The 54495-nt window shown below is 66.5% G+C and carries 55 protein-coding genes, 1 pseudogene and 1 riboswitch (2 of these 57 only partly in view); of the genes and pseudogenes, 25 read left to right on the top strand and 31 right to left on the bottom strand.

Features of this window, described 5'->3' with window-relative positions; translation table 11 throughout:
* The 3 genes from glpK to glpD form a co-directional block, all read left to right on the top strand.
* Window positions 1–1279, top strand: the 3' portion of a protein-coding gene (glpK, locus tag IB273_RS19815; RefSeq protein WP_192224833.1) for a glycerol kinase GlpK. It extends 236 nt beyond the left edge of the window; only the last 1279 of its 1515 coding nucleotides appear in the window; its start codon lies beyond the left edge, outside the window; it ends in the stop codon at window positions 1277–1279.
* Between the two features lie 134 nt (window positions 1280–1413).
* The gene (locus IB273_RS19810) at window positions 1414–2169 is read left to right on the top strand and encodes a DeoR/GlpR family transcriptional regulator (RefSeq protein ID WP_081517699.1); all 756 of its coding nucleotides are present in this window, start codon (window positions 1414–1416) and stop codon (window positions 2167–2169) included.
* Window positions 2170–2316: 147 nt separating this feature from the next.
* A complete protein-coding gene (gene glpD / locus IB273_RS19805; protein WP_192224832.1) occupies window positions 2317–3858 on the top strand; it encodes a glycerol-3-phosphate dehydrogenase in 1542 nt (513 codons plus the stop codon).
* A 12-nt stretch (window positions 3859–3870) separates the two neighbouring features.
* Here glpD and IB273_RS19800 read toward each other — a convergent pair whose 3' ends face one another.
* From IB273_RS19800 to glnH, 5 genes are read right to left on the bottom strand one after another with little or no spacing between them, the layout of a single operon-like run.
* Window positions 3871–4773, bottom strand: a complete 903-nt coding sequence (locus tag IB273_RS19800) for a MurR/RpiR family transcriptional regulator (protein ID WP_081517697.1) — start codon at window positions 4771–4773, stop codon at window positions 3871–3873.
* The gene (locus IB273_RS19795; RefSeq protein ID WP_192224831.1) at window positions 4770–5828 is read right to left on the bottom strand and encodes a C45 family autoproteolytic acyltransferase/hydolase; all 1059 of its coding nucleotides are present in this window, start codon (window positions 5826–5828) and stop codon (window positions 4770–4772) included. The genes IB273_RS19800 and IB273_RS19795 overlap by 4 nt, the downstream gene beginning before the upstream one ends.
* Window positions 5829–5837: 9 nt before the next feature.
* Window positions 5838–6560 (bottom strand): glutamine ABC transporter ATP-binding protein GlnQ, encoded by a 723-nt coding sequence (gene glnQ, locus IB273_RS19790; protein ID WP_081517696.1) that lies wholly within the window; start codon window positions 6558–6560, stop codon window positions 5838–5840.
* Window positions 6557–7213: a glutamine ABC transporter permease GlnP gene (gene glnP / locus IB273_RS19785; protein ID WP_192224830.1), complete on the bottom strand. Its 657-nt coding sequence runs from the start codon at window positions 7211–7213 to the stop codon at window positions 6557–6559. The genes glnQ and glnP overlap by 4 nt, the downstream gene beginning before the upstream one ends.
* Before the next feature lie 16 nt (window positions 7214–7229).
* The gene (gene glnH / locus IB273_RS19780) at window positions 7230–7973 is read right to left on the bottom strand and encodes a glutamine ABC transporter substrate-binding protein GlnH (protein WP_151186169.1); all 744 of its coding nucleotides are present in this window, start codon (window positions 7971–7973) and stop codon (window positions 7230–7232) included.
* 355 nt (window positions 7974–8328) lie between these two features.
* Here glnH and IB273_RS19775 point away from each other — a divergent pair, with 355 nt between their 5' ends.
* Window positions 8329–9657, top strand: a complete 1329-nt coding sequence (locus tag IB273_RS19775) for an aspartate aminotransferase family protein (protein WP_081517693.1) — start codon at window positions 8329–8331, stop codon at window positions 9655–9657.
* A 10-nt stretch (window positions 9658–9667) separates the two neighbouring features.
* Window positions 9668–10231 (top strand): carboxymuconolactone decarboxylase family protein, encoded by a 564-nt coding sequence (locus IB273_RS19770; protein WP_081517692.1) that lies wholly within the window; start codon window positions 9668–9670, stop codon window positions 10229–10231.
* Between the two features lie 9 nt (window positions 10232–10240).
* Here the strand turns inward: IB273_RS19770 and IB273_RS19765 are convergent, their stop codons facing one another.
* The gene (locus tag IB273_RS19765; protein ID WP_081517691.1) at window positions 10241–11251 is read right to left on the bottom strand and encodes an alpha/beta fold hydrolase; all 1011 of its coding nucleotides are present in this window, start codon (window positions 11249–11251) and stop codon (window positions 10241–10243) included.
* A 194-nt stretch (window positions 11252–11445) separates the two neighbouring features.
* On the opposite strand from IB273_RS19765, the gene IB273_RS19760 reads away from it, so the two are divergent.
* The 3 genes from IB273_RS19760 to IB273_RS19750 all read left to right on the top strand — a co-directional run bounded on the left by IB273_RS19760 (window position 11446) and on the right by IB273_RS19750 (window position 14066).
* The gene (locus IB273_RS19760; protein WP_192224829.1) at window positions 11446–11889 is read left to right on the top strand and encodes a CopD family copper resistance protein; all 444 of its coding nucleotides are present in this window, start codon (window positions 11446–11448) and stop codon (window positions 11887–11889) included.
* A 141-nt stretch (window positions 11890–12030) separates the two neighbouring features.
* Complete coding sequence (gene metR / locus IB273_RS19755) at window positions 12031–12951, top strand: transcriptional regulator MetR (RefSeq protein WP_081517689.1); 921 nt, start codon at window positions 12031–12033, stop codon at window positions 12949–12951.
* A 116-nt stretch (window positions 12952–13067) separates the two neighbouring features.
* The gene (locus IB273_RS19750; protein ID WP_151186165.1) at window positions 13068–14066 is read left to right on the top strand and encodes a tellurite resistance/C4-dicarboxylate transporter family protein; all 999 of its coding nucleotides are present in this window, start codon (window positions 13068–13070) and stop codon (window positions 14064–14066) included.
* A 267-nt stretch (window positions 14067–14333) separates the two neighbouring features.
* Here IB273_RS19750 and IB273_RS19745 read toward each other — a convergent pair whose 3' ends face one another.
* The 3 genes from IB273_RS19745 to IB273_RS19735 form a co-directional block, all read right to left on the bottom strand.
* The gene (locus IB273_RS19745) at window positions 14334–14978 is read right to left on the bottom strand and encodes a glutathione S-transferase family protein (RefSeq protein ID WP_192224828.1); all 645 of its coding nucleotides are present in this window, start codon (window positions 14976–14978) and stop codon (window positions 14334–14336) included.
* 57 nt (window positions 14979–15035) lie between these two features.
* Window positions 15036–16358: an APC family permease gene (locus IB273_RS19740; RefSeq protein WP_054911245.1), complete on the bottom strand. Its 1323-nt coding sequence runs from the start codon at window positions 16356–16358 to the stop codon at window positions 15036–15038.
* Window positions 16359–16519: 161 nt separating this feature from the next.
* The gene (locus IB273_RS19735; RefSeq protein WP_192224827.1) at window positions 16520–17338 is read right to left on the bottom strand and encodes a carbon-nitrogen hydrolase family protein; all 819 of its coding nucleotides are present in this window, start codon (window positions 17336–17338) and stop codon (window positions 16520–16522) included.
* 150 nt (window positions 17339–17488) lie between these two features.
* Here IB273_RS19735 and IB273_RS19730 point away from each other — a divergent pair, with 150 nt between their 5' ends.
* From IB273_RS19730 to IB273_RS19710, 5 genes are all read left to right on the top strand, one after another.
* Window positions 17489–18268, top strand: a complete 780-nt coding sequence (locus IB273_RS19730) for a helix-turn-helix transcriptional regulator (RefSeq protein ID WP_081517684.1) — start codon at window positions 17489–17491, stop codon at window positions 18266–18268.
* Window positions 18269–18391: 123 nt separating this feature from the next.
* Window positions 18392–19771: an L-serine ammonia-lyase gene (locus tag IB273_RS19725; protein ID WP_081517683.1), complete on the top strand. Its 1380-nt coding sequence runs from the start codon at window positions 18392–18394 to the stop codon at window positions 19769–19771.
* 455 nt (window positions 19772–20226) lie between these two features.
* The gene (locus tag IB273_RS19720) at window positions 20227–21837 is read left to right on the top strand and encodes an FMN-binding glutamate synthase family protein (RefSeq protein WP_081517682.1); all 1611 of its coding nucleotides are present in this window, start codon (window positions 20227–20229) and stop codon (window positions 21835–21837) included.
* 108 nt (window positions 21838–21945) lie between these two features.
* Window positions 21946–22782: an AraC family transcriptional regulator gene (locus IB273_RS19715; protein ID WP_192210043.1), complete on the top strand. Its 837-nt coding sequence runs from the start codon at window positions 21946–21948 to the stop codon at window positions 22780–22782.
* 52 nt (window positions 22783–22834) lie between these two features.
* Window positions 22835–23443: a LysE family translocator gene (locus tag IB273_RS19710; protein WP_081517678.1), complete on the top strand. Its 609-nt coding sequence runs from the start codon at window positions 22835–22837 to the stop codon at window positions 23441–23443.
* A 3-nt stretch (window positions 23444–23446) separates the two neighbouring features.
* On the opposite strand, the gene IB273_RS19705 is transcribed toward IB273_RS19710, so the two are convergent.
* Complete coding sequence (locus tag IB273_RS19705) at window positions 23447–24355, bottom strand: LysR family transcriptional regulator (protein ID WP_081518174.1); 909 nt, start codon at window positions 24353–24355, stop codon at window positions 23447–23449.
* A 118-nt stretch (window positions 24356–24473) separates the two neighbouring features.
* On the opposite strand from IB273_RS19705, the gene IB273_RS19700 reads away from it, so the two are divergent.
* Window positions 24474–26231: an amidohydrolase gene (locus tag IB273_RS19700; RefSeq protein ID WP_192224826.1), complete on the top strand. Its 1758-nt coding sequence runs from the start codon at window positions 24474–24476 to the stop codon at window positions 26229–26231.
* A 148-nt stretch (window positions 26232–26379) separates the two neighbouring features.
* Window positions 26380–27123: a TorF family putative porin gene (locus IB273_RS19695; RefSeq protein WP_151186159.1), complete on the top strand. Its 744-nt coding sequence runs from the start codon at window positions 26380–26382 to the stop codon at window positions 27121–27123.
* Here IB273_RS19695 and IB273_RS19690 read toward each other — a convergent pair.
* The 11 genes from IB273_RS19690 to IB273_RS19640 form a co-directional block, all read right to left on the bottom strand.
* Window positions 27120–27512 carry a DoxX-like family protein gene (locus tag IB273_RS19690; protein ID WP_192224825.1) on the bottom strand — a complete coding sequence of 131 codons (393 nt, stop codon included), beginning with the start codon at window positions 27510–27512 and terminating at the stop codon, window positions 27120–27122. The two genes, IB273_RS19695 and IB273_RS19690, sit on opposite strands and share 4 nt — an antisense overlap.
* Window positions 27505–27933 carry a thiol-disulfide oxidoreductase DCC family protein gene (locus IB273_RS19685; protein ID WP_081517674.1) on the bottom strand — a complete coding sequence of 143 codons (429 nt, stop codon included), beginning with the start codon at window positions 27931–27933 and terminating at the stop codon, window positions 27505–27507. The genes IB273_RS19690 and IB273_RS19685 overlap by 8 nt, the downstream gene beginning before the upstream one ends.
* A 61-nt stretch (window positions 27934–27994) precedes the next feature.
* Window positions 27995–28450, bottom strand: coding sequence for a DUF3237 domain-containing protein (locus IB273_RS19680; RefSeq protein ID WP_151186157.1), 456 nt, complete (start codon window positions 28448–28450; stop codon window positions 27995–27997).
* A gap of 69 nt (window positions 28451–28519) precedes the next feature.
* Window positions 28520–29341 (bottom strand): class I SAM-dependent methyltransferase, encoded by an 822-nt coding sequence (locus IB273_RS19675; protein ID WP_192224824.1) that lies wholly within the window; start codon window positions 29339–29341, stop codon window positions 28520–28522.
* A 1-nt stretch (window position 29342) separates the two neighbouring features.
* On the bottom strand, window positions 29343–29714 hold the full coding sequence (locus IB273_RS19670; RefSeq protein WP_151186155.1) for a nuclear transport factor 2 family protein: 372 nt from the start codon (window positions 29712–29714) through the stop codon (window positions 29343–29345).
* A gap of 90 nt (window positions 29715–29804) precedes the next feature.
* Window positions 29805–30629 carry an aldo/keto reductase gene (locus IB273_RS19665; RefSeq protein ID WP_081517670.1) on the bottom strand — a complete coding sequence of 275 codons (825 nt, stop codon included), beginning with the start codon at window positions 30627–30629 and terminating at the stop codon, window positions 29805–29807.
* A gap of 102 nt (window positions 30630–30731) precedes the next feature.
* On the bottom strand, window positions 30732–31826 hold the full coding sequence (gene ddlA / locus IB273_RS19660; protein ID WP_081517669.1) for a D-alanine--D-alanine ligase: 1095 nt from the start codon (window positions 31824–31826) through the stop codon (window positions 30732–30734).
* Window positions 31827–31917: 91 nt separating this feature from the next.
* Window positions 31918–32784 carry an ABC transporter substrate-binding protein gene (locus IB273_RS19655; RefSeq protein ID WP_192224823.1) on the bottom strand — a complete coding sequence of 289 codons (867 nt, stop codon included), beginning with the start codon at window positions 32782–32784 and terminating at the stop codon, window positions 31918–31920.
* 131 nt (window positions 32785–32915) lie between these two features.
* Window positions 32916–33617 carry a (2Fe-2S) ferredoxin domain-containing protein gene (locus IB273_RS19650; RefSeq protein WP_192224822.1) on the bottom strand — a complete coding sequence of 234 codons (702 nt, stop codon included), beginning with the start codon at window positions 33615–33617 and terminating at the stop codon, window positions 32916–32918.
* Entirely contained in the window at window positions 33617–35506 is a 1890-nt protein-coding gene (locus IB273_RS19645; protein WP_225610255.1) for a TonB-dependent receptor plug domain-containing protein, read from the bottom strand. The genes IB273_RS19650 and IB273_RS19645 overlap by 1 nt, the downstream gene beginning before the upstream one ends.
* A 159-nt stretch (window positions 35507–35665) precedes the next feature.
* Window positions 35666–35873: riboswitch (cobalamin riboswitch) on the bottom strand.
* Between the two features lie 73 nt (window positions 35874–35946).
* Window positions 35947–36375, bottom strand: a complete 429-nt coding sequence (locus IB273_RS19640) for a VOC family protein (RefSeq protein ID WP_081517666.1) — start codon at window positions 36373–36375, stop codon at window positions 35947–35949.
* A 173-nt stretch (window positions 36376–36548) separates the two neighbouring features.
* Between IB273_RS19640 and IB273_RS19635 the strand changes: the two genes are divergently transcribed.
* Window positions 36549–36917, top strand: a complete 369-nt coding sequence (locus tag IB273_RS19635; protein ID WP_081517665.1) for a cupin domain-containing protein — start codon at window positions 36549–36551, stop codon at window positions 36915–36917.
* Window positions 36918–36921: 4 nt separating this feature from the next.
* Here the strand turns inward: IB273_RS19635 and IB273_RS19630 are convergent, their stop codons facing one another.
* Window positions 36922–37248 carry a helix-turn-helix domain-containing protein gene (locus tag IB273_RS19630; RefSeq protein ID WP_151186149.1) on the bottom strand — a complete coding sequence of 109 codons (327 nt, stop codon included), beginning with the start codon at window positions 37246–37248 and terminating at the stop codon, window positions 36922–36924.
* A pseudogene (locus IB273_RS19625) lies at window positions 37232–37487 on the bottom strand (type II toxin-antitoxin system RelE family toxin). The gene IB273_RS19630 and the pseudogene IB273_RS19625 overlap by 17 nt, the downstream one beginning before the upstream one ends.
* Before the next feature lie 290 nt (window positions 37488–37777).
* Here IB273_RS19625 and IB273_RS19620 point away from each other — a divergent pair.
* Window positions 37778–38083 carry a DUF3303 domain-containing protein gene (locus IB273_RS19620; protein ID WP_081517664.1) on the top strand — a complete coding sequence of 102 codons (306 nt, stop codon included), beginning with the start codon at window positions 37778–37780 and terminating at the stop codon, window positions 38081–38083.
* Here the strand turns inward: IB273_RS19620 and IB273_RS19615 are convergent.
* Window positions 38073–39071 (bottom strand): GlxA family transcriptional regulator, encoded by a 999-nt coding sequence (locus tag IB273_RS19615; RefSeq protein WP_192224820.1) that lies wholly within the window; start codon window positions 39069–39071, stop codon window positions 38073–38075. The genes IB273_RS19620 and IB273_RS19615 overlap by 11 nt on opposite strands.
* A gap of 109 nt (window positions 39072–39180) precedes the next feature.
* Here IB273_RS19615 and IB273_RS19610 point away from each other — a divergent pair, with 109 nt between their 5' ends.
* The 5 genes from IB273_RS19610 to IB273_RS19595 all read left to right on the top strand — a co-directional run bounded on the left by IB273_RS19610 (window position 39181) and on the right by IB273_RS19595 (window position 43202).
* Window positions 39181–39729, top strand: coding sequence for a cysteine hydrolase family protein (locus IB273_RS19610; RefSeq protein WP_192224819.1), 549 nt, complete (start codon window positions 39181–39183; stop codon window positions 39727–39729).
* A 37-nt stretch (window positions 39730–39766) separates the two neighbouring features.
* On the top strand, window positions 39767–39898 hold the full coding sequence (locus IB273_RS31640; RefSeq protein ID WP_263866309.1) for a hypothetical protein: 132 nt from the start codon (window positions 39767–39769) through the stop codon (window positions 39896–39898).
* 34 nt (window positions 39899–39932) lie between these two features.
* On the top strand, window positions 39933–40529 hold the full coding sequence (locus IB273_RS19605; RefSeq protein ID WP_081517661.1) for a LemA family protein: 597 nt from the start codon (window positions 39933–39935) through the stop codon (window positions 40527–40529).
* Window positions 40530–40550: 21 nt separating this feature from the next.
* On the top strand, window positions 40551–42461 hold the full coding sequence (locus tag IB273_RS19600; RefSeq protein WP_192224818.1) for a M48 family metallopeptidase: 1911 nt from the start codon (window positions 40551–40553) through the stop codon (window positions 42459–42461).
* A 366-nt stretch (window positions 42462–42827) separates the two neighbouring features.
* Window positions 42828–43202, top strand: coding sequence for a 5-carboxymethyl-2-hydroxymuconate Delta-isomerase (locus IB273_RS19595; protein ID WP_192224817.1), 375 nt, complete (start codon window positions 42828–42830; stop codon window positions 43200–43202).
* A 59-nt stretch (window positions 43203–43261) separates the two neighbouring features.
* Here the strand turns inward: IB273_RS19595 and IB273_RS19590 are convergent, their stop codons facing one another.
* From IB273_RS19590 to IB273_RS19580, 3 genes are all read right to left on the bottom strand, one after another.
* Window positions 43262–44656 (bottom strand): amino acid permease, encoded by a 1395-nt coding sequence (locus IB273_RS19590; protein ID WP_139791530.1) that lies wholly within the window; start codon window positions 44654–44656, stop codon window positions 43262–43264.
* A gap of 325 nt (window positions 44657–44981) precedes the next feature.
* Complete coding sequence (locus IB273_RS19585) at window positions 44982–45659, bottom strand: class I SAM-dependent methyltransferase (RefSeq protein ID WP_192224816.1); 678 nt, start codon at window positions 45657–45659, stop codon at window positions 44982–44984.
* 35 nt (window positions 45660–45694) lie between these two features.
* Window positions 45695–45964, bottom strand: a complete 270-nt coding sequence (locus tag IB273_RS19580; protein WP_151186144.1) for a hypothetical protein — start codon at window positions 45962–45964, stop codon at window positions 45695–45697.
* A 230-nt stretch (window positions 45965–46194) separates the two neighbouring features.
* Here IB273_RS19580 and IB273_RS19575 point away from each other — a divergent pair, with 230 nt between their 5' ends.
* Complete coding sequence (locus IB273_RS19575; protein ID WP_192224815.1) at window positions 46195–49311, top strand: transglycosylase domain-containing protein; 3117 nt, start codon at window positions 46195–46197, stop codon at window positions 49309–49311.
* A 376-nt stretch (window positions 49312–49687) separates the two neighbouring features.
* Here the strand turns inward: IB273_RS19575 and IB273_RS19570 are convergent, their stop codons facing one another.
* The 3 genes from IB273_RS19570 to IB273_RS19560 are packed head-to-tail and all read right to left on the bottom strand — an operon-like array spanning window position 49688 to window position 50915.
* Window positions 49688–49909, bottom strand: coding sequence for a VF530 family DNA-binding protein (locus IB273_RS19570; RefSeq protein ID WP_192224814.1), 222 nt, complete (start codon window positions 49907–49909; stop codon window positions 49688–49690).
* Window positions 49910–49968: 59 nt separating this feature from the next.
* Window positions 49969–50277 carry a DMT family transporter gene (locus IB273_RS19565; RefSeq protein ID WP_081517654.1) on the bottom strand — a complete coding sequence of 103 codons (309 nt, stop codon included), beginning with the start codon at window positions 50275–50277 and terminating at the stop codon, window positions 49969–49971.
* Window positions 50277–50915 carry an FMN-dependent NADH-azoreductase gene (locus IB273_RS19560; protein ID WP_192224813.1) on the bottom strand — a complete coding sequence of 213 codons (639 nt, stop codon included), beginning with the start codon at window positions 50913–50915 and terminating at the stop codon, window positions 50277–50279. The genes IB273_RS19565 and IB273_RS19560 overlap by 1 nt, the downstream gene beginning before the upstream one ends.
* Before the next feature lie 139 nt (window positions 50916–51054).
* On the opposite strand from IB273_RS19560, the gene IB273_RS19555 reads away from it, so the two are divergent.
* Both IB273_RS19555 and IB273_RS19550 read left to right on the top strand, forming a co-directional pair.
* Entirely contained in the window at window positions 51055–51969 is a 915-nt protein-coding gene (locus tag IB273_RS19555; protein WP_192224812.1) for a LysR substrate-binding domain-containing protein, read from the top strand.
* Between the two features lie 159 nt (window positions 51970–52128).
* On the top strand, window positions 52129–53325 hold the full coding sequence (locus IB273_RS19550; RefSeq protein ID WP_192210029.1) for a sugar transporter: 1197 nt from the start codon (window positions 52129–52131) through the stop codon (window positions 53323–53325).
* A 132-nt stretch (window positions 53326–53457) separates the two neighbouring features.
* On the opposite strand, the gene putP is transcribed toward IB273_RS19550, so the two are convergent.
* Window positions 53458–54495: the 3' portion of a sodium/proline symporter PutP gene (putP, locus tag IB273_RS19545; RefSeq protein WP_151186139.1), read on the bottom strand. The gene runs 480 nt beyond the window's last position; only the last 1038 of its 1518 coding nucleotides appear in the window; its start codon lies off the right edge, out of view; its stop codon occupies window positions 53458–53460.

Genomic DNA, 54495 nt, shown 5'->3' with positions numbered 1-54495 from the left:
CGCCATCGGCATCACCAACCAGCGCGAAACCACCCTGGTGTGGGACAAGAGCACCGGCCGGCCGATCCACAACGCCATCGTCTGGCAGTGCCGGCGCAGCGCGGCGATCTGCGAGCAGCTCAAGCGCGACGGCCTGGAACAGCACATCCGCGACACCACCGGGCTGGTCATCGATCCCTACTTCTCCGGCACCAAGCTGAAGTGGATCCTCGACAACGTCGAAGGCGCCCGTGAACGCGCGCAACGCGGCGAGTTGCTGTTCGGCACGGTCGACAGCTGGCTGATATGGAAGCTCACCGAAGGCGAGGTGCACGTCACCGACTACACCAACGCCTCGCGCACCCTGATGTTCGATATCCATAAGCGCGACTGGGACGAACGCCTGCTCGCCGCGCTGGGCGTACCGCGCGCGATGCTGCCGCAGGTGCGCCCGTCCTCCGAGGTGTATGGCCACGCCAAGGTCGGCGGCCTCGGCGTGCACCGCACGCCGATTGCCGGGATCGCCGGCGACCAGCAGGCCGCGCTGTTCGGCCAGATGTGCGTGGAGCCGGGCCAGGCGAAGAACACCTACGGCACCGGCTGCTTCCTGCTGATGAACACCGGAGACAAGGCGGTGAAATCCACCCACGGCCTGCTCACCACCATCGCCTGCGGCCCGAGCGGCGAAGTGGCCTATGCGCTGGAAGGCGCGGTGTTCAACGGCGGCTCCACCGTGCAGTGGCTGCGCGACGAACTGAAGGTGATCAACGACGCCCACGACTCCGAGTACTTCGCCACCAAGGTGAAGGACAGCAATGGCGTCTACCTGGTCCCCGCCTTCACCGGCCTCGGCGCGCCCTACTGGGACCCGTACGCCCGTGGCGCGCTGTTCGGCCTGACCCGTGGGGTGAAGGCCGACCACCTGATCCGCGCCACCCTGGAGTCCATCGCCTACCAGACCCGCGACGTGCTCGACGCCATGCAGCAGGACGCCGGCGAACCGCTGCGCGCCCTGCGCGTGGATGGCGGCGCGGTGGCCAATAACTTCCTCATGCAGTTCCAGGCCGACATCCTCGGCACCCCGGTGGAGCGCCCGCAGATGCGCGAGACCACCGCCCTCGGCGCCGCCGTGCTGGCGGGCCTGGCCTGCGGTTTCTGGGGCAGCCTGGGCGAGCTGAAGAACAAGGCGGTGATCGAGCGGGTGTTCCAGCCGGCCTGTGACGAAGCCGAGCGCACTCGCTTGTATGCCGGGTGGAAGAAAGCCGTGGAGCGCACCCGCGGCTGGGCAGCAGAAGACTGACCGCACGAACCTGTAGGAGCGGGCCATGCCCGCGATCTCGCGCATGGCGCGCTCCTACAGGCGGTGCATTGCATGACAGAGAGGCCGCGCTGCGGCATCCTTGCCCTCCCGGCCCGTCCGCACGAGCACAGCGCATGAACCTGCCACCCCGACAGCAAAGCATCCTCGACCTGGTCCGCGAGCGCGGCTACCTGAGCATCGAGGAACTCGCCCAGCAGTTCGCCGTGACGCCGCAGACCATCCGCCGCGACATCAACCAGCTCGCCGAGCAGAACCTGCTGCGCCGCTACCACGGCGGCGCGGCCTGGGACTCGAGCATCGAGAACACCGCCTATAACACCCGCGCCGACCAGATGCGCGATGAGAAGCAGCGCATCGCCGAGGCCATCGCCGCGCACATCCCGGACAACGCTTCGCTGTTCATCAATATCGGCACCACCACCGAGGCCATCGCCCGCGCCCTGCTCGGCCACAAGAACCTCAAGGTCATCACCAACAACCTGCACGTCGCCAGCATCCTCGCCGGCAAGGACGACTTCGAAGTGCTGATCGCCGGCGGCACCGTGCGCGGCGACGGCGGCGTGGTCGGGCAGGCGGCAGTGGACTTCATCGAGCAGTTCCGCGTCGACTTCGCCGTGGTCGGCATCAGCGGCATCGACGAGGACGGCAGCCTGCTGGACTTCGACTACCAGGAAGTGCGCGTCTCCCGCGCCATCATCGACAACGCCCGGCAGGTGTTCCTCGCCGCCGACTCCAGCAAGTTCGGGCGCAACGCCGTAGTGCGCCTGGGGCCGATCTCCCTGGTCAGCCGGGTGTTCACCGACTGCCCGCCGCCCACCGCCGTGGCGCGCCTGATGCACCAGCACAAGGTCCAGCTCGAACTGGTCTGAGTCGCGCCCGACTCCTTCACTTTCGAACATTCAGACGAATGTCTGCGCGAATCCGCGCTCAAGGCTGGTCATATTTCATTCATTGAACTAGGATATTTTCGAAAACGAACATCACAAGATTCACTTTCAATCCCCAAGGCGGCCCCCATGAACCCAACCAGCAAGCGCCACGCGCCCCTGGCCGAAGTCTATGACCTGGCCGTCGTCGGTGGCGGCATCAATGGCGCGGGGATCGCGGCGGACGCTGCCGGGCGCGGGCTGTCGGTGTTCCTTTGCGAACAGCACGACCTCGCCGCCCACACCTCCTCCGCCAGCAGCAAGCTGGTCCACGGCGGCCTGCGCTACCTGGAGCACTACGAATTCCGCCTGGTCCGCGAAGCCCTCGCCGAGCGCGAAGTGCTGCTGGCCAAGGCTCCGCACATCGTCCACCCGCTGCGCTTCGTACTGCCGCACCGCCCCCACCTGCGCCCGGCCTGGATGATCCGCGCCGGCCTGTTTCTCTACGATCACCTGGGCAAGCGCGAGAAGCTGCCGGCTTCCCGGGGTGTGCGCTTCGGCCACGACAGCCCGCTGAAGGCCGAGATCATCCGCGGCTTCGAATACTCCGACTGCTCGGTGGACGACGCCCGCCTGGTGGTGCTCAACGCCATGGCCGCCCGCGAGAACGGCGCCCATGTGCACCCGCGCACCCGCTGCGTCAGCGCCCGGCGCAGCAAGGGTCTGTGGCACCTGCATCTGGAGCGCGCCGATGGCAGCCTGTACTCGGTGCGCGCCCGCGCGCTGGTCAACGCCGCCGGCCCCTGGGTCGACCGCTTCCTGCGCGAGGAACTGCGCCAGAAGCCGCCCTACGGCATCCGTCTGATCCAGGGCAGCCACCTGATCGTGCCGCGCCTGTACGAAGGTGAGCACGCGTACATCCTGCAGAACGAGGACCGGCGCATCGTCTTCGCCATCCCCTACCTGCGCCAGTTCACCCTGATCGGCACCACCGACCGCGAATACCAGGGCGACCCGGCGAAGATCAGCATCAGCGAAGAAGAGACCGACTACCTGCTCAACGTGGTCAATGCGCACTTCAAGCACCAGTTGGGCCGCCAGGACATCCTGCGCAGCTTCTCCGGCGTGCGCCCGCTGTGCGACGACGAGTCCGACGACCCTTCGGCCGTGACCCGCGACTACACCCTGGCGCTGGACAATACCCCCGGCGAAGCGCCGCTGCTGTCGGTATTCGGCGGCAAGCTGACGACCTACCGCAAGCTCGCCGAGGCCGCACTGGAGCAACTGGCGCCGCACTTCACCGGCGTGATGAAACCCAGCTGGACCGCCAGCGCCCCGCTGCCCGGCGGTGAAGCCATGACCAGCGTGGAAGACCTGGCGATCCAGCTCATGGACCGCCTGCGCCAGCTCGACCCGGCCCTCGCCCGGCGCTGGGCCAGCACTTACGGCAGCCGCATCTGGAAACTGCTGGACGGCGCGCACAACCTCAGCGAACTGGGCGAACACCTGGGCGCCGGGCTCTATGCGCGGGAGGTGGAATATCTGGTCCACGAGGAGTGGGCGCGCGACGCCGATGACATCCTTTGGCGCCGTACCAAGCTCGGCCTGTTCCTCAATGCCCGGCAGCGCGAGCGCCTGGAGCAGTTCCTCAGCAGCGAAAGCCCGCTGGAGCCCAGAACCCAGGTCGCCTGAGGCGGCGTCGCCTCAGAGCGACGCGTTCAGCTCGCTGATCAGTTCTTCGCGCTGGCGCAGTGACTCCAGCGCGCTTTCGCCCAATCGCCCCGCCACCTCGCTCAACAAGCCCTGCGCCAGCAGCATGAAGGCGCACATGCTGTTGCTGTAGAACAGGCTGTGGTTGGGCACATAGAAGCTGTGCCGCGCCACCTTCGCCAACGGCGAGCTGGAGGAATCGGTCAGGGCCACGACCTCGATGCCATGGCGCGCGGCGACTTCCGCCGTGGCCAGCACGCTGGGCGTATAGGGGAAGCAGCTGGCGACCACCAGCACATCGCCGGCATCCAGTTGCGCCAACGCATCGGCCACGCCCTGGCGGCTGGCATCCAGCGCTGCCACGTCCTGGCGCAGCATGCCCAGGCCGTAGGACATGAACAGTGCCAGCGAAGTGAACTGGCGCATGCCATGGATTCGCACACGGCGCGCGCTGGCGAGAAGCTCCACCACACGGGAGAACACTTCCGGCTCGACCTGCTCGATCAGGCTGGCGATGTTGGTGCTTTCCTGCCGGCCCAGGCGGGTCAGGCGCGACAACGTGGTGTCGGCGGGAGTCAGCAGCAGGCGCGAGGCCTGGTCGCTGTAGAAATTCTTGCCCTCGGTCAGCTCGCGGCGGAACAGGTCCTGGAACTTGCTGAAACCGCCGTAGCCCAGGCGCTGAGCCAGGCGCGACAAGGTCGAGGCGTTCACCCCGAGCTGCTCCGCCAGCTCGCTGATGGAGGACACCGCGGTGCGCTGCGGTGCCTCGATCAAGGCAGCCAGCACCCGCCGCGAACTGCCGCCCAGAGAGATGCCCGACTCACCGCGCTCGATAGCCTCCAGCAGTTGCTTGAGGGCTCCCAGGTTATCGGGCAGTGCGGCGGGCGCTTGGGTCATCGGGCAGGTCCGTTGGCGGAAGAAGGACGGGTACTGCCGGCGCTTTCCACGTGCTGGACGTCCGGCTGGCAGTAGACGCGCCATTCTACCGAGTTCGCGCCGATGAGAAACACGGCGGTGGCCAGGGTGTTCTCATCGTCCGGGTCGTCCGCCGCGCGACGGTAGATCGGCAGCTCGGGATCAGCGCCATCGCGCAGGATCGCCAGCGCGCGGGCCTCGTCGAGCAGACCGCCCCCCTCCCCCAGCAACCCGTCGACGCGACGCTGGCGGCTGCCGGAACTGCCGGTGATGCGCTGGCCGGCGGCGTCCAGCCCGGCATCCAGCAGATGATTGGAGTGCCCGCCCGGACGCCGCACCTTGCGCACAACGACGCCGGCCGAGCAGGCTTCGACGCTCAGCAGATGAGCCGAACCGACCTGCCCGAGGGCATGGTGGAAGGCACCGGCGCGGCCTGCGCGGGAGAGCACGTCGACCGCCTCATCCAGGCTGGCGCAATCCAGCACCGCACGGGCCAGTACCTGACGCGGCAGGCCGGTCGGGATGTTGGCAGGGCGGATGTTGTTCACCGTACTGACCAGCCCGGCGGCATTCACTGCGAAGGTGTGGCCGGGAATGGAGCCGGGGTAGACGAAGCTGGTGAAAGCTATGCCTTGCTCCGGCGCCGCCTGCAGCAGGCCGCAGGCACCCTCGAGGGAAGGCAGGCCATCCTCGTTGTGGGCGATCAGCCAGCCCTCGGCGGTCGGCCCGAACACCGTGGTGCAGCCATCCACGCTCTGCGGGCTGACGAAGTCGCCGCGGCAATTCCACAGGAAGACTTCCTCGACCGGCAGTTCCAGCCCATCGGCCAGGCCGCGGATTTCCTCCCAGATACGCGGGAAGTCGGCCTCGACCTGCGCCTGCATGGCTTTCGCCACGCCCGCCCCGGCCAGGGCCGCGAGGCTCCGCCACAGTGGCAGCGGGCGAAGGCGCTGATGCACCGCGTCGCGGCCGAAGCGGCCCAGCCCCAGGCCGATGTCATACGGGCTGCCGCCCAGTTTCAGGGGTTGCAGGATCATCGGCGCACCTCAGGCGACATGTTGCAGGAACTCCCGCAGACGCGGGCTGGTGGGGTTGCCGATCAGGCTGGCGGGGTCGCCGTCCTCGGTGATGCGGCCCTGGTCGATGAAGATCAGCCGCGAAGCGACCTTGCGGGCAAAGTCGATCTCGTGGGTGACGATGACCATGGTCATGCCCTCCTCCGCCAGATCCTTCATCACCTGCAGCACTTCATGGCGCAGCTCGGGGTCGAGCGCCGAGGTGGGCTCGTCGAACAGCATCAGCTTGGGCTTCACCGCCAGCGCGCGGGCGATGGCCACGCGCTGCTGCTGGCCGCCGGACAACTCCGACGGATAGTGCCCGGCGCGCTCGGAGAGCCCCACCTTCGCCAGCAGCGTACGCGCCAGCGCCTCGGCGTCCGCCTTCTTCGCCCCGCGCACGCGGATCGGCCCGAAGGCAACGTTTTCCAGTGCGGTCATCTGCGGGAACAGGTGGAACTGCTGGAACACCATCCCCGCCTCCTGGCGGATCAGGCGCTCGTCCACCTTCGGGTCGTTGACCTCCATGCCATCGACGAACAACTGGCCGTCGGTGATCACTTCGAGCTTGTTGATGCAGCGCAGCAGCGTCGATTTGCCGGAGCCGGAAGGGCCGATGATGACCACCACCTCGCCGCTGCCGATCTTCAGGTTGATGTCGTGGAGCACCTTGGTCTCGCCAAAGTGCTTGGCGACCTGCTTGAACTCGATCATAGGATCTTCAGCCTCGATTCCATGCGCCGCAGCACGTAACTCAACACCAGGGTGATGACCAGGTAGATCACCGCCACCGCCGACCAGATTTCCATCGCGCGGAAGTTGCCGGCGATCACCTCCTGCCCCTGGCGGGTCAGTTCGGCGACGCCGATGACGATGAACAGCGAGGTGTCCTTGATGCTCACGATCCACTGGTTGCCCAGCGCCGGGATCATCCGCCGGAAGGCCAGCGGAGCGATCACGTAGCGCAGCGTGTCGCGCCCGGAAAGCCCCAGCGCCAGCCCCGCCTCGCGGAAGCCCTTGTTCACCGAGAGCAGCGCACCGCGGGTGATCTCGGCGATGTAGGCGCCGGAGTTGATCATGATGGTGACCACCGCTGCGCTGAACGGATCGATGCGCACCGGGATCATCAGCGGCAGGGCGAAGTAGATGAACATCACCTGGACCATGATCGGCGTGCCACGGATCAGCTCGACGAACACCAGCGCCACGCGACTGCCGATGAAGCCGCCGTAGGCGCGGCCGACACCGGCCACCAGGCCGATCACCGCGCCGCCGATCAGACCGAGAATGGATATCCACAGGGTCAGCCGGGCGCCCTCGAGCAGCACCGGCAACGCGTCCCAGATGGCGGACCATTGAAAATGCATGGATGCCTACCTCGTCTTATTTCGGGTCGGTGCCGAACCACTTGCGGTAGATCTGCGCATAGGTGCCGTCCTCACGCAGCTTCTTCAGCGCCGCGTTCACCGGCTCGCGCAGTTCGCTGCCCTTGGGGAATCCGATGCCGTACTGCTGCGCCATCATCTGCTCGCCCACGGCCTTCACCTGCCCGTCGCCAGCGGTCTTGATGTAGTAGAGGACGTTGGGAGTGTCGTGCATCGCGGCATCGACGCGGCCGGTGCGCAGCTCCAGGTAGGCGTTGTCGACGTTGGGGAACTGGCGCAGGTCGCCGGCCTTCAGATTGGCCTTGGCGTAGTCCGCCGAGGAGGTGCCGCTCTTCACCGCCAGGCTCTTGCCGGCAATGTCGGCGGAGCTCTTGATGCTGTCGTTATCGGCCTTGACCATCAGCAGGAAGCCGCTGTCGTAGTAGCCGTCGGAGAAGTCGATGACCTGCTTGCGGTCTTCCTTGATGGTGATGCCGGCCAGGGCCGCGTCGACGTTGCGGGTCTGCAGCGCGGGGATGATGCCGTTGAAGTCCATCGGCTTGAGCTGGTAGCTCACGCCCATCTCCTTGGCGATGGCTGCCCAGAGATCGATGTCGAAGCCGACGTATTTGTCGCCCTGTTTGAACTCGAAGGGAACGAAGGCGGTATCGGTGGCGATCAGCAGCTCCTTGTCGGCAGCCATCGACTGGCTGGCGGCGAACAGGGAGAGAGCGGCGAACGAGGCTTGCAGCAGCTTTTTCATGCAGGACTTCCTCTTGCGGGACGGCGGGATGCGCCATGCCCTGGGGCTGGCGCGCATTAGCGGCAGTTCGATGCAACGGGCCTGGGCCCGGACTTTATTGTTTTGAGCGGCTAACCCCCGTCAGGGGCTGCATGCACTTGCGTGCTTTTGTGCAAAATAAACATGCAATAAATTTATTTGCAAGTATTTTTCCCAACCCAAAACACCCCACGCCCCGCCTGACGCACCCGAAAAATCAAAGAAAAGCACCGCAGGACGCGCATTAGCCAAATGCAGAGCTACGTCATTCTTCGCAAGAAAAATTTGCCAAGAGCAAAAATGCATTTAATATTTGCGCAAACCCCAGGAGGTCACCATGAGCCACGTCCTGCACCGCAGCCTCATCCAGTCCTACCCTACGGCCGTTCGCGGCGACGGCGCCTACCTGATCGACAGCGAGGGCCGTCGCTACCTCGACGCCAGCGGCGGAGCCGCGGTGTCCTGCCTGGGGCACAGCGACGCCGAAGTGATCGAAGCGGTACGCCGGCAGATCGGCACCCTGGCCTACGCCCATACATCCTTCTTCACCAGCGAGCCAATGGAAGAACTGGCCGACTTCCTGATCGCCCGCGCCCCGGCCGGGATGCGCTCGGTGTATTTCGTTTCCGGCGGTTCCGAAGCGGTAGAGGCGGCGCTCAAGCTGGCCCGCCAGTACTTCGTGGAGATCGGCCAGCCACAGCGCACGCACCTGATCGCCCGCCGCCAGAGCTACCACGGCAACACCCTCGGCGCCCTGGCCGCCGGCGGCAACGCCTGGCGACGCCAGCAGTTCCAGCCGCTGCTGATCGATGTCAGCCACGTCAGCCCCTGCTACGCCTATCGCGACCAGGCCGAAGGCGAAACGCCGGAAGCCTACGGCGAACGCCTGGCACGGGAACTGGAAACGGAAATCCTCAACCTCGGCCCGGACAAGGTCATGGCCTTCGTCGCCGAGCCGGTGGTGGGCGCCACGCTGGGCGCAGTGACCGCCGTGCCGGGCTACTTCAGACGGGTGCGGGAAATCTGCGACCGCTATGGCGTGCTGCTGATCCTCGACGAAGTGATGTGCGGCATGGGCCGTACCGGCAGCCTGTTCGCCGCCGAACAGGAAGGCATCAGCGCCGACCTGATCACCATCGCCAAGGGCCTGGGTGCCGGCTACCAGCCCATTGGCGCCACCCTGGTCAGCCAGCGTATCCACGACGCCATCGCCAACGGCTCGGGCTTCTTCCAGCACGGCCACACCTATATCGGCCATGCCACCGCCTGCGCCGCTGCCCTGGCCGTGCAGAAGACCATCGAACAGCGCAACCTGCTGCCACGCGTGCGGGAGCTGGGCGAACAGCTGCAGCAACGCCTGCGCAGCGCCCTTGGCGAGCATCCCAACATCGGTGACATTCGCGGTCGCGGGCTGTTCCAGGGAGTGGAGCTGGTGGCCGAGCGCGCCGGCAAGACGCCCTTCCCCGCCGAAGCAAAACTGCACGCACGGATCAAGAAGGCCGCCATGCAGGAAGGCCTGATGTGCTACCCCATGGGCGGCACGCTGGATGGCCGCCGCGGCGACCACATCCTGCTGGCCCCGCCCTTCATCCTCGAAGAAGCGCAGCTGGATGAACTGACTGAAAAGCTGCAGCGCGCCATCGTCAAAGCCATCGGCAGCCTCTGAAGGACCTCGCATGAAAATCGACTCACGCCTGACCCCGCTGTCCGACGCCAACATGGACGACGAACAGCGCCGCGTATTGCAGGAGATCCTCAGCGGTCCGCGCGGTAATCTGGACGGCCCGTTCCTGGCCTGGGTGCACAGTCCCGGACTGGCGGACAACGCCCAGAAGCTCGGCGCCTTCTGCCGCTATGGCACACGCCTGGAACTGCGGCTGAGCGAACTGGCGATCCTGGTCACCGCCGCCTGGTGGCAATCCCAGGCGGAATGGCAGATCCACGAACCCATCGCGCGCCAGGCCGGCCTCAGCGACGAAGTGATCGAGGCCTTGCGGCAGAATCGGACACCGGACTTCCAGCGTGAAGACGAACGCCTGATCCATCGCCTGGGCCGCTCGCTGTACGAAACCCGACGCATCGACCAGGCGTTGTACGAAGAAGCCACGGCCAGCTTCGGTGAGGCCGGGCTGGTGGAGTTGGTGGGAATCTTCGGCTACTACGCGCTGGTGGCCATGACGCTCAACGCGTTCTCGGTGCGGCGCGAAACCGAGGCGCCACTGCCGTTCAGCGAACCCTGAGGCAGGCGATCAGAGTTGTGCGACGTGCCCGCCGCCCTGATGTTCGCGCAGGTAAGGCAGCACCGCGCCCAGCAGCGGCTCCTTGAAGTCTTCCTGGAAGCGGTGCGCCATGCCGGGGATCAGCTTGAGTACCGAACCGCGGATGTGCGCCGCCACATGTACGCCGTGCATCACGGGCAGTAGCGGGTCGGCGGTGCCGTGGACCACCAGGGTCGGTACGTTCAGGCGGTTGAGCAGTTCCACCCGGCTCGGCTCGGCGAGGATCGCCAGCATCTGCCGTTGCACGCCTTCAGGATTGAACGCTCGATCGTAGGAACGCGCCGCCTGCTGCAGCAACTGCTGGCGATCGTCGCGCACTTCCGGGCTGCCGAGGGCTGCCAGCAGATCAGCCTGCTGCTCGATGGCCTGTTCGCGGCTGGCCGCTTCACGCCGGGCGAGCAGGCGCAGCAATGACTCGCTGGGCGCCGGCAGGCCTTCTGCACCGGAACTGGTCATCACCAGTGTCAGGCTGATCACCCGGTCGGGCGCCATGTCGGCCACGTGCTGGGCGATCATCCCGCCCATGCTCGCGCCCAGCACATGGGCACGCTCGACATGCAGCGCATCCAGCAGGTGCAGCGCGTCGCCGGCCATGTCGGTCAGGCTGTAGGGCGCGCTCACAGGCAGGCCGAGGCGATAGCGAATGACTTCGTAGGTCAGGTTGCCGCTGGGCGTAGGAACGCGCCAGGAAGACAGGCCGACATCGCGGTTGTCGTAGCGGATCACCCGAAAGCCCTGCTGGCAGAGCGCCTCGACCACTTCGTCCGGCCAGTGGATCAACTGGCCACCCAGGCCCATGACCAGCAACAGCGTCGGGTCCTGCGGACGACCGATGCTCTGGTAGGCCAGACGCACGTCACCCAGGTCGACCAGTTCGGTCGGCACCCGCGCATCGCAGCGATCGGCGGCAACCGCCCGATCGGCAAAAGAAAGAGAGGACAGGCCGCAGCAAAGTGCGACTGCCAGCAGGAAAGCTCGCATGAATGAAAATCCGGAACGCAAAACCCCAGTTGAGCGCGATTCTGATGAATTTCCGTCGCTCGCTCTGCCACAGGTCCGTGACAGTTTGATGAAAGGCGCTGAGCGGTCACCGACGGCCCTTCCCATGATCCGGATCAAGGGAGGTCGCCCCTCGCACTGGCGAAGATAGGAAACCCCCGCTCGGAAGTTTCCTCATGGCCTACCCCATCCTGCTGGTGCTGCACCTGTTCGCCGCGATCATGTTCGTCGGCACGGTGTTCTTCGAAGTGCTGATCCTGGAAAGCGTCCACCGCCATGTCCCGGCACGGGCGATGAAAATGGTCGAGGGTGCGCTGGGCCGTCGCCTGCGCCGGGTGATGCCCTGGGTGATCCTGACCCTGTTCGGCAGCGGTCTGGGCATGCTGCACCTGCGTTACGCACCGCTGCTGGCCGCCCCGCTGGCATCGCCCTTCGCCACCCTGCTCAGTCTCAAGTTGCTGCTGGCCACCAGCGTCCTGGCCCATTTCCTCTTCGCCATGTATTCCTTCCGAGTCGGGCGCATGACCGGCCAGCGCTCCCGGCGCATCCACTACAGCGTGTTTGCCCACGTGGTACTGATCGTGCTGCTGGCCAAAGGCATGTTCTACCTGAGCTGGTGACCCCCGGCCGGCAGCTCCAGCCCGGTAAGGCGGGCTGGCGAAAGCGTGCTGGTGAAGTGCCAGTCACCGGCTTATCATGAGAGCAGTTCAATTGATCTGCCGTTTCATCAAGATTTCCTCATAGTGAGGCGAGGCCGCGCCATGCTTGAACTCCGTCACCTGAAAACCCTGCATGCCCTGCGCGAAGCCGACAGCCTGGTGGAGGCCGCCGAGCGTCTGCACCTGACGCAGTCCGCCCTGTCCCACCAGTTCAAGGAACTGGAGGAGCGCCTCGGCCTGTCCCTGTTCATCCGCAAGACCAAGCCGGTGCGTTTCACCAGCGCCGGCCTGCGCCTGCTGCAGTTGGCCGACGCGGTGCTGCCGCAACTGCGCGGCGCCGAGCGCGACCTCGCGCGCCTGGCCGGTGGTACCGCCGGCCGCCTGCACATGGCCATCGAGTGCCACAGCTGCTTCCAGTGGCTGATGCCGACCATCGACCAGTTCCGTGACGCCTGGCCGGAAGTGGAGCTGGACCTCGCCTCCGGCTTCTCCTTCGCCCCGCTGCCGGCGCTGGCCCGCGGCGACCTGGACCTGGTGGTGACTTCCGACCCGGTGGACATCGCCGGCATCACCTACGTGCCGCTGTTCACCTACGAGGCTCTGCTGGCGGTGGACAACCACCATGCGCTGGCCGGCAAGTCGTTCATCGTCCCGGAAGACCTGGCCAACCTGACGCTGATCACCTACCCCATCGAACGCGATCGACTGGACATCTTCACCCGCTTCCTCGAACCCGCCGACGTCGAACCGGCGCAGGTGCGTACCTCGGAGCTGACGGTGATGATGATGCAGTTGGTGGCGTCCGGACGCGGCGTCTGCAGCCTGCCCAACTGGGCGCTGCACGAGTACAGTTCGCGAGGCTATGTGACCGCCAAGCGCCTGGGGGAAAAAGGCCTGTACTGCACCCTGTTCGCCGCCATTCGCGCCGACATGCTGGATGCGCCGTTCATGCGCGATTTCCTGCTGACTGCGAAGGACACTTCGTTCGCCACCCTTGAAGGCGTCAGCGCGGCGAAGAATTGACCTGACACCGGGCGTCCGTCGCAGAGCGCCAATCCCGCCCGGGGACAGGATTCCAGAACTGGAACGCCGCGAGAGCATCGCGGTATAGGGAAGGATTCCTCCCAGGAGAATGTCCAGTGCTCAAGGACTTTCCGCCAAGCTACTTCGCGCTGGTCATGGCAACCGGCATTGTCTCCCTCGCCTGCCACCTGGTCGGCCTGCAGCCGGTGGCGCTCGGCCTGTTCTGGCTCAACGTCCTGCAGTACGCGCTGTGCCTGTCGTGCAGCCTGTACCGGCTGGTGCGCTATCCGCGGCTGATGTGGCAGGACCTCACCCACCACGCGCGCGGCCCGGGTTTCCTCACCCTGGTGGCCGGCTCCAACGTGCTGGGCGTGCAGTTCATCGTACTCGCCAACCAGCCCGCCATCGCCCATGCCCTGTGGCTGTTCGCCGGGCCTCTGTGGCTGCTGTGCATGTACGCAATGCTCGCTGGCGTCACCCTCACCCAGCACAAGCCCACCCTGGAACAGGGCCTGAACGGCACCTGGCTGCTGTGCACAGTGTCCAGTGCCTCGGTCTGCGTGCTCGGCAGCTATCTGGCATCGCGCTTTCCCGATCCGGAGCTGATCCTCTTCGTCTGCGTGGCGGCCTACATGGTCGGCATCATGCTTTACGTGCTGATCATGTCGCAGATCCTCTACCGCTGGCTGTTCCTCGACCTGGAAGCCGGTGAGCTGTCGCCGTCCTATTGGATCAACATGGGCGCCCTGGCGATTTCCACGCTGGCCGGCGCACGCCTGCTGACCGCCGGAGCCGACAGTGCGCTGATCCAGTCCCTGGCACCCTTCATCCTCGGGCTGTCGGTCTTCGTCGGCGCTTTCGCCTGCTGGTGGATTCCGTTTCTCGTACTGGTCTTCGTCACCCACCGGGTGCGCTATGGGGTCGGCATCCATTACGACCTGCAGAACTGGTCGGTGGTGTTCCCGCTGGGCATGTTCTGCGTCGCCTCGTTCAGCTTTCTGCCGCTGGTCCATCAGCAGGTGTTCCTGCCGGTCATCCAGGTCATTGCCTATGCCGCCCTGGCCGCCTGGGTGGCGACCTTCTTCGGGCTGCTGCGCCACCTGGCGCGGCGCTGAAGCCAAGAAAAAAGGCCCATCCTTGCGGATGGGCCATCGGGGGACATAACCGATCAACACCTGTGGTTCTTATGGTTCCAGCGACGCCGTGTGATGGGGTTACGCGGCGTTGGGGCAATCATTGACCAGCACCCTGCTACGGAAAATATGGCCACACGAAAAAAAGAACTTTCCCACATGGCCTGAGACCGATTCCGCAAAAAGCGTCAGGGCCACCACGACGGCCCGAAACCCTTCTATGGCTCTGGAACGGTCCGTTTCCGGCTATCAGGGCGCTTTCGCTTCCGCCACGCGGGTGTGTTCTTCCGCCCACTGCACATCCCGTTCCCAAACTCGCTTGAAGGCCGGGCGCGAGGTCACCAGCTCCACATAGCGCTCGAACACCGGCAGCTTGGGCACCACGCCGAAGCCGATGGTCCAGCGCAGGGCCGCGCCCCACAGCACGTCGGCAGCGGTCATGCGGCTGCCCAGCAGGTAGGGGCCGGTGTCCAACTGTTCGGCGAGGGCGCGCATGACGCTGTCGTAATCGCCGTAGGGGCTCATGGCCTGCGGAGCGGCATCGCGCTTCAGGGCACGGTCGACGATGGCCGGTTCGAAGCTGGAGCCATAGAACACCAGCCAGCGCAGGTAGGGGCCGCGCAAGGGGTCGTCGAGGGCAGGAGCAAGATTCGCCCGGGGGAACAGGTCGGCGAGGTAGATGAAGATGGCGCCTTGCTCGGTGACCAGCGACTCGCCGAGGCGGATCGCCGGGACCTTGCCCAACGGGTTGAGCGCGAGGAATTCCGGCTTGCGTTGCTCGCCGGCCTTCATGTTGATCAGTTCGAGGTCGTACTCGGCGCCCAGTTCTTCCAGCAGCACCAGGGTGCCGCTGGAGCGTGTCTGGGGCGAATGATAGAGGGTGAGGCGGGGCATGGCGGGATCTCCTCGGGCATCACGGCTCGGAGTCCCCAGCATAGCCCCGCGCGGGGCTCACGCCTCCTCGAAATGCATCTCCGGCGGTTGCTGGCGGAAGCCGCTGGTGATCACCGCCAGGTAGATCACGCCTAGCACCAGCCAGGTGGCGCCGAGCCAGATGGCCAGGTGGTCGAGGCTGACCATCAGCCACAGGTCGGCGAGCAGGCCGATCAGCGGGAACAGCAGGAACAGCACCAGCTCGCGCAGGCCGCGGCGCTCGGCGTTCAGGTAGTAGTGGAAGATCACCGAGAGGTTCACCAGGCTGAAGGCGAGGAAGGCGCCGAAGTTGATGAACGAGGTGGAGGTGGTGACGTCCATGTGCAGCGCCAGCAGGGCCACCACGCCGCACAGTACGATGCTGTTCACCGGGGTTTCGAAGCGCTTGCTGATGCGACCGAAGAACGGGCGCGGCAGCACGCCGTCGCGCCCCATGGCGAACAGCAGGCGCGAGGCGCTGGCCTGGGCCGACAGGCCGGAGGTGAACTGGCCGACGATCAGGCCGATCAGGAAGAAGCTGACGAACAGGTCGCCGCCGATGTTGCGGGCAATTTCGTAGGCCGCCGAATCGGCGTTCTGGAATTCCACCGACGGGTGCGCCAGCTGTACGAAGTAGCTGGCGGCGATGAAGATGCCGCCACCGATCAGGGTGATCAGCAGGATGGCGCGCGGAATGGTCTTGCGCGGCTCGTGGGTTTCTTCGGTCAGGGTACTGACCGCGTCGAAGCCCAGGAAGGAGTAGCAGGCGATGGCTGCACCACCCATGATCAGCGGCAGCTGGGTGCCCTCCTTGAGGAAGGGTTCCAGGGTCCACAGCGGACGGCTGCCATCACCGGTGATGTAGTGGATGGCCAGGCCGACGAAGGCGATCAGCACGAGGAACTGCACCAGCATCAGTACGCCGTTGATGTTCTTCGCCAGGCGCAGGCCGACCACGTTGATCGCGGTGGTCACGCCGATGAACGCCAGCACCCACAGGGCCTGGGGCACGGCTGGGAAGGCGGAGTGCAGGTAGGCGGCGCCGATCAGCCAGATGGCCATGGGCAGGAACAGGTAATCCAGCAGCACCGCCCAGCCGGCGAGGAAGCCGAGTTTCGGGCTGATCGACTTGCGCACGTAGGTGTAGGCGGAACCGGCCACCGGGAAGGCAGCCGCCATGCGCCCATAGCTCAGCGCGGTGAACAGCATTGCAACGGATGCTACGAGGTAGGCCGAGGGGACTACGCCGCGGGTGACGTCGGCGAGGATGCCGAAGGTACCGAGGACGATGATCGGGGTCATGTAGGCGATGCCGAACAGCACCACCGAACCCAGCGACAGGGTTCGTTTCAGTCGAGCCATTACTGCTTACTCCGCGTTGTGTTTGTTATGGCAGTGCAAAGTGCTGGCCTGCGCTCACCCGCAGGCCTCGCGGGCGCTCTGGTCGCCCGTCGAATGTGGAATAACGCTGTGGCGGCGCGGCCCTGCGCCCCGGCCCGGTTGCAGTGGGCCGGAGAGGAAACTCAGGTGGGAATGATCAGCTCGCGCAGACCGCTTGCGTGCTCGCGCATCTCGCCGGGCAGCACGAAGCGGCGCTCGGCCAGGTAGCTGTAGTCGCGGCGCGACTGCGCCAGGCGCTCGAAGTCCAGCTCGACGATCTGCCGGCACTCTTCGCGGCCGGCTTCGACGATCAGTTGGCCGTAGGGGTCGACCACGGCGCTGCCGCCAGCAAACACCAGGTCGTCATCGCCTGCGCCAACGCGGTTGACCATCACCGCGTAGGCCTGGTTTTCCATGGCGCGGCCCATGATCGCGGTGCGGTGGGTCGGGCCGTAGGGGTCCATGTTGCCGTTGGTCACGATGATCAGCTCGGCGCCAAGCTGGCCCAGCGCACGGGCGGACTCGGGGAACTCGATGTCGAAGCAGATCACGATGCCGACGCGGATGCCGTTCCACAGGCAGGTGGCGTAGCGATCGCCGGGGGTGAAGATGCCGCGGTCCGACGCCCACAGGTGCGTCTTGCGGTACTTCAGGGCGATGCCTTCGGGGGTGATCAGCAGCGTGGTGTTGTAGAAGCGGCCATCGGCGGCCTCGGCGAAGCCCACGGCGACGCTGATGTTCTTCTCCCGCGCGGCCTGCTGGACGGCCTGCACGCTGGGGCCGTCCACCGGCTCGGCGATGGCGGCGATGTTCTGCTCGGTGGGGAAGCCGGTCAGCTGGGTCTCGGGGAACACCACCAGCTGGGTGTCGTCGGCGCAGGCGTGGATGGCCTCCAGGGTGCGGGCCAGGTTCCAGGCCACATCGCCATCACGGCCGGCGAGTTGGACGAGTTCTACTTTCATGGGGCTTCCTCGGATTCTTGTCTTCCAGTGACCAGACGATGCAAAAGGGTCAGAATGCGCACCGCGCCGGCTCAAGGCATCCACCGAGTATGCCGGGCGTGCCATCACCGGGTAATTACGCCCGCGTGGTAACCCATCGGGGGTAGAGTCATGAGCCTTTCCCTTCAGGATATCGCCTGGCACCGCTCGGTCGGGCAACTGATCGAGGCGCTGGACAAGCCGAACTTCTGGACCTCGCTGGTGCGCCTGCTGGGCCAGTATGTACCCTTCGACAGCTGGGTCGTGCTGCTCTTCAGCGACGGCCGTCCCCAGGTTTTCGCCGAATGCCCGGGCGAGGATGGCGGCCCCGATCCGCTGTTCCAGGACTACCTCAAGGGCCTCTATCTGCTCGATCCTTTCTACATCGCCAGCCGCGAGGCGCCCGGCAGCGGACTGTTCCGCCTCGATGACGTGGCGCCGGAGATGTTCGAGCAGACCGACTACTTCCAGCGCTACTTCAGCCTGAACGTGGTCGCCGACGAAGTGCAGATCAACGTGCAGCTCGACAGCGAACGCACCCTTTGCTGCTCGGTGGGCAGCAAGGGCCGCTTCACCCCGGAGCAGATCGCCCTGCTTGCCCTGGTGCAACCCTGGGTCGCCGGCCTGATGCGCCAGCGCATGGCCTTCGAGCGCGAAGTCCAGGAAGCGCCCCCGCCGCCGCGCTGGCAGAACCGTCTGGAGTCCACAGCGCAGCAGATGGAAACCCCGCTCACCGCCCGCGAGCTGGAAGTCGGCCGCCTGATGCTCAGTGGCTGCTCCAGCAAGGAAATCGCCCGCAAGCTGGCCATTTCCGCCGAGACGGTGAAGGTCCACCGCAAGCACATGTACGCCAAGCTGGGGATCAAGTCGCAGTCGGAACTGTTCTCGCTGTTCCTGCAGGCGCAGGGCTGAGAGCACTCCGCCTCACTCATACGGGCGCCGTAAAGCACTTGGCCACCAAGCGGTCAGCACGTAGGGCGGTCGGTGAGCATTCGGGGCCACGCGGGTCCATGCTTGAGGACAGGAGGAAATCCCATGAGCCTCAGCGTCTTCGATATGTTCAAGCCCGGCGTCGGGCCGTCCAGCTCCCACACCGTGGGGCCGATGCGCGCCACCCGCGAGTTCGTCGACCGCCTGCGCGACGACGATCTGCTGCCGCGCACTGCCGCCGTGGAAGTACATCTCTACGGCTCTCTCAGCGCCACCGGCAAGGGTCACGCCACCGACCGCGCCTGCCTGATCGGCCTGCTCGGCATTGATCCGGCCGAAGCTGATCCTGCGGCCCTCGCCCCGCAGGTGGACGACATCCTGCTGCGCCATCGCCTGCGCCTGGGCGGCGTGCAGGAGATCGACTTCGACCCGGCGCGCCAGTTGGTCTTCCACGACGACAGCCTGCCCGCCCACCCCAACGGCCTGCACCTGCGCGCGCTGGACGACAACGGCGAACTGCTGGCCGAGCGCATCTGCTATTCGGTTGGCGGCGGCTTCGTGGTGGATGCGCAGGACTTCAACACCGACCGCGCCCTGCAGGGCAACCCGATGCCCTACCCCTTCCACAGCGCCGAGGAACTGCTGCGCCTGTGCCACGAGCAGGGTTTCAAACGCATCAGCGACCTGATGTGGGCCAACGAACGCGCATTGCGCAGCGACGAGGAGATCCATGCAGGCCTTGCGCATATCTGGGACGAAATGCAGGCCTGCGTGAACCGTGGGCTGGAAACCGAAGGCACGCTGCCCGGCGGCCTCAAGGTGCGGCGCCGTGCGCCCATGCTGTTCCGACGGCTCAACGAGGCGGACAGCGGCAACCTGATCGCCACCACCCTCGGCGCGCTGGACTGGGTGGACCTCTGGGCGCTGGCGGTGAACGAGGAGAACGCCGCCGGCGGGCGCGTGGTGACCGCGCCCACCAACGGCGCGGCCGGCATAGTCCCGGCGGTGCTGCATTACTACGCGCGCTACGACGCCCACGCCAATGCCGAAGGAATCGAACGCTACCTGCTGACCGCTGCTGCCATTGGCATCCTGTGCAAGCTCAACGCCTCCATCTCCGGTGCCGAAGTCGGTTGCCAGGGCGAGGTCGGATCAGCCTGCGCCATGGCTGCCGGGGGCCTGGCGGAAGTGTTGGGCGGCAGCCTGGAGCAGGTGGAAAACGCCGCCGAGATCGGCCTTGAGCACAACCTCGGCCTGACCTGCGACCCGGTGGCCGGGCTGGTCCAGGTGCCCTGCATCGAACGCAACGCCATGGCCTCGCTCAAGGCCATCAACGCCGCCCAGCTCGCCCTGCGCGGCGACGGCCAGCACCTGGTCAGCCTCGACAAGGCCATCGACACCCTGCGCGACACCGGCCGCGACATGATGGACAAGTACAAGGAGACGGCGAAGGGCGGGCTGGCGGTGAACGTGATTGCCTGTTAGTCCGGCTGAGCGCGGGTTCGCGGGCATGACCCAGGCACCCCGCGTTTCTCCTACAAGGTCAAGAGCCCCTCACCCTAGCCCTCTCCCGCAAGCGGGAGAGGGGATCTTACGGAGCAGGATGAAACCATCGCGTCAGCCGGCACGAATTGCCCCCTCTCCCTCTGGGAGAGGGCTGGGGTGAGGGAAAACCTAGGCACGATCCCACAGAAGGAAGCAGTACCAGCTATTTCTTGCAGCCCCCGAAACAGCCTTTCTCAGCCCCGGAGAAAATCGTTAGCTAGCTTTCTTTTTCCCTCGCTTCGGGCTACCGTCGATGCCCGCCAGAACTAGAAAGACTTCCGAAAGTCCGCCGCATTGACCTTTACCCAGGCGCGTTCGCGCGATGCCTGCCATGCTCTGTGGCGGCCCTTTTGGCCAACCTGACCGTGATCAAAAGCCCGACGACTGGAGACTCCATGAACCTGTCGCTGCTCAGCCGCTATGCCTTTTTCGCCGCGTGCGTCCTGTTCACCGTGCTCAGCCTGCCCTTCCTCGGGCATGACTGGGTATGGCCCTTCACCCTCACCACCTTCGCCCTGAGCGTGCTCGGGGTCTTCGACCTGCTGCAGGAACGCCATGCGGTACGCCGCAACTACCCGGTCCTGGGCAACATCCGCTACCTGGTGGAAGCCATCCGCCCGGAAATCCGCCAGTACCTGCTCGAAGGCGACCAGGAGGCCCTGCCCTTCTCCCGCGCCCAGCGCGCCCTGGTGTACTCGCGGGCGAAGAACGAGACCGCCGACAAGCCCTTCGGCACCCTGATCGACGTCTACCAATCGGGCTTCGAGTTCATCGCCCACTCTATCCGCCCCGCCCCGGTGGCCGACCCCTGCACCTTCCGCGTCACCGTCGGCGGCCCGGAGTGCAAGCAGCCCTACTCCATCTCGGTGTTCAACATCTCGGCGATGAGCTTCGGCTCGCTCAGCGCCAACGCCATCCGCGCGCTGAACAAGGGCGCCAAGCTCGGCGGCTTCATCCATGACACCGGCGAAGGCAGCATCAGCCCCTACCACCGCGAGTACGGCGGCGACCTGACCTGGGAACTGGGCAGCGGCTACTTCGGCTGCCGCAACGACGACGGCACCTTCAGCCCCGAGCGCTTCGCCAAGCAGGCAGTCGACCCGCAGGTGAAGATGATCGAGATCAAGCTCAGCCAGGGCGCCAAGCCCGGCCACGGCGGCATCCTGCCCAAGCACAAGGTGACCCCGGAAATCGCTTCCACCCGTGGCGTGCCCATGGGCCAGGACTGCATCTCGCCCTCCTCCCACAGCGCCTTCGATTCGCCCCACGGCCTGCTGAACTTCATCGTCCAGCTGCGCGAACTCTCCGGCGGCAAGCCGGTGGGCTTCAAGCTGTGCATCGGCCACCCGTGGGAATTCATGGGCATCGCCAAGGCCATGCACGAGACCGGCATCCTCCCCGACTTCATCGTCGTCGACGGCAAGGAAGGCGGCACCGGCGCCGCGCCCCTGGAGTTCACCGACCACATGGGCCTGCCGATGCGCGAGGGCCTGCTGTTCGTGCACAACACCCTGGTCGGCCTGAACCTGCGCGACAAGATCCGCATCGGCGCCAGCGGCAAGGTCGTCAGCGCCTTCGACATCGCCAGCGTGCTGGCCATGGGCGCCGACTGGGCCAACTCGGCGCGCGGCTTCATGTTCGCCATCGGCTGCATCCAGAGCCAGAGCTGCCACACCAACAAGTGCCCCACCGGCGTCGCTACCCAGGACCCGCTGCGCCAGCGCGCCCTGGTGGTGCCGGACAAGGCCGAGCGCGTCTACCACTTCCACCGCAACACGCTCAAAGGCCTGGCCGAGATGATCGCCGCCGCCGGCATCCAGCATCCGTCGCAGCTGGAAGCCAAGCACCTGGTACGCCGCGTCTCGGCCACCGAGATCCGCCTGTTCTCGCACCTGCACTACTTCCTCAAACCCGGCGAACTGCTCTCGGGCAACATCGAAGGCGAGTTCTACGAGCGCATCTGGCGCATGGCGCGCAGCGACAGCTTCGAGGCTGCCGCCGGCTGATCGCCCCCCGATCGTGCAGCCATCGGATCGATGGCTGCACGAATCTTCCAGACAGCCACTCCACGCGCGGTATGCTGGCCGACCGGGCAAGCGGTGCGGAGGCGGCCCATGCACAAAGACAACTGGATCGACCTGCTGCAGGATGCCGACACCGGCATCCAGAGCCTGCGCGCGCACTTCAAGGGCCACGCCTACGACCCGCACTGGCACGACAGCTACCTGATCGGCTACACCGAGTCGGGTGTCCAGCAGTTCCGCAGCCGCAACCAGCGCTACATCAGTACCACCGGCCAGGTGTTCTTCCTTGAGCCCGGCGACATCCACGATGGCGAGGCGCCCACCGAAGGCGGCTTCACCTACCGCACCCTGTACCTCGACGCGCCCTGGCTGGAACGCGAGATCGGCACGCTGTTCGAAGAGGCGCCGGGCAACTGCCAGCTGAGCGTGCCCGAGCTGCTGATCGACGACCCGCGACTGGCGCGACGCGTCGACAACGCCTTCCAGGCGGTGCACGGCAACGACCTGAGAATCGTCCGCCAGACCGCCATGGACGAGCTGCTCGACGGCATGACCCGCCACCTGCACTGGCGCCAGCGCGGTGAAGCGCAGGTTCATCTGCCCATGGTGGCGCAGCGCGCGCGGGACTTCCTGCACGCCAACCTGACCGCCGATATCGGCCTCGACGACCTGGCCCGCGCTAGTGGCTGTGACCGCTTCCGCCTGACCCGCGCCTTCAAGCAGGCCTTCGGCCTGCCGCCCCATGCCTACCTGATCCAGCTGCGCCTGGCCCGAGCGCGGCAATTGCTTGGTCGCGGCCTGGCGCCCGCGGACATCGCCGCCGACCTCGGTTTCGCCGACCAGAGCCACCTCGGCCGCTGGTTCCGCCGCGCCTATGGCGTAACCCCCGCCTACTACCGCAAGCGCTGCTCAAAGCTTCCAGACTGAGCCCGCCGCAGTGGCGAAGATGAGCTCCCACGGATTTACCGGAGTTCCCGCCATGCACTTCTCGCAGCTCGGCCAATGGCTGCCCTTCGTTCTCTTCGCCTTCGTCGCCTCGATCACGCCGGGGCCGACCAACCTGCTGGTGTTCAGCAACAGCGCCCGCTTCGGCTGGGGCGCCGCGCTGCCGATCATGTTCGGCGGCTGCGCGGCGGCCGCCGCACTGGTACTCGCCGTGGGCAGCGGCCTGGGTGAAGTGCTGGCCAGCCTGCCGCGCGTACAACAGGCGATGAGCGTGGTCGGCGTGCTCTGGCTGAGCTGGCTGGCGTGGCAGATCTTCCGCAGCCCTCCGGCAGACCTTGCGCGCGACGGCGACGCCGCCCGCCTGGGCGCACTCGGCGCCGCCGCGCTGCAACTGGTCAACCCCAAGACCTGGATGATGGCGCTGGCGGTGATCAGCGTGTATGCCGGCCACGGCGTCGACCGGCTGGACCGCGTGCAACTGCTGTCGCTGCTGTTCTTCGTCGTGTCGATTCCCTGCACGGCGGTCTGGGCCGGCCTGGGTATCGGCAGCCAGCGCCTGCTTTCGCCCACGCAGATGCAGCGACTCAACCAGTTGATGGCGATCCTGCTGCTGGTATCGGCCTGGGCCGGGGCGCTGCTCTGATCCTTAAAGGATGCCGTCGCGCCGCAGGTAGTCGCGCAGGTGCTCGATGAACGCATGGATCTTGCGCGTCGCCCGGCGGTTGCTCGGGTACACGGCGAGGATCTGCGCGCCGAAGGTATCCGGTTCGAAGAAGTAGTCTTCCAGCACCGTCACCAGCCGCCCACTGCGCAGGTGCTCCAGCACGCTCCAGTGCGGGCACGGCAACAGGCCGTGCCCGGCCAGGCAGGCGGTGAGCAGCACCGCCTGGTTGTCGCTGTTCAGACGGCCGTTGCGCGGGGTGGAGAAGCGCTCACCTTCCACATCGAACCACCAGCGGTCATCCAGCGCAGGATGGCGGTAGACCAGGCAATCGTGATCGACGATCTCGCTGGGGTGCCGCGGTGTGCCGCGCCGGGCCAGGTAGGCCGGGCTGGCGCACATGATCAGGCGGCTCTCGGCCAGGGGTTGGGCGATCAGGCCCGGCAGGTCGCTGTTGCCCATGCGCAGGGCGAGGTCGTAGCGGCCGTCGAGCAGGTCGACATAGCTGTCGGAAAGGTCCACCTGCAGGCGCACGTCCGGGTGCAGGTCGAGGAACTCGGCGCAGGCCTGGTCGAGGAACACCGGGCCGACGATCAGTGGCCCGGTGATGCGCAACACGCCGCGCAGGCTGTGCTGCAGCTGGGCGATTTCCTCGGTGGTCTCGCGCATCCGCGCCAGCACCTCGCGGGCGCCGTCGAGATAGAGCTGGCCGGCTTCGGTCAGCGACATGCTGCGCGTGGTGCGCTCGAACAGGCGCGCGCCGACTTCGATTTCCAGCTGGCCGACCGCCTTGGTCACCGCCGAGGGCGTCTTGCCCAACTGCTCGGCGGCGCGGCTGAAACTGCCGGTCTCGGCACTGGCGACAAACATTGCCAGGCTGCTGAATCTGTCCATCGTCATTCGTGCCAATCCTTCACAAGTGTTATGCCTGGCGGCGACTTCCGCACGATCCGGTCCGCCAGTAGCCTGCGCCGCAGACCAACAATAATCCACCGAAAAGCAGAGGGAAGTCATGCACGGCATGCTCAAGGGCGCGCTGGCGCTCGCCATCGCACTGGGTACTTTTGAAGCTCAGGCACAGAACGCGGACCTGATCCTGTACAACGCCAAGGTCTTCACCGCCGAGCCTGGCCAACCGTTGCAGCAGGCCGTCGCGGTCGCTGGCGGCAAGGTGCTGCAGGTAGGTTCCAACGAGGACATCCGCAAACTCGCCGGCACCGGCAGCAAGCAGGTCGACCTGGGCGGCAAGGTACTGATGCCCGGCTTCATCGACAGCCACTCGCACTCCATCTTCGGCGGCCTGGAACTGATCTCCGCCAGTCTGATGGATGAAGAGATGGACCTCGACGCCTTCGTCGCCCGCCTGAAGCAGGACCGCGACAGCGGCAAGGCGAAGAACGGCGACGTCGTCGTGATGAACGGCATGAACTCCAGCTACTGGTCCAAGGCCGACGGCCTCGCCGAGCGCCTGAACCATGGCGAATGGGAGAAGGTGCCGGTGATCCTGATCGGCAGCGACCACCACACCGCCTGGGCCAACGCCGCCATGCTCAAGCGCGCCAAGCTGGACGCCCAACGGGTGCGCGGCCTCAGCTCGCTGGAACAGGGCAACATCGCCCACGGCAAGGACTTCGCCCCCACCGGCTTCCTGGTGGACTCGGGCTTCGACCTGGTCGCTGCGACCATGCCCGCCGCCAGTACCGAGACCATGGACCGCGCTGGCCGCGCTGCGGTGAAGTACAACAACAGCCTCGGCATCACCGCCTGGATGGACCCGGCCGCCAACGGCGCACCGGGCGAGGCGGTATTCAACATCAAGCCCACCGAGAAGACCGTCGGCGTACTGCCGGTGTACCGCGACCTGGCTCGCGACGGCGAACTCACCGCCCACGTCGCCGCACTGCAGGTGGTCAATCCCAGGAGCACTCCGGCCGATCTTGACGTCATCGAGAAGGTCCGCCAGCAGTTCCAGGGCATCCCCAACCTGACGCTGCCGGGCATCAAGGTGTTCGCCGACGGCGTGATCGAATTCCCGGCGCAGTCCGCCGCGCTGCTGGAGAACTACAAGAACAGCCACAAACCGGGCGAGTTGCTGATCGATCCGAAGCACTTCGGCGAGCTGGTCAGCGCCGCCGATGCCCGTGGCTGGCTGGTGCACGTGCACGCCATCGGCGACCGCGCGGTGCGCGAATCGCTCAACGGCGTCGCCCAGGCGCGCAAGGACCGGCAGAGCGGCGTGACCCACTCGATCACCCACCTGCAGCTGGTCAACCCCAAGGACTTCCCGCGCTTCAAGCGGTTGAACGTGATCGCCTCGATGCAGCTGGACTGGGCCACCGCCGAGCCCTACACCGTGGAGCTGGTCAAGCCCTACATCGCCGACGAGGCCTACCGCTACATGTACCCGGCCAAGTCGCTGCTGGACAACGGCGCCACGATCGCCGGCGCCAGCGACTGGCCGGTGTCCACACCCGATCCGCTGAAGGCCATCTACCAGGCCGTCACCCGCCAGGGCGAGGAAGGCGTGCTCAACGCCGCCGAGCGCGTGGATCGCCAGACCATGTTCTATGCCTACACCCGCAACGCCGCCCAGACTATCGGCCTGGGCGACAAGATCGGCACCCTGGCGCCCGGCAAGCAGGCCGACATGGTGGTGCTCGACCGCGACGTGTTCAGCGTGCCCGACCAGCAACTGGACGAAGCCCGCGTGCTCCACACCCTGTTCGAAGGCCGCGAGATCTACCGCGCCGAAGACCAACCGGCTCTCTGAGCCGGGCTCCTGCGCCGGGGCGTGAACACCCCCGGCGCCCTGCCCGCCAGCCCAACCCTTGCCGAAGCTTCCCGAGTTGACCGGGAGGGTCGGCGCTGCGCGGGATTTTTCATCTGCCCACAGACAATCACAACAAAGGGAACCCCGTATGAATCGCCCGCAATGGCTTGTCGGCGCGCTGCTCGCCTGCGCCCCGCTCACCTCCGCCCTGGCCGTGGAGCTCGGCGAAGGCTTCGCCCTGCAGATCGACACCGCCCTGGTCAGCGACTACCGCACCCGCGGTATCTCGCAGACGCAGAACGACCCCGCCGCCCAGCTCGGCCTGACCCTGCAGCATGCCTCCGGCGCCTACCTGGGCGTGTGGACCTCCAACGTCGACTTCGGCGGCGGCCTGAAGACCCGCCAGGAAACCGATTACTACGCCGGCTGGTACTGGCAGGCCAACGACGACATCGCCCTGGACCTGGGCTACATCAAGTACGCCTACCCGAAGGAAGCCCAGTTCAACCAGAGCGACACCTACGCGATTCTCCACGCCTACGGCTTCGAAGTGGCGGCCTACTATGGCAACGACTACCCGACCTACTTCGGCGAGAACCAGGCCAACCTCTACACCTACCTGGCCTACAACGCCGAGCTGCCGGCGGAGTTCAAGCTGCGCGTGCGCTACGGCCGCAACGACGCCAAGGACCCGCTCTACCTCTCCGGCAGCGGCGACACCCGCGATACCTACCATGAGTGGGAAGCGAAGCTGAGCCATGAATGGGTGGGCTTCGACTGGGGGGTGAGCTACATCGACACCGACCTGTCGCAGAACGAGTGCCGCACGCAGTTCGGCTTCGGCGACGTGTGCACGGCGACCGTGGTCGCCAGCGTGAGCAGGAGTTTCTAACGCGGACGGACGGGGTGCGACTGCTGCGCGCCCCGCTCACCCAGCAGGGCGATGGCGCAAAGCGCCAGAGCGGCGACGTTGGTGGACACCGGGTTGAAGGCACCCAGCAGCAGTTCAGGGGCGAACAGCGCCACATCCACCAGCAGCGCCAGCAGGGCGAAAGCCGCCAGCCACAAGGGCCAGCGGCTGCGGCGAAGCAGCAGGATGCACAGCGCCAGGACGATCTCGGCGGCACCGGCGACCTGGGCGACGCGAAGGGTCGACAGTGGCCAGTTGTGGGCCTCAATCATGCGGACTTCATCAGGGCTGAGGAACAGCAGCTTGGGCACCAGGCCGTGGTAGAGAAACACCACGCCCAACGCCAGCCGCGCAATGGCGACGCTAGTCATTGCCAAGGAAGCGCCCGCGATACTGCGGCGACGGGACCAGGCAGATGTCCTCGCGGCCGAACAGGCGGTAGCGGTTGAGCGCGACGCGGTCGTAAAACCAGTCACGCAGCGGCCGGGGCACCAGCCAAAGCACCCGCAACCAGTTCCAGGGCGCCGGTAGCTGACCGATCACCCGCAGGAAGGCATCGCTACGCTCGAAGCCTTCGCGGCCATCGACATAGAGCATGGTGTCGAAGTATCCGGTGGGCAGGCCGAACCAGTCGAGAATCGCCTGGCCCTCGGCGGACTGCACGCTGCAAAGCTTCACGCGGCGCTCGCGGTCGTAGCGCAGGAGGAAGCGGCTCCAGCCGTTGCACAGCCGACAGGTACCATCGAACAGCACGACCTTGTCGTCGGGCTGCATGTTGGGGGGCAGAGCCATGGCGTCGTCTCCAGAAGCCTGGTGAAGCAACCTTGCCCGCCGCTTGTGACAAGTCATCGACTCACCCATTGGCCAATGAAAACAACCGGTATTCCACCCACCCCGGCCCCAGCCGTCCTTCGCCCACCGCCAGTTGGTGGTTGAGCCAGCGGTAGCGGTCGTCGCCGACCTCGAAGCGCGGTTGGATCATGAAATAAGTATCGCCGAACTCGGTACTGTCACCCCGCGAGACCGCGTGGATGATCTTCGGATTGGCCACCAGCAGGCCGTTGTGCTGCATCAGGATACGCGCGCCGTCGTCGGTACGCAGCACCAGGCGCACTTCCAGGTGCCAGCCGCCGTCACTGTCCACCAGGATCCAGTCGCCGCCGCCGGGTAATACCTCGCCGCTCAGGCGCTGTCCCTTGAAGGTACCGCCGCCGGCCGCCGAGATCAGCCGCTGGCCCTGCGGCACGCGGCCGATCTCCAGCGGCACACTGGCCTTCACGTTCATTTCCATCAACGGCTCGAGCTTCATCGCCAGCTCCTGAACAAGGTCGTCGTAGACGCATCAGTAAAGCAGCCGGGGCGCGGTGCAGCCATCTGCTCAGGACGTTGGGCCGAAGCGATAGCGCAGCAGCCGGCCCATGCGGCGCATCGCCGGAATGGCCAGGGTGATCTCGTAGAGCAGGCGCATGCCCAGGGACAGCCGGGCGATCTGCGCGCGGTCGTAGGCGGCGATGGCATCGACGAAACGCAGGGCCGGCACCTGTTGCTCAAGCTCCTGCGGCTCGTCGATGCCCCAGTGCAATACAGCGCCGGTACGCCGGATCATCGGGTTCCACTGCAACAGGCGGATGCCCAGGCGACTGTATCCGTCGAACAGCAACTCGCCCCGACCGAAACGCGCGGTCAGCGCAGTCAACAGGCGGTACACCTCGTCGGTTTCCACGTAGGGCAACACACCCTCGGCGATCATCAGCACCGGCCGCCCGGTCGGCACCGCGCGCCACCAGTCCGGCGCAGTCAGGGAACTGGCCAGCAGGTGGCAGTTTTCCCGCGCGGGATACAGGCGCTCGCGCAAGGCGATCACCTCCGGGAAGTCCACCTCGAACCACTGCACGCTGGACGGTGGGTCAATGCGCAATACCCGGCTGTCCAGCCCGCAGCCCAGTTGCAGGACCACGCAGGCCGGGTATCGGGCGAGGAAATCGCGCACCCAGTCATCGAACAGCCGGGCCCGCAGGGCGATGCCCACCTGCTCGGCGCGGCCGATGTGCAGGCGGGCGAAGTCGTAGTCGATCTGTTCCACCGCCTGCCGCGAGAAACGGTCGCCCAGCAGGCTGTCGGGCAGCTCGCTCTCCTTCGCCTTGGCGTACAGGGTGATCAGCAGGGTTTCCGGCGTGCCGCGCAGGGTGATGCGTTCCACGTCATTCGTGCAGGTAATAGAGCTTGTTGACGATCTGCCAGCCGTTGCCGATGCGCAACAGGGCCAGGTAGTCGGTGAAGTGCATGCCGAGGAACTCGTCGGTGACCTTGGCCACCGCGCTGTCGCCGGTGATGTCCAGCGACTTCAGCTCCCACGGCGGCGGCGCGCCTTCGGAAGGCGGCGACTCAGCCTTGATCGCGCCGATGAACTCATCCAGCGACGCCCACTCCAGCGCGCCATGGTAATTGCCGATGATCCTGCAGGACGGATGGAACGCCAGGCGCAGGCGCGACTCGTCACCGAAGGTCATGCCCTCGACGTAGTCCGTCAGTACGCGGTTGATGGCGGCGCTGTCCGCCGTGTAGTTGCTCATCGCTGCAGCCCTCCCCGGTCGGTGACCATGGGGCAAGGCTAGCACCGCACCCCGGCCGCGCCCTGGCGAGCGACGACCGGGGCTCCGGCGTCAGACCACCGCCAGGTGCCGCTTGCGGGTCGGCGGCGGGAAGGCGGCGTCGAGGGCTTCGAGGTCCTCGGGGGTCAGACGCAGTTGCAGCGCGGCGGCGTTGTCGCGCACGTGCAGCGGCTCCACCGCCTTGGGAATGGCAATCACACCCGGCTGGTGGATCAGCCAGGCCAGCGCCACGCGGGCCGGGGTGGCATCGTGGCGGCCGGCGATTTCGCCCAGCACGCGGTGGCGCAGCAGCTTGCCGCCCTGCCCCACCGGGCAGTAGGCCATCAGCGGCATGCGCTCTTCCTGGCACCAGGGCAGCAGGTCCCACTCGATGCCGCGCTCCTCCAGGCTGTACTGCACCTGGTTGGTGGCGCAGGCCGGTTCGTTCAGTTCCTGCAGGTCGTCGAGGTCGAAGTTGGACACGCCCCAGCGCTTGATCTTGCCGGCCTCACGCAGGCGCTCGAAGGTTTCGACGGTTTCCTCCAGCGGATACTGGCCGCGCCAGTGCAGCAGGTAGAGGTCCAGGCAATCGGTGCCCAGGCGCCGCAGGCTGCGTTCGCAGGCCTCGGGGATGCCGCGCCGGCTGGCGTTGTGCGGGTAGACCTTGCTGACCAGGAAGACCTGGTCGCGCAGGCCGGTCAGCGCCTCGCCGACCACCTCTTCCGAGCCACCCTCGGCGTACATCTCGGCGGTGTCGATCAGGGTCAGACCGCGCTCGATGCCTTCACGCAGGGCGGCAATCTCGCGCTTGCGCTGGAAGCTGTCCTCGCCCATGCGCCAGGTGCCCTGGCCGATGGCGGGAACGGCGGTGCCGTCGGCGAATACCACGGTGTTCATCTCGTGCTCCTTGTTGCGCTTGTCGTGGGGACACGGGGCCAGCCGCCCGAAACCGGGCGACGGGCACACAGGGTAGCGCAGAAGCAGGAGCCAGGCTGTGGATCAGCGGTTGGTCTGCAGGTTGCGGCGGGCGGCGTGGCGCTCGATGGCCAGGTCGATCAGCCGGCTGACCAGCTCGCTGTAGGTCATCCCGGCGGCCTGCCAGAGCTTGGGGTACATGCTGATGCGGGTGAAGCCGGGCAGCGAGTTCAGCTCGTTGATCAGCACCTCGCCAGTCTCGGTGAGGAACACGTCGACCCGCGCCAGACCGGAGCACTCCAGCGCCAGGAACGCGTCCACGGCGAGCTGGCGGATACGCTCGCTGGCCTGTGCGGGAATGTCCGCCGGCACCACGACCTTGGCCGCGTCCTCGTCGATGTACTTGCTGTCGTAGGAGTAGAAGCCGCTGCCCACGACGATCTCGCCGCAGCCACTGGCGATGGGCTGCTCGTTGCCCAGTACCGCGCACTCGATCTCGCGGCCCTTCACGGCGGACTCCACCAGCACCTTGTCGTCGAAGGCCAGCGCCAGGCGCACGGCTTCGTCGTAGGCGGCCTCGTCCTCGACCTTGCTCACGCCCACCGAGGAGCCCATGTTCGCCGGCTTGATGAACAGCGGCAGGCCGAGCTTGCGCTGCGCCTCGGCGAAAGGCGTACGCGCGGCGTTGGCGCGGGTCAGGGTGACGAAGGGTGTGATGGCGATACCGGCGTCACGCAGCAGGCGCTTGCTCACGTCCTTGTCCATGCAGATGGCCGAGCCCAGCACGTCGGAGCCGACGAAGGGGATGTCGGCCATGCGCAGCAGGCCCTGCAAGCAGCCGTCCTCGCCCTGGGTACCGTGGACGATGGGGAAGATCACGTCGACGTGATCGAGCAGCTGGCGGCTGCCGGTTTCCACCAGTTGCTGCTCGGCCTTGCCCGGCACCACGGCCAGCTCGCGGTTGGAGCGGTTAAGGGCGATCAACGCCGGGTTTTCCTGGTTGAGCAGGTAGTCGGAGGCATCGTTGAGGTGCCAGCGGCCCTCCTTGTCGATGCCCACCAGCACCGGTTCGAAGCGCTCGCGATCCAGGGCATCGACAATATTCTTCGCCGATTGCAGGGACACCTCGTGCTCCGCCGAACGCCCACCGAAAATCACCCCAACACGCAACTTGCCCATGACAGCCTCCGAATGAACGATGGGCGTTTTCTAACACGGGCTCCGGCACTTGGGTAGGAACAGTGGCCGGCGAACAGACGGGACGCTCTGCTCAGAGCTGACCCAGCGCCTGCGCCAGCTCGCGCGCGGCCTGGCCGCTGTGCACGCCGGGGAACAGGTGGGTGAAAGGCAAGGCCACGAAGCGCCCTTCGCGCACGGCGCGCAGGCGCGAGAGCACCGGGTCCGCGCGCAGCGCTCGGACCTTCTGATCGGCCGTGGACCAAAGCGCATCGGCCAGCAGGATCACATCCGGGTCGCGCGCCAGCAGTTGTTCGGTGTTGGCGGTAAAGCTTCCCAGGTCGACATCCCCGAACAGGTTGTGCGCGCCGGCAGCATGCAGCAACTGGGTGACCACGCCGCGCCGCCCCTGGCTCTCCAGGCCGTTGCTGGCGCTGTCGAGGTAGAAGACTTCCAGCGGTTTGTTCCCGGAGAAATGGCGGCGTGCCTGGGCCAGTTCGGCGTGTTGCTGGCGGATCAGCTTCTGTGCCCGCTGCTGCTCGCCGAGCAGGCCCCCCAGTGTCGTCAGGTCCGCCTCGACACCGGCGAACAGATCGTCCTGCCACGCGCCACAACCGGCATCCAGCAGATAGCTGGCGACGCCATGGCCGGCCAGTTCCTCGCGGGAGAGGTTGCCCAGCCGGAAGGCCGAGGCAAACCCGGCCACCACCAGGTCCGGGCGCTGCGCGTAGACCGCTTCCGCCGACGGGTACTGACGCGATAGCAGCGGCACACCCCGATAGCTTCCTTTGGTCAGGTCGAGATCGTCATCGATGTAGGCCACGCCGATCAGCCTCTCTCCGACGCCCAGCGCCAGCAGCAGGTCGGCAGCGTGCTGGTTGAGGGCGAGGATGCGTTGCGGCGGGTGGTCGATCTGCCAGGAACGGGCGCAGTTGCGGTAGTCCTGCGCGGAGACCGTCATAGTGCCAAGCAAGCATGCGAGCAGCAGCGCCCCCTGCAGGAGCGGGCCATGCCCGCGAGCGCCTCCTACAGTTGAGCGACGCTGCCTCCACCCGTTCGCGAGCAAGCTCGCTCCTACGAAGAGCAAGCGCCTCATGGCTCGTCCACCCGCAGCTCCGCCACCGGCACGCCATCGCGCAAATGCTCCGCCACCACTCGGCGCACCTGCTCGTCACTGCGCAGGCCATACCAGACGCGCTCGGGATAGACCGTCAGCAACGGCCCGCGATTGCACGGGAACTGGCAACCGGTGCGCGTCAGCAGAGCGCCCTCGGCGTTCTCATGGAGATCGTGGCGGATCAGCTCGCGACGCAGGGTCTTCCACAACGGCAGCGCACCACGCCGCACGCAGCGCGGCCCGGTGCAGAGGAACAGGTGATGCCGGTGCGGCGGCGGCGCGGACCAGTCCGGCTGCGACGGCACTTCACCGACACCCTGACAGTCCAGCTGTTGCGCCGGGTCACCAATCGCCGCCAGCACCGCCGCCGCGTCCAGCCCGCGCCGGCCGAGCGCCGACGCGGTGACTTTCGGCGGCGGCGCCTGCGGATGATCTTCCGACAGCGCGGCCAGCTCGGCACGCAACCAGTCGAGGTAGGCACCGTCAGCGGTCGGTTCAAGGTCGACCAGCAACAGCTCCCGCGCCTCCGCCAACAGCGCGCGCACCCGCCCCCAGAGCGAATCGAAACCCTCGCCGGTATCGATGCATTCGACACCGGCGAGGCGCGCCGGCACCTCGCGGTGCAGGCGCTCGCCCTGGGCTCCGGCGAGCGGGCCGACCAGCAGGATGGCCTTCATCAGAAGCTGAAGGTGTAGCGCAGCTCGGCGGTACGCGGCCGGCCGAGGTTGTCCACCTGGCGGATGCCGTTGCTGGTGCGACCGGTGGCGTAGTCACGGTCCAGCAGGTTCTCCAGCAGCAGGCTCAGGCGGTGCGCGTGGGCGGCGTCGAGATAGCGGTAGGCGTCGCCATCGAGCACGCTGTAGTGGCCGTAGTCGTCATCCTGAGCGCTGACGATGGAGCCGACATAGCGGGTGGCAAGGCCCGCGCCCCAGAGGCTGTCGTCATAGCCCAGGCGCAGGCGGGCGAAGAAGTGCGGGATGTTGTTCACCGTCACGCCCTCGCGGCTGTCCACGAGGTTGCGCGTGGCGTCCGCAGAAAGCTGCCAGTGCCGACCGAACTGCCACTGGCCGTTGGCTTCCACGCCGCGCACGGTGATCTCGCCATCGCCATTCACCCACTGGTCCCCGGCCAGGGTGATGAGATCGGTGATCTCGCGGCGGAACAGCGTGACGCTGCCGCTCCACGGCTGCTCGAACAGCTCGCCGGTGTAGTCCAGGCCCAGCTCGGCGTTGCGGCTGCGCTCGGGCTTGAGGTCGCGGTTGCCCACTTCGTCGCCCGGCTCGTTGACGAACAACTGCTCGGCGGTGGGCAGCTTGAAGGCGGTGCCGAACTGGCCGCGCAGCTTGAGCTGCTGCGTGAGGTCGTAGAGCGAAGTCAGCATCCACACGGTGGCGCCTTCACCGCCGGAGATTTCCTCGCGGCGCACGCCCAGGCTCGGGTGCCAGTCAGGCAGCGCCTCGATGTTCGGCCGCAGCTGGGCGTAGAGCGCGTGGGACTCGGCCTTGTCGTTGTCGATGATCAGCACATCGTCCTGGCCCTTGTACCACTGGTTGTCGTTGCCCAGGACCAGTTCGTGGCCGCCCGCCAGCTTCGCCTTGCCTTCGAGCTGCGCGCCCCAGTCGGTGAAGCCCCAGTAGTCGTTGTGGTTGAGTACCTGGGTACCGCCGCCCTGCAGGTTGTAGACGCGGTCGTAGCGGGTGTCCCAGTCGTTGATATGGGTCTTGGCGAACCAGCTGAAGTCCTCGCTGACGCTCTGCTGGAAAGTCGCCGTGGCGATCTGCTGCACGCGGTTGTTGCTGGTGTGGTGGTTCGAGGTCGGCCGGGCGAAGTCCAGCTCGGCGTCGGCGTACTGGTAGAACAGCTCCAGGCGCGAGGCATCGCCGATGGCCTGGATGGCCTTGGCGCCGAACACGTTGACGTCGTAGGAGCGGCGCTTGTCGCTCACCGTGTCGGTCATGTCGCGGTCGCGGTAGGGCTGGTAGCCGTCGGAGCGGTTGTGGCTGACGTAGGCCATCAGGCCGAGGTCGCCCAGGCCGTTCTGCACGATTTTCTCGGCGCGGGCATCACCACTGCGGCCCTTGAAGGTGTCCAGGCCGAGGTTCACCTCGCCGGATGCTTCGCGGCTGCGCGCGCTGCGGGTGACGATATTGATCACCCCGGACACCGCCTGGGTGCCGAACAGCAGGCCCTGGGCGCCCTTGAGCACTTCGATGCGCTCCACCGCGGTAGTCGGCAGGGTGTCGATGTAGATGCCGCCGTAGAGGCGGTTGTTCAGGCGCACACCGTCCAGCAGGATCAATGTGTCGTCGTTGCGCCCGCCGAGCAGCGAGTAGGTGCCGTAGTCGAACGGGCCGTTCTTCGGCGCGACGAACAGGCCGGGCACGTACATCTGCAGCACACGGGTGATGTCGGCGCTGGGGCCGGCGCGTTCGATCTGCTGGCGGTCGATGACCTCCAGCTTGCTGCCGTAGCGTGCCATGTCGGCCACAGTGGTGGACTCCACGGAAGGGCCGCTGACGACTTCATCGGCCAGGTCGAGCGGCGCCGCCGACAGGTGCGCACCCAGGACATAGAGGGGGAGAACGCGAGTCCAGCGCAGGGTGCGCCGGTACAGGAACGAAGAATGTTGCAAGGTGATCGCCTCGAAATCGGGATTTCGCAGGCGGCGCAGCGACACCCGGAACGAGCGCGCCCCGGGAACCGGCTCACGCCCGCCCACCGCGGGTTTGCCAAACAGGTTCCAGGCCGGTCTCCGGGCTTGCGAGGGTCATGGAACATCCGCCTTCCCATGCCTGAGCACAGTGGCTTAGTGGACGCTCCGCTCGCTTACCGTTGCGGGGGCAGCGCCGGACTGATCGCACGAGGGCGACGCACCGGCTTCCCGTTTCACCCCACGCACGGCGGCGGGGGGCACCTGAAACGGGGCGAATCTGAACACCTGGCGGACGAAAGCGTCAAGCGCGGGGGTTGGGCAGGATGTTGCGGGCGCGGCGCAAAAGCGCGAAATCAGTGCCAGGGATCGTAGGTGCCGAAACTCCAGATGTGCCCTTCCGGATCACGGCAGGTGAAGCCCTGGCCGCCGTAGTCCTCGTCCTTGATGTCGATGACGATCTGCGCGCCGGCCTCGACTGCTGCGCGATACAGCGCTTCGGCGTCCTTCACCACCACGTAGATACTCTGGGTACAGCCGCCGATCTCGTCGGGCTGGCGCATCAGCCGGCCGTACTCGTTGTCATGCAGCGACCCGAGCATCACCAGCCCGCTGCTGTCGGCCAGCGCCAGCTGTGCGTGGGCAATGCCGCCGTGGTCATCGGCGACCACCAGTTGCCGCTGGAATCCGAAGGTGGCGCACAGCCAGTCGATGGCCTGGGGCGCATCGCGGTAGCGCAGGCAGGGAATGACGCTGGGGCGGGCGATGGGAACGGGCGTGGACATGGCGGTCTCCGGAGCAGAACGAGCGCGATGCTCTGAGCATAGTCGCCCGCTTTTCGCTCCCCGCTACGGCATGGCGACCAGCAGCAACAGCGACACCGAAGCGCAAGTTCCTGCAAGACCGCTCCAGGGGCCGGCAGTAGTTTGGGCAGACCGATCCCAAGGAGACAACCACCGTGACCCAACGCCAACCGATCAACCTGCAGGACAAGCTCGGCCGCATCAGCGAAACCTGGCAACCACGGGTGATCGCCGAGATGAACGACTACCAGCTCAAGGTGGTGAAGCTGCAGGGCGACTTCGTCTGGCACAGCCACGCCGACACCGACGAGACCTTCATCGTGCTGGACGGCGAGCTGCGCATCGACTTCCGCGACGGTCCGCTGACCCTGCGCGCCGGCGAGCTTTACGTGGTACCCCGTGGGGTGGAGCACAAACCCTATGCCGAGCACGAGGTGCAACTGATGCTGATCGAACCGCGCGGCGTGCTGAACACCGGCGACCAGGGCGGCGATCGCACGGCGGAGAATGATCGCTGGGTGTGACCGCTCAGAGATCCAGCAGGTCGGCGTGAATCCCCAGCGCCTTCGCGAGCTTTTCCCGCGTGTGCTTGCGCGGGCGGGTCGCGGCTTCCTGCTGGGCATAGGCGGACTGGCTGATGCCAATGCGTTCGGCCACTTCCGCCTGAGTCAGCCCCAGGTGCCGGCGCCAGGCGCCGACAGCGGTCAGCCCATCCCTGACCATGAAGCCCACCACCTCATTGGGGACCAGGTCCTCCTTCGGGTGACTGGCGATGTACTCCGCGTAGGGAATGACCACGAAGGCCGGTACGCCATCCGGCCCGTTGATGATCTGCACGTTAGTACGTGTGCTCATCGCGCTTGCTGACCTCTTCGATATTCACGATGCGGATGCCGCCGTCCCAATCGAACAGGACGCGGTACCTGCCTAACCCGCAGACGGTAGCCGTAGGCATGGTTGACCAACCTTTTGACGTTCGGCACCGCCGGCATCCGGGCGAGTTCCTGCACGGCGTCGCAGATCACCGGCTGATCGGCCTTGTTTAACCTGCCAAGCTGCTTCACGGCCTTTCGGGTCCAGTTGATCCGGCTCATGGCTGCCTCGCGGGGAGAGGCAGAAATATAAGTCTTTCAATAAGTATATTAGCGCGAGTCTGGCGGTTGTGGGACGGTGTTCTCAGGCACAGACTCCGACCGCCGATCGACTGCCCAGCCCGTTGCCGATCAGCGGCCTCTCCCGCTTAGCTGGGTGCTGCTATGCCTGTCGGGAGAACGCCGCTCCCAGCCGGAGGCTGTCACGCCTGGGATACACCGGCGCGGCTCTGGCGGCGTCGCCGGTTCGGGTCCGCGTCCATCGAAGCCCGGAGCCGGGCCGGAGGTGCGACATGCTCTATCTGGTGAACTGGACCATCCCCATCGAGAACCGCGACAGGATCATTCAACGGTTCCTCAAGACCGGCGGCCTGCCGCCGCCCGGCGTGAAGCTGGTCGGCCGCTGGCACGCCATGGGCCACATGCTCGGTTTCGGCCTGGCGGAGGCCGAGAACCCGCTCGATGTGCAGCGCTGGATGCTGCAGTGGACCGACCTGATGCACCTGCAGGTGCACCCGGCCATGACCGACGCGGAATATGCACCGCTGCTCACGCAGATGCTGCAGCAGGCGGCGGACAACCCATCGGTCAGTCCCTGAGCAGGACCTCGGCTGGCCTGGCGCCGAAGCGCTTGCGGTAGTCGCTCGGCGCCATCCCGGTGATCTTGCGGAAGGTGCTACGGAACGAGCCCGGATCGAGGTAGCCGACCGTATAGGCGATGTGGTCCACCGTGCCGTTGGTGAACTCCAGCAGCTCACGCGCCTTGCCCACCCGCAGGTGCTGGCAGTACTCGGTGGGCTTGAGCCCGGTGGCGGCGCGAAAGCGCCGCAGGAAGGTGCGCTCCTCCAGCCCTGCCTGGGCGGCCATGGCGGCGAGGCTGACGTCCACCGCGCCATTGCCCTGCAGCCAGTGCTGCACCTTGAGGATCGCGGCATCGCCATGCCCCAGCAGCGGCGCGAAATTGCTGCCGCATCGCTGAGCGCTGTCGCTGTGTTCGACCACCAGGAAGCGCGCGGTGCGGTTGGCGATGCTCGGGCCGAGCAGGCGATCGACGATGCGCAGGCCCAGGTCCGACCAGGCCATCAGCCCGGCGGAGGTGATCAGGTCGCCGTCGTCCACCATCGGCTTGTGTGCTTCCAGCCGCACACGCGGGAAGCGTTTGCCGAAAGCCTCGGCGCCGCTCCAGTGGGCGGTGGCGCTGCGGCCGTCGAGCAGCCCGGCCTCGGCCACCAGCAGGCCGCCGATGCACACCGAGCCGACGATAGCGCCCTCGCCGTGGCGCGCGGCGAGCCAGTCGGTGAGATTGCGCAGTGGCGCGGCGTCGGGCAGCCCGAACAACGAGGGCGGCACCAGCACGGCGACCAAGCGACTGTCGGCGCCTGGATGCGTGTCGAACACACGCCGCGGCTCACCGCCGTCCTCACCGGACCAATGGCTGACGCGCAGTGCCGGCAGCTGCTGCGCGGCTTCTTCGCCGGCGATGCGCTCGGCCACCGCAAACAGGTCGGTGAGCCCATGCAGCGCCGCCGTCTGCACACCGGGATAGAGCAGCAACCCGATCTCGACGACGCTCCGTTCCGCAACCATTGTCAGTTTTCCCCCGGTTATTGTCGTTCCGCCTGATCCCCGCGCGGCGCGCGGCGAACCATACTGGTCCCACTTCCTCACCACTCAACGTTCAAGAAGGACTTCGGAAATGGCCAAGCAAGCGCTCATCCTAGTGGATATCCAGAACGACTACTTCCCTTCCGGCAAGTGGCCACTGGTCGGCATCGAAGCCGCCGCCGACCAGGCTGCCAAGGTACTGGCCGCCTTCCGCGAGCGCGGTGATCTGGTGGTGCACGTGCGCCACGAATTCGAAAGCGCCGATGCTCCGTTCTTCACCCCCGGCAGCGACGGTGCGAAGATCCACGCAAAGGCCGCCAATCTGCCCGGCGAGCCGGTGGTGCTCAAGCACTTCGTCAACTCGTTCCGCGACACCGACCTGAAGGCCATCCTCGACCAGCACGGCGTGGAATCGCTGGTGGTGGTCGGCCACATGAGCCACATGTGCGTGGATGGCGCAGTGCGCGCCGCCGCCGACTTCGGCTACCCGGTGACCGTGCTGCACGACGCCTGCGCCACCCTGGACCTGGAGTTCAATGGCGTGAAGGTTCCGGCAGCCCAGGTACACGCGTCCTACATGGCGTCCCTGGCTTTCGCCTACGCCGAGGTGGTGTCCACCGCCGAGTACCTGAATCGCTGATTTGCTGAGACAGGTGACTCTCCTGTAGGAGCGGGCCATGCCCGCGATCGCGCGCATGGCGCGCACCTACAGGGGCACCAGGCAGGCCGTGCTCGCTCAGAACAAAAGCACGATCAGCCCAAAGTATCGGGAAAAGGATAAGGCCCGCTTTGCTGGCTTTCCGCTATGATCGACGCTCGATCGCCTGCCGATAAGGACATCCCATGAGCGTTTCCTCGATCATCACCCTCGCCATCATCGCTGGCGCCATCTTCCTGCTGATCAGCGTGTTCAACCGCCTGGTGGCGCTGCGCAACCGCTACCAGAACGCCTTCGCGCAGATCGAGGTGCAGCTCAAGCGCCGCTACGACCTGATCCCCAATCTGGTGGAAACCGCCAAGGCCTACCTCAAGCACGAACGCGAGACCCTGGAAGCGGTGATTGCCGCCCGTAACGCGGCGGTGGCCGGTCTGAAAGCCGCTTCCGAACAACCCGGCGACGCCGGCCGCATGGCGCAACTGGCCGCCGCCGAGAACGCCCTGGGCGGTGCCATGGGTCGCCTGAACGTGACCCTGGAAGCCTACCCGGACCTCAAGGCCTCGCAGAACCTGCAGCAGGTCAGCGAGGAGCTGTCGAGCACCGAGAACAAGGTCGCCTTCGCCCGCCAGGCCTACAACGATGCGGTGATGGAGTACAACACCTACCGCCAGTCGTTCCCCGCCAACTTCCTGGCCACCACCTACGGCCACAGCAAGGACGCCAGCCTGCTGGAGTTCGAGGACAGCAAGGCCATCCAGGCCGCGCCGAAAGTCGCCTTCTAAAACCCTGGCGCAGGACGCGCGATGAACTTCTTCGAACACCAGGACCGCGCCCGCAAGCAGACCGGGCGCCTTGTCCTGCTGCTGACCGTCGCGGTGGTCTGCCTGGTCACCATCACCAGCTTCGCCCTGGGCTGGCTCTGGCGTCACCTGGGTGAGCCGGCGCTGCACCTGACCTCCCGCGCCTCCCTGCCCGACCCGGAGCTGTACCTGTCGGTGGCCGCCGTGATCATCGGCGTGGTCGTGCTCGGCGCGCTGTACAAGCAGGTGCAGTTGAGCGCAGGCGGCAAGGTGGTGGCCGAGAGTCTCGGCGGTCGCCTGCTCAACCTCAGCGCCGGCAACGCCGATGAACGCCGTCTGCTCAACGTCGTCGAGGAAATGGCACTCGCCTCTGGCTCGCCAGTGCCGCCGGTGTACGTGCTGGAAGATGGCTCGATCAACGCCTTCGCCGCCGGGCTGACGCCACGCGACGCGGTGATCGGCATCACCCGTGGCGCCATCGAGCAGCTCGACCGCAACGAACTGCAGGGCGTGATCGCCCACGAATTCAGCCATATCCACCACGGCGACATGCTGCTCAACACCCGGCTGACCGCCCTGCTCCACGGCATGCTCCTGCTCGGCCTGATCGGCGGGATGCTGCTGCGCGGCTGGAGCGAAACCAGTACCGGCATCCGGGTCAGCAGCCGGAGCAGCAGCAACGACAAGAACGGCGGCGGCAGCGTGGTGTTGCTGGTGATCGGCGCTGGCGTGGTGCTCTATGTGCTGGGCTATGTCGGCACCTTCTTCGGCCAGCTGATCAAGGCGTCGGTAAGCCGCCAGCGCGAGTACCTGGCCGACGCCTCGGCGGTGCAGTTCACCCGCGATCCCTCGACCATCGCCGGCGCGCTCAAGAAGATCGGCGGCAACCCGCTGGGCGCCCTGCTCAGTGCGCCACGCGCGGCCGAGTTCAGCCATATGTACTTCGGCGACGGCGTGGGCAGCAGCTGGTTCGACACCCACCCACCGCTGAAGGATCGCATCCGCCGCGTCGATCCCGGCTGGGATGGCCGCTACCCGAAATTCGAGCCGCGCCTGGACGTGGCGCTGATGAACCAGGAGGCCTGGACTGCCGCCGTCACCGGCCAGCCTTACCAGCCCAGCGCCGTGGAAATGGCCGTGGCTGCCGTGGGCGCGCCGACTGCCGCGCACCTGCTGGAAGCGCGCAGTACCCTGCAACGCCTGGATGAGCGCCTGCAGCGCGCCGCCCATGACAGCGAAGGTGCCGAGGCACTGATCTACGGCCTGCTGCTGGACAACGAACCCGGCCTGCGTGCGCGCCAACTGGAAGCAATCAAGCAGCGCCTGAACCTGAGCCTGGCGCTGCAACTGGACCTGCTGGAAGAGTCGTTGCTGCGGCTCGACCCCGGCCAGCGCCTGCCCTTGCTGGACCTGGCGATGCCGGCACTCAAGCAGCTGGACGCCAAGGCCTTCCTCGCCCTGCGCGAGAACATGGCGCTGCTGATCAAGCTGGACGGCAAGGTGAAACTGCTGGAGTGGACCCTGCTGCGCATCGTCGAACGCAACCTGCGACCGGGCAGCGGGAAGATCGGCAATGTGGCGCTGGCGGAGCTTGCCGAAGAGTCCGCGACGCTGCTGGCCTTCCTCGCCCGCGTCGGTGAAACCAGCGATGCGGAAACCGCACAGGCATTCTCCGATGCCTGGAACGGTCTACCCTTCCCGCCTCGTCCCATGCCGGCGGAAGGCAGCCTGCGCGACCTGGAAGGCGCCCTGAAGAAACTGGAGCAACTCAGGCCGCTGCAGAAGCCGCAACTGCTCAAGGCGCTGGCGCGCTGCATCGAACACGACGGGCGCATCAGCACCGGCGAGGCGGAACTGATGCGCGCGGTGGCGGATATCCTGGATTGCCCGATGCCGCCGTTGCTGGCGGCCTGAGGTTCCAGCACGCAGGGCGCATAACCCGGAACGGGTTATCCGCCGATACCATGACGGCGGATAACGCTGGCGCGTTTTCCGCCCTACGATCTTGCCGCCCTCTGCGGCGGATGCAGGAAAACTGCTTTGTAGGATGGTGTGGAGCGCAGCGATACCCATCGCTTACCGCGCACCGAAGCAGCATGGGTATCGCAAGCTCCACCCATCCTACGTTGGTACTTCACCCGTAAGTTCGATTTGGATGAAAACGCCAATCGCGCGCGGGCGTTTCTACAGATCAGCACCATCGGATACGTAGTCACCCGCATATCCGCCGTAAGCTCATCTCCCTAGGATGACCAGCATCACGGATGCCGGATATTCCCCATGCCCCACATCGCCATCGACTACACCGCCAACCTCACCGACGACCTCACGCCACTCGGCCTTCCACAGAAACTCCACGAAGCCGCGCAGAGTCTCGGTGTGTTCCCCGTCAACGGCCTGCGCACCTTCGCCCGCTCCATCGGGGAATACCAGGTGGGCGCGAACACTAAGAAAGAAGCCTTCATCAATATCCAGGTCCGCATCGCCCCCGGCCGCCCGGAGGAGTTGCGCCAGCGCATCGTCGACACGCTGTTCGCCACCGCCGAGCAGACCCTCGCCGCGCTCATCGAAAAACGCCCCGTCGGCCTGCAACTGGAGATCACCGAGTTCGACCGCAGCCTGACCCGCATGGCCGGCAGCCTGCCCAGCACCTGATTCGGCACGAAAAAAAAGGGCCTCCGCAGAGGCCCTTCTTTCATTCGCTCAACCGCGCATCAGGCACGGCTGGCGACGCTGCCCTGCTCTTTCGGAGCCAGATTTTTAGGAGCAAGGTTCAGCGCGTAGTACAGCACCGTCAGCAGCACCAGGAACGCCGGGCCGATGTACAGCGCGATGCGGGTGTCCTCGAAGAAGGCCATGAGCACCACCACCAGCACCAGGAAGGCCATGGCGAGGTAGGAGCTGAGCGGGTACAGCCACATCCTGAACTGCAGCTTGCCGGCTTCGGCGGCGGAGAGGCCGCGGCGGAACTTCAGCTGCGCCAGCAGGATCATCGCCCAGGTCCAGATCGCACCGAAGGTGGCGATGGAGGTCACCCAGGTGAACACCTTCTCGGGTACCAGATAGTTCAGCAGCACGCCCAGCAGCAGCGCGAAGATCGACAGCAGCAGCGCATTGCGCGGCACGCCGCCCTTCGAGGTCTTGGCGAACACGGCAGGGGCCTGGCCATGCTGGGCGAGGCTGTAGAGCATGCGGCCGGTGCTGAAGATGCCACCGTTGCAGGACGACAGCGCGGCGGTGATCACCACGAAGTTGATGATGCCGGCGGCGGTCTTGATGCCCATCCGCTCGAAGGTCATCACGAAGGGGCTGCCCTGGGTGCCGATCTCGTTCCAGGGGTAGATCGACATGATCACGAACAGCGCGCCCACGTAGAACAGCAGGATGCGCCAGAACACCGAGTTGATCGCACCGGGGATGGTCTTCTGCGGGTTCTTCGCTTCACCGGCGGTGAGGCCGATCATCTCCACGCCCAGGTAGGCGAACATCACCATCTGCAGCGACATCAGCACGCCGGTGATGCCGTGGGGCATGAAGCCGCCGTTGCTCCACAGGTTGGAGATGCCGGTGGCAATGCCACCGTTGCCCAGGCCGAAGAAGATCATGCCGGCGCCGGCCAGGATCATGGCGACGATGGTGACGATCTTGATCAGCGCGAACCAGAACTCGAATTCACCGAAGGCGCGCACGGCGATGAGGTTGATGGTGCCCATGCTCGCCAGCGCGGCCAGCGCCCAGATCCAGCGTGGCACGTCAGGGAACCAGATGCCCATGTAGATGGCCACCGCGGTGATTTCCGCGACGCAGGTCACCAGCCAGAGGAACCAGTAGTTCCAGCCGGTCAGGTAGCCGGCCAGCGGGCCGAGGTAGTCCTGCGCGTAGCGGGCGAAGGAGCCGGCCACCGGATTGTGCACGGCCATCTCGCCGAGGGCGCGCATGATCACGAGAATGGCGAGACCGCCGATGATGTAGGAGAGCATGATGGCCGGGCCGGCCATCTGGATGGCCTTGGCGGAGCCAAGGAACAGGCCGACGCCGATGCAGGCGCCCAGGGCCATGAGACGGATGTGCCGCTCGTTGAGATCCCTTTGGAGATCGTGGGACGACATGGTGATGCAACCTCATTTTGTTCTTGGGAGTAATCAGCTGCGGACTCTGAGTGCAGTCAGGGTGCGGAACCACCGGAAAGGCTTCGCCACCGCGCCGGGAGGCACGGAGAGAGAAGTGTCTGGCAGTTCCAGGACGGCACACCGGAAGAGGCTGCCCGCTCTTGTGAAGCGGACGTGGGCATTGCGGGAGGACCACGGCTGAGGTCGCGGGCGAGTGTTACACAAGTGTGTAGGAAACGTCTGCACCACCAAGGTGCAATGTGACCAAAGGAATAGCGGCGTATCGCCACATCCACGTGCCCGGCCAGGGCCGTTTTAGAGCGGTTCAGCCCGCCAGCGGCTGCAGTTCCAGCAACAGCGAGCAGGCCTGGCCGGTGCCCGGATGGCGCGGTTCGCGCAGCTGCCGCAAACGCCAGCCGCTGGCGGCCAGCAGCGCCAGCCAGGACTCCAGGGTGCGGAAGAACCAGGGCATCGGTGAGCGGAACTCGCCACCGAATGCGGCGAAGGTTTCCAGCCGCCAGCCATCGGCATAGGGCTCGTCGCCGCAGGCGGTCCAGGGGTGAACGGTCTGGATCAGCAGCCGCCCGCCGGCGTTGAGCCGCTCACGCAATGCGCCGAGCAACGGCGCGATGGACTCATCGAGTAGCGCGAAGTTGCAGACCAGCACGTCGAACTGGCCCAGGCTGCTGCCGGACTCGATCAGCGCCACGTAATCCATCACCTCGAAGCGCCCCTCGCCTGCAGCCTGCGCCGAATCGATCAGCGGCGCCGAGGCATCCACGCCGACGCACTCGCTGCGCCGCTGCGCCAGCGCGCGACACAACCAGCCTTCGCCGCAGCCGATATCGAGCACGCGCCGCGCCGGGCCATCGGCGATGGCGCCGAGGATCGCCGCGTCAGTGACCAGCCGCCGGCTTTCGATACGCTGCTCGCGCACCGCACGGGTCCAGGCATCGGCGTTGATCTGCCAGCTCTGGCGGATTCGGGCGTCGTGATCGGTCATGGTCTGCTCCGTGCGATCGCGCGCATGGCGCGCTCCTACAAAGGCTTCAACACCTTGGGCACCGCCAACCCCTTGGGTGGCGGCGTCTGCGGCAGCGCTTCACGGCAGCCGGCGTCACGGAACGGCCCGCCGATCTTCTGCCAGCCACTGCCCGGCGACGTCTGCTGGCAGGTGTAGGCGCCATCGAGCTTGCTCTGCCAGCGGTAGAACGGCATGGGCGCCGCCTGGGCGCTCAAGGACGCCAGCAGCAGCGCTGCCAGAGGCAGAACACGGGGCAGGCTGCAAGGCAGAAAAGGCGAACGCATGGGCAAGGGTTCCTGTCGAAGTCAGTACATTGCACCTGCTGGCCGTCGGCAAATCAATCCGCACGGCCATGAACGGTGCCAGCCGGTGCGCAGTTTTTTTGCCGCCGACTACGCTGGAAGTTAGGAAAGCCGCGGGGGAAGCGGGTTTCGCGGCGCCAGGATGGCGCCGGCCATCACGTGGGCGGAGTCCGCTACCTGGGCTGTCGTACAAGCAAGGGCGGGGCGTGAAGATGGGCAACTCGAAGCATTCCGGTACGCAAGTGGCAGGTCAACCGGGAAGTCTGGGGCCCGGCCTTTCCCCACAGAAAGTGCATCACCACCGTTTCCTCATCCTCTTCCTGTTTCTCCTGCCGTTGCTGGCCGCCATGGGCGCGGCGCTGCTCTATGAAGCGCGCACCTCCAAGCTGCAGGCGCGCGAGCTGGCACGCTACGCCACCGGGCTGACCTGGAGCCTGGAACAGGGCGGCACCGGCGACGTGGTCTATCCCCAGGGCGGCCCCTTCGACCGGCGCCTGGGTTACCAGCAGCTGCCGAGCTTCCTCGGCCGCTTGCACGAACGCAATTTCGTCACCCTGAGCCAGGCGCGCTTCTCCGATCCGCTGATGCAGTACACCAGCCACGGCATGTTCCCGCCCTACCCGGAGAAGGCCCAGGCCGGCGTCGACATCGCCGACTGCCGCGGCCTGCCGATCTACAACTTCCGCTACCCGCAGCGGCTCTACGCCAACTTCGAGAGCATCTCGCCGGCCATCGTCAACAGCCTGCTGTACATCGAGAACCGCGACCTGCTGGACCCCGACCGTCCCTACCTGAACCCGGCCATCGACTGGAGCCGCTTCACCCAGGCCTCGGTGGCGCAGGTGGGCAAGCTGGTCGGCCTGGGCAATCACGCACCCGGCGGCAGCACCCTCGCCACGCAGATCGAGAAGTACCGCCACTCCGAGGATGGCCGCACCAACTCCATCACCGACAAGCTGCGGCAGATGGCCTCGGCCAGCGTGCGCACCTACCAGAACGGCGCGGAGAATATGGCCGCGCGGCGCAACGTCGCCCTCACCTACCTGAACTCCGTGCCGCTTTCGGCGCAGCCCGGTTACGGCGAAGTCAGTGGCCTGCCGGACGGGCTGTGGATCTGGTACGGGGCCGACTACCAGCAGGTCAACAAGCTGCTCAACGCCCCGCCCGGCTCCGGCGCCGAACTGGCCGCCCAGGGCAAGGCGCTGCGCCAGGTGGTGTCGCTGATGATCGCCCACCGCCGGCCGTCCTGGTACCTGGCGCGCGGCCGAGAACAGCTCGCCGTGCTGACCGACAGCTACCTGCGCCTGCTGGCGCAGAACAACGTGATCGTCCCCGAACTGCGCGACGCCGCACTCAAGCAGAAGCTTACGTTCCGCGATCCGCGCAGCGAGCCGAGTTTCACCCCGCTGGAGAACAACAAGGGCATCGGTCTGGCCCGCACCCGCCTGGCCGGCATGCTCGATGTGCCGCTGTATGACCTCGACCGCTTCGACATGAGCTTCACCACCACCCTGCAGCATGAGTTGCAGGAGCAGGTCACCGGTTACCTGCGGCATCTGTCCGACCCGGAGTTCGCCGAGCAGATCGGCCTGTTCGGCGAGCACCTGCTGTCCAAGGACAAGACCAAAGACGTGCGCTACAGCTTCACCCTCTTCGAGCGCACTCCCAGCGGCAACCGCGTGCGCGTGCAGACCGACAGCACCGAGCAACCCTTTGACATCAACGAAGGCAGCAAGCTGGAACTGGGCTCCACCGCCAAGCTGCGCGTGCTTTCCACCTACCTGGAAACCATCGCCGACCTGCACCAGCTGTACGCTCCGATGAGCGTGGCGGAGCTGAAGAAGGTGCCGGTGGAGCCGCTGGATTTCCTTACCCGCTGGTCCATCGACTACCTGATCACCGCCAAGGACCGCGACCTGCCGGACATGCTCGCCGCCGCGCTGCAGCGCAAGTATTCCGCCAGCCCCTACGAGAGCTTCTTCACCGGCGGCGGCATCCACACCTTCAGCAACTTCCGCAAGGAAGACAACGGCCGCATCCCGACCCTGCAGGACGCCCTGCGCGAGTCGATCAACCTGCCCTTCGTGCGCCTGCTGCGCGACCTGGTGCGTCACGACATCTACGCCAACGAGGGCAGCAAGGTCGCCGTGCTCGCCGACGACAAGGACCCGCGCCGGCAGGACTACCTCGACCGCTTCGTCGACAAGGAAAGCCAGGTCTACCTGCTGCGCTTCTGGCAGAAGTACAAGGGCAAGGACAACGACGCGCGCCTGAGCACCTTCCTCGACGGCCTGCGCGCCTGGCCGGTGCGGCTGGCGGCGATCCACCGCTACCTGCAGCCGCAGGCGGATGTCCCAACCTTCGCCGCCTTCCTGCAGGATCGCCTGAAGCAGGGCAAGTACGCCGGCGACAAGCTCACCGACAAGCGCATCGAGGACCTCTACACCCGCTACGGGCCGGGCGCCTTCAACCTCAACGACCAGGGCTACGTGGCCCGCGTGCACCCGCTGGAACTCTGGCTGCTGGGCTACCTGCAACGCCAGCCGGCAGCGACCTTCGCCGACGCCGTGGCCGCCAGCAGCGCCGAGCGCAAGGAAGTCTATGGCTGGCTGTTCAAGTCGCGGCACAAGTACGCCCGCGACAAGCGCATCCGCATCATGCTGGAGGTGGAAGCCTTCCTCGACCTGCATGAACAGTGGAAGCGCCTGGGCTACCCGTTCGACCACCTGGTGCCATCGCTGGCCACCGCGCTGGGCAGCTCGGGCGACCGCCCGGCGGCGCTGGCGGAGCTGATGGGGATCATCCTCAACGATGGCGTGCGCCTGCCGACCCTGCGCATCGACAGCCTGCACTTCGCCGCCGCCACGCCCTATGAAGTCACCCTCGGCCCGGAATCCGGCAATGGCCGCCAGGTGATGCGCTCGGAAGTGGCCCAGGCCCTGCGCACGGCGCTATCCCAGGTGGTGGATGCGGGCACTGCGCGGCGTCTGTCCGGCACCTTCAAGCTGGCTGATGGCAATGCACTGGTGATGGGCGGCAAGACCGGCACCGGCGACAACCGCATCGAGAGCGTCACCCGCAGTGGCTGGGTGAAGAGTTCGAAGGCGATGAACCGCACGGCGACCTTCGTCTTCTACATCGGCCCGCGCCACTTCGGCACGCTCACCGCCTACGTGGCGGGCAGCGAGTCGGACGGCTTCAAGTTCACCTCGGCGCTACCGGTGCAGGTGCTCAAGGGCATGGCGCCGCTGCTGACCAGCTACCTGGAGCCAGGGATCAGCACCGGCTGCCAGGAGCGGCTGGATAATCTGCGGGTGAGTTGGCGCTGAGTGCCGCACCGATTGGCTTCGCCCCCTCACCCTGGCCCTCTCCCGGAGGGAGAGGGGACTGTTCCGAGCGCTCTGGCATTGCTGCGCTAGCCGGCTGACTCGGTTTGCATTCAGTACGTAGGGCGAATAACCCGGAACGGGTTATCCGCCGATACCACGACGGCGGATAACGCTGGCGCGTTATGCGCCCTACGATCCTGGCTTCATTCCTATCCGCCGCGCCGGGCGGCCCTCTCCTCGGGGAGAGGGCTGGGGTGAGGGGACAGCCCAGGCGCCGATACATCCCTGAACCGTAGGAGCGGACTCCGTCCGCGATGGTTTCAGGCGCGAGGCGGGCCAATCGCGGACGAAGTCCGCTCCTACACACGCCCCGCCATCAGTTCTTCTGCGCGCTCTTCACGTACAGCGCCTCGACCTGCTCCCGCGCCCACGGCGTGCGGCGCAGGAAGGTCAGGCTGGACTTGATGCTCGGGTCGTTCTTGAAGCAGCGCACGTCGATGCGCTTGGCCAGCCCGTCCCAGCCGTACTGCGCCACCAGCTGGTTGAGGATGGCTTCCAGGGTCACGCCATGCAGCGGGTTCTTCGGTTTGTCGTTCATCTTCGGTGCCGTCGTGGAGAATGCGCGGCACCTTACCATCAAGCATCAGCCACAGGCGATCAGGCCCGCAACCCGGCCACGCCCGCCACGATCAGGGCGACCGACGCCAGCTTGGTCAGGGTCAGCGCCTCGCCCAGCAGGACGAAGCCGAAGAACACCGTCCCCAGCGTGCCGATGGCCGTCCAGACCGGATAGGCGATGCTCACCGGCAACTGGCGCATCGCCAGGGTGAGGAAGAAGATCCCGCCGATCACCGCGACCACCGTCACCACGGTCGGCAGCGGTCGGGTGAAGCCCTCGGCGTACTTCATCGACACCGCGAACATCACCTCGAACACCGCCGCCACCATCAGCATCGCCCAGGCCATCACGCACGCGCCCACTCGCTCTCGGCGAGATCGGCCAGGGCCTGCTCGGCCTGTTGATAGGAAGCGCGGAAGGCTTCGGGATTGCCCTCCTCGCCCTCCGCGGCGATCACCTGCACGTCCTCTATGCCGAGGAAACCCAGCGCCACACGCAGCCAGGTATCGGCGTGGTTCATCCATTCCAGCTCGCCGCCCGGCCCCATGCCGGCGCCGCCGCGGCTGGTGACGATCAGCGCCTTGCGCCCCTTGAGCAGCGGTTCGTATTCCGCCTCGCCGTCCTTCAGGTGCAGGTCGAAGGTGCGGCCGATGCGGACGATCTGGTCGACCCAGGCCTTCAGCCCGCTGGGCACGCTGAAGTTGTACATGGGCGTGGAGATCACCAGCAGGTCGTGGGCGAGCAGTTCATTCACCAGCTCCTCGCTCAGCGCCAGCTCGGCCTGCAACTCGGCCGGGCGATGCTCTCGCTGCGGGTGGAAGGCGGCGGCGATGAAGCCTTCGCTGACGTGGGGCAGATCGGCACGGCCGACCTCGCGGCGGGTGAGTTGCGCCTGCGGCAGCGCCGAAAGAAAGCCCTCGGCCAGGCGACGGGAATGCGAGCGGTCGGCGCGGGGGCTGGCGTAAATGGCGAGAATCCTGTTCATCTGTCGATCCTTGCTGAAGGTGTACACTGCGGAAGTCCCGATTGGCCTCCTGTTGCCGCCTAAGCTATTTCCAGCCGTATTGCCGGACAACTGAGGGGATTTCCTTCCAGATGAATTCAACTCATCCATGGAGCGCACCATGTTCGCCAACCTGCCGCTTCCCGCCCTGCGCACCTTCGAATCCGCCGCGCGCCAGCTGAGCTTCAAGGCCGCCGCCCAGGAGCTCGCCGTCACGCCCACGGCGGTGTCCCACCAGGTGCGCGCGCTGGAGGAATGGCTGGGCCTGCCGCTGTTCGAGCGCCTGCCACGCCAGGTGCGCCTGACCGAAGCCGGTGAGCGGCTGTTCCGCAGCCTGCATGGCGCGCTACTGGAGGTATCGCAATCGGTGGACAGCCTGCGCCCGCAGCGCAGCGCCAGCAGCCTGACGATCTCCACCACCCCGGCCTTCGCCGCGCTGTGGCTGGTGCCGCGCCTGGGGCGCTTCTACGCGCGCTACCCGCACATCCGCCTGCGCCTGGACAGCCAGTGCGAACTGCTCGACCTGCAGCAGGACGCCAGCGTCGACCTGGCGATCCGCTACGGCTTCGGCGACTACCCGCGCATGCACAGCCAGTTCCTGCTGGCGGAGCGCTTCGCCGTCTATGGCGCGCCGGCACTGGTGGCCACCGCCGACGTGGAAGTACCGGAGATGATCAGCGTGCGCTGGCACAACTCCGAGCTCTACGAGCGCGGCTGGAAGGCCTGGTGCCAGGTGGCCGGCGAGCAATGCCTGCTGGCCCAGGCAGTGCAGCGCGAATACGACGAGGAGTTCTACGCCCTGCAGGCGGCGATCGCCGGGCAGGGACTGGTGCTGGCCAGCTCGCTATTGGTGTCCGAGAGCGTGGAGAAAGGCCTGCTGGCGCCCTACCGCCCCGACATCAACGTGCCCGGCGCCCGATACACCGCGCTCTGCGTACCGGGCCGCGAGCGTCACCCGCCGGTCCGCGCGTTCCTCGACTGGCTGGCCGAGGAAGCCGCGCAAGCCGCCGACCCGCTGATCGACAACGCTGCCTGAGCCTGCCGCTGCGCCCGCGCAGGGCGGCATTCGCCGTGCGCGATGGGCAACCCGTGGGTAGAATCAGGCCCGCCGCAACAACAATTCTTCTTTGCCAGGGACACGCCTTTCGCGTGATCCGCAGGCACGGCCTGAGCCCCACTTCACCTCAGGATTCCCATGACCACCGTGCAAGAAACCCGCTCCGGCAGTTGGCTGAACGTCATTGCCCTGGCCATCGCCGCCTTCATCTTCAACACCACCGAGTTCGTCCCGGTGGGCCTGCTCAGCGACATCGGCGCGAGCTTCGACATGCGGCCCGAACAGACCGGGCTGATGCTCACGCTCTACGCCTGGGTCGTGTCGCTGGCCTCGCTGCCGCTGATGCAGCTGACCCGCAACATGGAACGCCGGCGCCTGCTGGTGGTGATCTTCTGCCTGTTCATCGTCAGCCACGTGCTCTCGGGCTTCGCCTGGAACTTCACGGTGCTGATGATCAGCCGCTTCGGCATCGCCTTCGCCCACGCGGTGTTCTGGTCGATCACCGCGTCGCTCGCGGTGCGTGTGGCGCCGCCGGGCCAACAGGCGAAAGCCCTCGGCCTGCTGGCCACCGGGACCATCCTGGCGATGGTGCTGGGCATCCCGCTGGGCCGCGTGCTGGGCGAAGCGATGGGCTGGCGCACCACCTTCCTGGCGATTGCCGGCGTGTCGGTGGTCGTGGTGCTCTGGCTGGCCCGCGCGCTGCCGCTGCTGCCGAGCCAGAACTCCGGCTCGCTGCGCAGCCTGCCGCTGCTGTTGCGCCGCCCGGCGCTGGTGTCGATGTACGTACTCACCGTGCTGGTGATCACTGCGCAGTTCACCGCCTACAGCTACATCGAGCCGTTCGCCCGCGAGGTCGCCGCACTGGACAGCCACAAGACCACCCTGCTCCTGCTGCTGTTCGGCGGCGCCGGGATGTTCGGCTCGATCCTCTTCAGCCGCTACAGCGAGCGTTTCCCCCGCGCCTTCCCGTGCCTGGCCATCGCCGTGCTCGGCGGCTCGCTCCTGCTGCTGATGCCGCTGGCCCATTCGCCCACGGCATTGCTGGGGCTGAGCCTGTTCTGGGGCGCGGCGATCCTCTGCTTCGGCCTGGCGCTGCAGGCCAAGGTGCTGCAACTGGCCCATGACGCCACCGACGTGGCCATGGCGATGTTCTCCGGCCTGTACAACGTCGGCATCGGCGGCGGCGCGTTGCTGGGCAGCCGCGTGGCGGTAGGCATGGGGCTGGAGTGGATCGGCTACGTCGGCGGCGCGCTGGCGGTGGTCGGCCTGCTGCTGTGCCTGTTCGCCTGCTGGCGCTTTGCGGCGGCGATGAGCGGCGGGCACGCATCCAGCTGACACTCCAACGCTCCAGGGAGCTCCACCCATCCTACAAGAGCGCATCCGGTCAGCGCGAAGCACATCACCGGACACCCCAACGAAAAAGGCCGCGCCCCTCACGGAGCGCGGCCTTTTTCATTCAGCGAAGTCTCAGCGGCTGGTCACGGCAGTGCCGGTCGACTGAGTGGCTTCGGCGTATTCCGCCTCAGCTTCCTCGAAGCGCTGGATCATCGCCTTGGACGGCGCGGAGCCGAGCAGGCTGAAGACCACGATGGAAACGCTGGAGAGGATGAAGCCCGGGATGATCTCGTACAGGCCGAGCCAGCCGAACTGCTTCCAGACGATCACGGTGACCGCACCGACGATGATGCCGGCCAGCGCGCCGTTGCGGGTCATGCCCTTCCACAGCACGGAGAACAGCACCAGCGGACCGAAGGCGGCGCCGAAGCCGGCCCAGGCGTAGGACACCAGGCCCAGGACGCGGTTTTCCGGGTTGGCGGCCAGGGCGATGGACACCAGCGCCACCAGCAGCACCATGGCACGACCGACCCACACCAGCTCCAGCTGGCTGGCGTTCTTACGCAGGAAGGCCTTGTAGAAGTCTTCGGTCAGCGCCGAGGAGCACACCAGCAGCTGGCAGCTCAGGGTGCTCATCACCGCGGCGAGGATGGCGGACAGCAGGATGCCGGCGATCCACGGGTTGAAGAGGATCTTCGCCAGCTCGATGAAGATGCGCTCGTGGTTCTCGCCCACGGCGCCAGCCTGCTCCGGGTGCGCCTGGAAGTAGGCGATGCCGAAGAAGCCGACGGCCACGGCGCCGCCCAGGCAGAGGATCATCCAGGCCATGGAGATGCGGCGGGCAGCCGGGATCGACTTCACCGAATCAGCGGCCATGAAACGCGCCAGGATGTGCGGCTGGCCGAAGTAGCCCAGGCCCCAGGCCATCAGCGACAGTACGCCGACGAAGGAAGCGCCCTTGAACATGTCGAAGTTGGCGGCGTCCTTCAGCTCGATGGCGGCGAAGGCCGGGTCGATACCGCCGGTGGCGAGCAGCACGAAGATCGGCGTGAGGATCAGCGCGAAGATCATCAGCGAAGCCTGCACGGTGTCGGTCCAGCTCACCGCCAGGAAGCCACCGACGAAGGTGTAGGCGATGGTCGCGGCGGCACCGGCCCACAGGGCGGTCTC

This window comes from Pseudomonas sp. PDM19 (genome assembly GCF_014852215.1).
In the GTDB taxonomy this organism is placed as follows: domain Bacteria; phylum Pseudomonadota; class Gammaproteobacteria; order Pseudomonadales; family Pseudomonadaceae; genus Pseudomonas.
Note: the sequence above shows the minus strand (reverse complement) of the source record. Positions and strands in the feature narration are given on the sequence as shown.

Excerpts from the sequence above, each read along its gene's own strand:
- IB273_RS19810 (WP_081517699.1), top strand. The coding sequence starts at position 1,414 with ATGAACCTGCCACCCCGACAGCAAAGCATCCTCGACCTGGTCCGCGAG.
- glpD (WP_192224832.1), top strand. The coding sequence starts at position 2,317 with ATGAACCCAACCAGCAAGCGCCACGCGCCCCTGGCCGAAGTCTATGAC.
- IB273_RS19800 (WP_081517697.1), bottom strand. The coding sequence starts at position 4,773 with ATGACCCAAGCGCCCGCCGCACTGCCCGATAACCTGGGAGCCCTCAAG.
- IB273_RS19795 (WP_192224831.1), bottom strand. The coding sequence starts at position 5,828 with ATGATCCTGCAACCCCTGAAACTGGGCGGCAGCCCGTATGACATCGGC.
- glnQ (WP_081517696.1), bottom strand. The coding sequence starts at position 6,560 with ATGATCGAGTTCAAGCAGGTCGCCAAGCACTTTGGCGAGACCAAGGTG.
- glnP (WP_192224830.1), bottom strand. The coding sequence starts at position 7,213 with ATGCATTTTCAATGGTCCGCCATCTGGGACGCGTTGCCGGTGCTGCTC.
- glnH (WP_151186169.1), bottom strand. The coding sequence starts at position 7,973 with ATGAAAAAGCTGCTGCAAGCCTCGTTCGCCGCTCTCTCCCTGTTCGCC.
- IB273_RS19775 (WP_081517693.1), top strand. The coding sequence starts at position 8,329 with ATGAGCCACGTCCTGCACCGCAGCCTCATCCAGTCCTACCCTACGGCC.
- IB273_RS19770 (WP_081517692.1), top strand. The coding sequence starts at position 9,668 with ATGAAAATCGACTCACGCCTGACCCCGCTGTCCGACGCCAACATGGAC.
- IB273_RS19765 (WP_081517691.1), bottom strand. The coding sequence starts at position 11,251 with ATGCGAGCTTTCCTGCTGGCAGTCGCACTTTGCTGCGGCCTGTCCTCT.
- IB273_RS19760 (WP_192224829.1), top strand. The coding sequence starts at position 11,446 with ATGGCCTACCCCATCCTGCTGGTGCTGCACCTGTTCGCCGCGATCATG.
- metR (WP_081517689.1), top strand. The coding sequence starts at position 12,031 with ATGCTTGAACTCCGTCACCTGAAAACCCTGCATGCCCTGCGCGAAGCC.
- IB273_RS19745 (WP_192224828.1), bottom strand. The coding sequence starts at position 14,978 with ATGCCCCGCCTCACCCTCTATCATTCGCCCCAGACACGCTCCAGCGGC.
- IB273_RS19740 (WP_054911245.1), bottom strand. The coding sequence starts at position 16,358 with ATGGCTCGACTGAAACGAACCCTGTCGCTGGGTTCGGTGGTGCTGTTC.
- IB273_RS19735 (WP_192224827.1), bottom strand. The coding sequence starts at position 17,338 with ATGAAAGTAGAACTCGTCCAACTCGCCGGCCGTGATGGCGATGTGGCC.
- IB273_RS19730 (WP_081517684.1), top strand. The coding sequence starts at position 17,489 with ATGAGCCTTTCCCTTCAGGATATCGCCTGGCACCGCTCGGTCGGGCAA.
- IB273_RS19725 (WP_081517683.1), top strand. The coding sequence starts at position 18,392 with ATGAGCCTCAGCGTCTTCGATATGTTCAAGCCCGGCGTCGGGCCGTCC.
- IB273_RS19720 (WP_081517682.1), top strand. The coding sequence starts at position 20,227 with ATGAACCTGTCGCTGCTCAGCCGCTATGCCTTTTTCGCCGCGTGCGTC.
- IB273_RS19715 (WP_192210043.1), top strand. The coding sequence starts at position 21,946 with ATGCACAAAGACAACTGGATCGACCTGCTGCAGGATGCCGACACCGGC.
- IB273_RS19710 (WP_081517678.1), top strand. The coding sequence starts at position 22,835 with ATGCACTTCTCGCAGCTCGGCCAATGGCTGCCCTTCGTTCTCTTCGCC.
- IB273_RS19705 (WP_081518174.1), bottom strand. The coding sequence starts at position 24,355 with ATGGACAGATTCAGCAGCCTGGCAATGTTTGTCGCCAGTGCCGAGACC.
- IB273_RS19700 (WP_192224826.1), top strand. The coding sequence starts at position 24,474 with ATGCACGGCATGCTCAAGGGCGCGCTGGCGCTCGCCATCGCACTGGGT.
- IB273_RS19695 (WP_151186159.1), top strand. The coding sequence starts at position 26,380 with ATGAATCGCCCGCAATGGCTTGTCGGCGCGCTGCTCGCCTGCGCCCCG.
- IB273_RS19690 (WP_192224825.1), bottom strand. The coding sequence starts at position 27,512 with ATGACTAGCGTCGCCATTGCGCGGCTGGCGTTGGGCGTGGTGTTTCTC.
- IB273_RS19685 (WP_081517674.1), bottom strand. The coding sequence starts at position 27,933 with ATGGCTCTGCCCCCCAACATGCAGCCCGACGACAAGGTCGTGCTGTTC.
- IB273_RS19680 (WP_151186157.1), bottom strand. The coding sequence starts at position 28,450 with ATGAAGCTCGAGCCGTTGATGGAAATGAACGTGAAGGCCAGTGTGCCG.
- IB273_RS19670 (WP_151186155.1), bottom strand. The coding sequence starts at position 29,714 with ATGAGCAACTACACGGCGGACAGCGCCGCCATCAACCGCGTACTGACG.
- IB273_RS19665 (WP_081517670.1), bottom strand. The coding sequence starts at position 30,629 with ATGAACACCGTGGTATTCGCCGACGGCACCGCCGTTCCCGCCATCGGC.
- ddlA (WP_081517669.1), bottom strand. The coding sequence starts at position 31,826 with ATGGGCAAGTTGCGTGTTGGGGTGATTTTCGGTGGGCGTTCGGCGGAG.
- IB273_RS19655 (WP_192224823.1), bottom strand. The coding sequence starts at position 32,784 with ATGACGGTCTCCGCGCAGGACTACCGCAACTGCGCCCGTTCCTGGCAG.
- IB273_RS19650 (WP_192224822.1), bottom strand. The coding sequence starts at position 33,617 with ATGAAGGCCATCCTGCTGGTCGGCCCGCTCGCCGGAGCCCAGGGCGAG.
- IB273_RS19640 (WP_081517666.1), bottom strand. The coding sequence starts at position 36,375 with ATGTCCACGCCCGTTCCCATCGCCCGCCCCAGCGTCATTCCCTGCCTG.
- IB273_RS19630 (WP_151186149.1), bottom strand. The coding sequence starts at position 37,248 with ATGAGCACACGTACTAACGTGCAGATCATCAACGGGCCGGATGGCGTA.
- IB273_RS19620 (WP_081517664.1), top strand. The coding sequence starts at position 37,778 with ATGCTCTATCTGGTGAACTGGACCATCCCCATCGAGAACCGCGACAGG.
- IB273_RS19615 (WP_192224820.1), bottom strand. The coding sequence starts at position 39,071 with ATGGTTGCGGAACGGAGCGTCGTCGAGATCGGGTTGCTGCTCTATCCC.
- IB273_RS19610 (WP_192224819.1), top strand. The coding sequence starts at position 39,181 with ATGGCCAAGCAAGCGCTCATCCTAGTGGATATCCAGAACGACTACTTC.
- IB273_RS31640 (WP_263866309.1), top strand. The coding sequence starts at position 39,767 with ATGCCCGCGATCGCGCGCATGGCGCGCACCTACAGGGGCACCAGGCAG.
- IB273_RS19605 (WP_081517661.1), top strand. The coding sequence starts at position 39,933 with ATGAGCGTTTCCTCGATCATCACCCTCGCCATCATCGCTGGCGCCATC.
- IB273_RS19600 (WP_192224818.1), top strand. The coding sequence starts at position 40,551 with ATGAACTTCTTCGAACACCAGGACCGCGCCCGCAAGCAGACCGGGCGC.
- IB273_RS19595 (WP_192224817.1), top strand. The coding sequence starts at position 42,828 with ATGCCCCACATCGCCATCGACTACACCGCCAACCTCACCGACGACCTC.
- IB273_RS19590 (WP_139791530.1), bottom strand. The coding sequence starts at position 44,656 with ATGTCGTCCCACGATCTCCAAAGGGATCTCAACGAGCGGCACATCCGT.
- IB273_RS19585 (WP_192224816.1), bottom strand. The coding sequence starts at position 45,659 with ATGACCGATCACGACGCCCGAATCCGCCAGAGCTGGCAGATCAACGCC.
- IB273_RS19580 (WP_151186144.1), bottom strand. The coding sequence starts at position 45,964 with ATGCGTTCGCCTTTTCTGCCTTGCAGCCTGCCCCGTGTTCTGCCTCTG.
- IB273_RS19575 (WP_192224815.1), top strand. The coding sequence starts at position 46,195 with ATGGGCAACTCGAAGCATTCCGGTACGCAAGTGGCAGGTCAACCGGGA.
- IB273_RS19570 (WP_192224814.1), bottom strand. The coding sequence starts at position 49,909 with ATGAACGACAAACCGAAGAACCCGCTGCATGGCGTGACCCTGGAAGCC.
- IB273_RS19565 (WP_081517654.1), bottom strand. The coding sequence starts at position 50,277 with ATGGCCTGGGCGATGCTGATGGTGGCGGCGGTGTTCGAGGTGATGTTC.
- IB273_RS19560 (WP_192224813.1), bottom strand. The coding sequence starts at position 50,915 with ATGAACAGGATTCTCGCCATTTACGCCAGCCCCCGCGCCGACCGCTCG.
- IB273_RS19555 (WP_192224812.1), top strand. The coding sequence starts at position 51,055 with ATGTTCGCCAACCTGCCGCTTCCCGCCCTGCGCACCTTCGAATCCGCC.
- IB273_RS19550 (WP_192210029.1), top strand. The coding sequence starts at position 52,129 with ATGACCACCGTGCAAGAAACCCGCTCCGGCAGTTGGCTGAACGTCATT.